Source organism: Nocardia sp. NPDC004415 (assembly GCF_053602435.1).
The window spans coordinates 1-55,719 of sequence record NZ_JBSGDP010000010.1; the positions used below are offsets into that span (position 1 = coordinate 1).

General features: G+C 70.1%; 56 protein-coding genes and 1 pseudogene (1 of these 57 only partly in view). 27 read left to right on the forward strand and 30 right to left on the reverse strand.

All coding sequences use genetic code 11. The annotated features are described in order from the left end of the window. Nucleotides 1–42 precede the first annotated feature (42 nt). Together ACWEMY_RS07085 and ACWEMY_RS07090 are read right to left on the reverse strand one after the other, a co-directional pair. Nucleotides 43–597, reverse strand: a complete 555-nt coding sequence (locus tag ACWEMY_RS07085; RefSeq protein WP_375929134.1) for a hypothetical protein — start codon at nucleotides 595–597, stop codon at nucleotides 43–45. 54 nt (nucleotides 598–651) lie between these two features. After that, nucleotides 652–1,038 (reverse strand): DUF4189 domain-containing protein, encoded by a 387-nt coding sequence (locus ACWEMY_RS07090; protein ID WP_375929133.1) that lies wholly within the window; start codon nucleotides 1,036–1,038, stop codon nucleotides 652–654. A 288-nt stretch (nucleotides 1,039–1,326) separates the two neighbouring features. On the opposite strand from ACWEMY_RS07090, the gene ACWEMY_RS07095 reads away from it, so the two are divergent. After that, nucleotides 1,327–3,870, forward strand: a complete 2,544-nt coding sequence (locus ACWEMY_RS07095) for a DNA translocase FtsK 4TM domain-containing protein (protein ID WP_452389241.1) — start codon at nucleotides 1,327–1,329, stop codon at nucleotides 3,868–3,870. A 452-nt stretch (nucleotides 3,871–4,322) separates the two neighbouring features. Next, a complete protein-coding gene (locus ACWEMY_RS07100; protein ID WP_375929131.1) occupies nucleotides 4,323–5,300 on the forward strand; it encodes a TerC family protein in 978 nt (325 codons plus the stop codon). A 51-nt stretch (nucleotides 5,301–5,351) separates the two neighbouring features. Here ACWEMY_RS07100 and ACWEMY_RS07105 read toward each other — a convergent pair whose 3' ends face one another. Both ACWEMY_RS07105 and ACWEMY_RS07110 read right to left on the reverse strand, forming a co-directional pair. Further along, nucleotides 5,352–5,636, reverse strand: coding sequence for a YciI family protein (locus ACWEMY_RS07105; protein WP_452389242.1), 285 nt, complete (start codon nucleotides 5,634–5,636; stop codon nucleotides 5,352–5,354). A 30-nt stretch (nucleotides 5,637–5,666) separates the two neighbouring features. Next, complete coding sequence (locus tag ACWEMY_RS07110) at nucleotides 5,667–6,233, reverse strand: amino-acid N-acetyltransferase (RefSeq protein ID WP_375929129.1); 567 nt, start codon at nucleotides 6,231–6,233, stop codon at nucleotides 5,667–5,669. Between the two features lie 257 nt (nucleotides 6,234–6,490). Between ACWEMY_RS07110 and pgsA the strand changes: the two genes are divergently transcribed. The 4 genes from pgsA to ACWEMY_RS07130 all read left to right on the forward strand — a co-directional run bounded on the left by pgsA (nucleotide 6,491) and on the right by ACWEMY_RS07130 (nucleotide 9,187). After that, nucleotides 6,491–7,135, forward strand: a complete 645-nt coding sequence (pgsA, locus tag ACWEMY_RS07115; protein WP_452389243.1) for a CDP-diacylglycerol--glycerol-3-phosphate 3-phosphatidyltransferase — start codon at nucleotides 6,491–6,493, stop codon at nucleotides 7,133–7,135. Beyond that, nucleotides 7,132–7,623, forward strand: coding sequence for a CinA family protein (locus ACWEMY_RS07120; protein ID WP_452389244.1), 492 nt, complete (start codon nucleotides 7,132–7,134; stop codon nucleotides 7,621–7,623). The genes pgsA and ACWEMY_RS07120 overlap by 4 nt, the downstream gene beginning before the upstream one ends. 91 nt (nucleotides 7,624–7,714) lie before the next feature. Continuing rightward, the gene (locus tag ACWEMY_RS07125; protein ID WP_375929126.1) at nucleotides 7,715–8,167 is read left to right on the forward strand and encodes a helix-turn-helix domain-containing protein; all 453 of its coding nucleotides are present in this window, start codon (nucleotides 7,715–7,717) and stop codon (nucleotides 8,165–8,167) included. A gap of 195 nt (nucleotides 8,168–8,362) precedes the next feature. Continuing rightward, the gene (locus ACWEMY_RS07130; RefSeq protein WP_452389245.1) at nucleotides 8,363–9,187 is read left to right on the forward strand and encodes a PspA/IM30 family protein; all 825 of its coding nucleotides are present in this window, start codon (nucleotides 8,363–8,365) and stop codon (nucleotides 9,185–9,187) included. Between the two features lie 167 nt (nucleotides 9,188–9,354). Here the strand turns inward: ACWEMY_RS07130 and rraA are convergent, their stop codons facing one another. From rraA to ACWEMY_RS07165, 7 genes are all read right to left on the reverse strand, one after another. Further along, a complete protein-coding gene (rraA, locus tag ACWEMY_RS07135) occupies nucleotides 9,355–9,843 on the reverse strand; it encodes a ribonuclease E activity regulator RraA (RefSeq protein ID WP_452389246.1) in 489 nt (162 codons plus the stop codon). Nucleotides 9,844–9,890: 47 nt separating this feature from the next. Continuing rightward, a complete protein-coding gene (locus ACWEMY_RS07140; RefSeq protein ID WP_375932236.1) occupies nucleotides 9,891–10,346 on the reverse strand; it encodes an SRPBCC family protein in 456 nt (151 codons plus the stop codon). Nucleotides 10,347–10,410: 64 nt separating this feature from the next. Continuing rightward, nucleotides 10,411–11,355 carry a copper resistance D family protein gene (locus ACWEMY_RS07145; protein WP_452389247.1) on the reverse strand — a complete coding sequence of 315 codons (945 nt, stop codon included), beginning with the start codon at nucleotides 11,353–11,355 and terminating at the stop codon, nucleotides 10,411–10,413. 6 nt (nucleotides 11,356–11,361) lie between these two features. After that, nucleotides 11,362–11,886, reverse strand: coding sequence for a copper resistance CopC family protein (locus ACWEMY_RS07150; protein WP_375935587.1), 525 nt, complete (start codon nucleotides 11,884–11,886; stop codon nucleotides 11,362–11,364). A gap of 95 nt (nucleotides 11,887–11,981) precedes the next feature. Next, nucleotides 11,982–12,632 carry a YcnI family copper-binding membrane protein gene (locus ACWEMY_RS07155; RefSeq protein WP_452389248.1) on the reverse strand — a complete coding sequence of 217 codons (651 nt, stop codon included), beginning with the start codon at nucleotides 12,630–12,632 and terminating at the stop codon, nucleotides 11,982–11,984. Between the two features lie 40 nt (nucleotides 12,633–12,672). Further along, complete coding sequence (locus tag ACWEMY_RS07160; RefSeq protein WP_452389249.1) at nucleotides 12,673–13,242, reverse strand: hypothetical protein; 570 nt, start codon at nucleotides 13,240–13,242, stop codon at nucleotides 12,673–12,675. Between the two features lie 7 nt (nucleotides 13,243–13,249). Next, nucleotides 13,250–13,924 carry a DUF6474 family protein gene (locus tag ACWEMY_RS07165; protein WP_375932248.1) on the reverse strand — a complete coding sequence of 225 codons (675 nt, stop codon included), beginning with the start codon at nucleotides 13,922–13,924 and terminating at the stop codon, nucleotides 13,250–13,252. A 239-nt stretch (nucleotides 13,925–14,163) separates the two neighbouring features. Here ACWEMY_RS07165 and ACWEMY_RS07170 point away from each other — a divergent pair, with 239 nt between their 5' ends. The 4 genes and pseudogenes from ACWEMY_RS07170 (at nucleotide 14,164) to ACWEMY_RS07185 (ending at nucleotide 19,163) form a co-directional block, all read left to right on the forward strand. Further along, on the forward strand, nucleotides 14,164–15,750 hold the full coding sequence (locus tag ACWEMY_RS07170; RefSeq protein WP_452389309.1) for a TM0106 family RecB-like putative nuclease: 1,587 nt from the start codon (nucleotides 14,164–14,166) through the stop codon (nucleotides 15,748–15,750). A 13-nt stretch (nucleotides 15,751–15,763) separates the two neighbouring features. Then, complete coding sequence (htpG, locus tag ACWEMY_RS07175; protein WP_452389250.1) at nucleotides 15,764–17,722, forward strand: molecular chaperone HtpG; 1,959 nt, start codon at nucleotides 15,764–15,766, stop codon at nucleotides 17,720–17,722. Nucleotides 17,723–17,819: 97 nt separating this feature from the next. Further along, nucleotides 17,820–18,278 (forward strand): annotated as a pseudogene (locus tag ACWEMY_RS07180) (N-acetyltransferase family protein); the annotation flags it as partial. A gap of 66 nt (nucleotides 18,279–18,344) precedes the next feature. Then, nucleotides 18,345–19,163 (forward strand): class I SAM-dependent methyltransferase, encoded by an 819-nt coding sequence (locus ACWEMY_RS07185; RefSeq protein ID WP_375932260.1) that lies wholly within the window; start codon nucleotides 18,345–18,347, stop codon nucleotides 19,161–19,163. Nucleotides 19,164–19,213: 50 nt separating this feature from the next. Here ACWEMY_RS07185 and ACWEMY_RS07190 read toward each other — a convergent pair whose 3' ends face one another. After that, on the reverse strand, nucleotides 19,214–19,981 hold the full coding sequence (locus tag ACWEMY_RS07190) for an SDR family NAD(P)-dependent oxidoreductase (protein WP_278260850.1): 768 nt from the start codon (nucleotides 19,979–19,981) through the stop codon (nucleotides 19,214–19,216). Nucleotides 19,982–20,125: 144 nt separating this feature from the next. On the opposite strand from ACWEMY_RS07190, the gene ACWEMY_RS07195 reads away from it, so the two are divergent. Next, on the forward strand, nucleotides 20,126–21,001 hold the full coding sequence (locus ACWEMY_RS07195) for an SDR family NAD(P)-dependent oxidoreductase (RefSeq protein WP_452389251.1): 876 nt from the start codon (nucleotides 20,126–20,128) through the stop codon (nucleotides 20,999–21,001). Continuing rightward, on the forward strand, nucleotides 20,998–21,636 hold the full coding sequence (locus ACWEMY_RS07200; protein WP_375932266.1) for a TetR/AcrR family transcriptional regulator: 639 nt from the start codon (nucleotides 20,998–21,000) through the stop codon (nucleotides 21,634–21,636). The genes ACWEMY_RS07195 and ACWEMY_RS07200 overlap by 4 nt, the downstream gene beginning before the upstream one ends. On the opposite strand, the gene ACWEMY_RS07205 is transcribed toward ACWEMY_RS07200, so the two are convergent. The 4 genes from ACWEMY_RS07205 to ACWEMY_RS07220 all read right to left on the reverse strand — a co-directional run bounded on the left by ACWEMY_RS07205 (nucleotide 21,612) and on the right by ACWEMY_RS07220 (nucleotide 24,764). Beyond that, nucleotides 21,612–22,319 (reverse strand): TMEM165/GDT1 family protein, encoded by a 708-nt coding sequence (locus ACWEMY_RS07205; protein WP_375932269.1) that lies wholly within the window; start codon nucleotides 22,317–22,319, stop codon nucleotides 21,612–21,614. The two genes, ACWEMY_RS07200 and ACWEMY_RS07205, sit on opposite strands and share 25 nt — an antisense overlap. A 357-nt stretch (nucleotides 22,320–22,676) precedes the next feature. Then, on the reverse strand, nucleotides 22,677–23,204 hold the full coding sequence (locus tag ACWEMY_RS07210; protein ID WP_375932272.1) for a peptidase: 528 nt from the start codon (nucleotides 23,202–23,204) through the stop codon (nucleotides 22,677–22,679). Between the two features lie 154 nt (nucleotides 23,205–23,358). Then, nucleotides 23,359–23,982 (reverse strand): superoxide dismutase, encoded by a 624-nt coding sequence (locus tag ACWEMY_RS07215; RefSeq protein ID WP_375932275.1) that lies wholly within the window; start codon nucleotides 23,980–23,982, stop codon nucleotides 23,359–23,361. 170 nt (nucleotides 23,983–24,152) lie between these two features. Beyond that, nucleotides 24,153–24,764, reverse strand: a complete 612-nt coding sequence (locus ACWEMY_RS07220) for a hypothetical protein (protein ID WP_375932278.1) — start codon at nucleotides 24,762–24,764, stop codon at nucleotides 24,153–24,155. A 367-nt stretch (nucleotides 24,765–25,131) separates the two neighbouring features. On the opposite strand from ACWEMY_RS07220, the gene ACWEMY_RS07225 reads away from it, so the two are divergent. The 4 genes from ACWEMY_RS07225 to ACWEMY_RS07240 are packed head-to-tail and all read left to right on the forward strand — an operon-like array spanning nucleotide 25,132 to nucleotide 28,267. After that, entirely contained in the window at nucleotides 25,132–25,491 is a 360-nt protein-coding gene (locus ACWEMY_RS07225; protein ID WP_375932280.1) for a rhodanese-like domain-containing protein, read from the forward strand. 19 nt (nucleotides 25,492–25,510) lie between these two features. Then, nucleotides 25,511–26,539 (forward strand): DUF4328 domain-containing protein, encoded by a 1,029-nt coding sequence (locus tag ACWEMY_RS07230; protein WP_375932283.1) that lies wholly within the window; start codon nucleotides 25,511–25,513, stop codon nucleotides 26,537–26,539. After that, nucleotides 26,536–27,297, forward strand: coding sequence for a glycerophosphodiester phosphodiesterase (locus tag ACWEMY_RS07235; RefSeq protein WP_375932286.1), 762 nt, complete (start codon nucleotides 26,536–26,538; stop codon nucleotides 27,295–27,297). Before ACWEMY_RS07230 ends, ACWEMY_RS07235 begins: the two co-directional genes overlap by 4 nt. Nucleotides 27,298–27,346: 49 nt before the next feature. Continuing rightward, nucleotides 27,347–28,267 carry a DUF5926 family protein gene (locus ACWEMY_RS07240; protein ID WP_452389252.1) on the forward strand — a complete coding sequence of 307 codons (921 nt, stop codon included), beginning with the start codon at nucleotides 27,347–27,349 and terminating at the stop codon, nucleotides 28,265–28,267. Nucleotides 28,268–28,327: 60 nt separating this feature from the next. On the opposite strand, the gene ACWEMY_RS07245 is transcribed toward ACWEMY_RS07240, so the two are convergent. The 5 genes from ACWEMY_RS07245 to ACWEMY_RS07265 all read right to left on the reverse strand — a co-directional run bounded on the left by ACWEMY_RS07245 (nucleotide 28,328) and on the right by ACWEMY_RS07265 (nucleotide 32,688). After that, a complete protein-coding gene (locus ACWEMY_RS07245) occupies nucleotides 28,328–28,876 on the reverse strand; it encodes a ferritin (protein ID WP_375932292.1) in 549 nt (182 codons plus the stop codon). Nucleotides 28,877–28,973: 97 nt separating this feature from the next. Further along, on the reverse strand, nucleotides 28,974–29,504 hold the full coding sequence (locus ACWEMY_RS07250; protein ID WP_452389253.1) for a ferritin: 531 nt from the start codon (nucleotides 29,502–29,504) through the stop codon (nucleotides 28,974–28,976). Between the two features lie 9 nt (nucleotides 29,505–29,513). After that, on the reverse strand, nucleotides 29,514–30,938 hold the full coding sequence (locus tag ACWEMY_RS07255) for an LCP family protein (protein ID WP_452389254.1): 1,425 nt from the start codon (nucleotides 30,936–30,938) through the stop codon (nucleotides 29,514–29,516). A 132-nt stretch (nucleotides 30,939–31,070) separates the two neighbouring features. Next, on the reverse strand, nucleotides 31,071–31,853 hold the full coding sequence (locus ACWEMY_RS07260) for a CPBP family intramembrane glutamic endopeptidase (RefSeq protein WP_452389310.1): 783 nt from the start codon (nucleotides 31,851–31,853) through the stop codon (nucleotides 31,071–31,073). Between the two features lie 73 nt (nucleotides 31,854–31,926). After that, nucleotides 31,927–32,688: a DUF2470 domain-containing protein gene (locus ACWEMY_RS07265; protein ID WP_375932297.1), complete on the reverse strand. Its 762-nt coding sequence runs from the start codon at nucleotides 32,686–32,688 to the stop codon at nucleotides 31,927–31,929. 111 nt (nucleotides 32,689–32,799) lie between these two features. Here ACWEMY_RS07265 and ACWEMY_RS07270 point away from each other — a divergent pair, with 111 nt between their 5' ends. From ACWEMY_RS07270 to ACWEMY_RS07280, 3 genes are all read left to right on the forward strand, one after another. Next, the gene (locus ACWEMY_RS07270; protein WP_452389255.1) at nucleotides 32,800–33,204 is read left to right on the forward strand and encodes a hypothetical protein; all 405 of its coding nucleotides are present in this window, start codon (nucleotides 32,800–32,802) and stop codon (nucleotides 33,202–33,204) included. A gap of 250 nt (nucleotides 33,205–33,454) precedes the next feature. Then, nucleotides 33,455–34,369, forward strand: a complete 915-nt coding sequence (pheA, locus tag ACWEMY_RS07275) for a prephenate dehydratase (protein WP_452389256.1) — start codon at nucleotides 33,455–33,457, stop codon at nucleotides 34,367–34,369. Then, nucleotides 34,366–35,034, forward strand: coding sequence for a histidine phosphatase family protein (locus ACWEMY_RS07280; protein WP_452389257.1), 669 nt, complete (start codon nucleotides 34,366–34,368; stop codon nucleotides 35,032–35,034). Before pheA ends, ACWEMY_RS07280 begins: the two co-directional genes overlap by 4 nt. A gap of 3 nt (nucleotides 35,035–35,037) precedes the next feature. Here the strand turns inward: ACWEMY_RS07280 and ACWEMY_RS07285 are convergent, their stop codons facing one another. The 6 genes from ACWEMY_RS07285 to ACWEMY_RS07310 all read right to left on the reverse strand — a co-directional run bounded on the left by ACWEMY_RS07285 (nucleotide 35,038) and on the right by ACWEMY_RS07310 (nucleotide 40,668). Further along, nucleotides 35,038–35,868, reverse strand: coding sequence for an ESX secretion-associated protein EspG (locus tag ACWEMY_RS07285; protein WP_452389258.1), 831 nt, complete (start codon nucleotides 35,866–35,868; stop codon nucleotides 35,038–35,040). Beyond that, a complete protein-coding gene (locus ACWEMY_RS07290; protein WP_452389259.1) occupies nucleotides 35,865–36,992 on the reverse strand; it encodes a PPE domain-containing protein in 1,128 nt (375 codons plus the stop codon). Before ACWEMY_RS07290 ends, ACWEMY_RS07285 begins: the two co-directional genes overlap by 4 nt. A gap of 46 nt (nucleotides 36,993–37,038) precedes the next feature. Next, nucleotides 37,039–37,350 carry a PE family protein gene (locus tag ACWEMY_RS07295; protein ID WP_336084712.1) on the reverse strand — a complete coding sequence of 104 codons (312 nt, stop codon included), beginning with the start codon at nucleotides 37,348–37,350 and terminating at the stop codon, nucleotides 37,039–37,041. Between the two features lie 110 nt (nucleotides 37,351–37,460). Next, entirely contained in the window at nucleotides 37,461–37,811 is a 351-nt protein-coding gene (locus ACWEMY_RS07300) for a metallopeptidase family protein (RefSeq protein ID WP_452389311.1), read from the reverse strand. 2 nt (nucleotides 37,812–37,813) lie between these two features. After that, nucleotides 37,814–38,887 carry a septum formation family protein gene (locus ACWEMY_RS07305; RefSeq protein WP_452389260.1) on the reverse strand — a complete coding sequence of 358 codons (1,074 nt, stop codon included), beginning with the start codon at nucleotides 38,885–38,887 and terminating at the stop codon, nucleotides 37,814–37,816. Nucleotides 38,888–38,970: 83 nt separating this feature from the next. Then, entirely contained in the window at nucleotides 38,971–40,668 is a 1,698-nt protein-coding gene (locus ACWEMY_RS07310; protein ID WP_452389261.1) for an aldehyde dehydrogenase family protein, read from the reverse strand. A gap of 81 nt (nucleotides 40,669–40,749) precedes the next feature. Between ACWEMY_RS07310 and serS the strand changes: the two genes are divergently transcribed. From serS to ACWEMY_RS07350, 8 genes are all read left to right on the forward strand, one after another. Then, nucleotides 40,750–42,006: a serine--tRNA ligase gene (serS, locus tag ACWEMY_RS07315; protein WP_452389262.1), complete on the forward strand. Its 1,257-nt coding sequence runs from the start codon at nucleotides 40,750–40,752 to the stop codon at nucleotides 42,004–42,006. Nucleotides 42,007–42,159: 153 nt separating this feature from the next. Next, on the forward strand, nucleotides 42,160–43,932 hold the full coding sequence (locus ACWEMY_RS07320) for a putative bifunctional diguanylate cyclase/phosphodiesterase (protein ID WP_452389263.1): 1,773 nt from the start codon (nucleotides 42,160–42,162) through the stop codon (nucleotides 43,930–43,932). Nucleotides 43,933–44,041: 109 nt separating this feature from the next. Beyond that, a complete protein-coding gene (locus ACWEMY_RS07325) occupies nucleotides 44,042–45,433 on the forward strand; it encodes an MFS transporter (protein ID WP_452389264.1) in 1,392 nt (463 codons plus the stop codon). 53 nt (nucleotides 45,434–45,486) lie between these two features. Continuing rightward, a complete protein-coding gene (locus ACWEMY_RS07330) occupies nucleotides 45,487–47,370 on the forward strand; it encodes a protein kinase domain-containing protein (protein ID WP_452389265.1) in 1,884 nt (627 codons plus the stop codon). Nucleotides 47,371–47,425: 55 nt separating this feature from the next. Beyond that, nucleotides 47,426–48,592 carry a DUF7373 family lipoprotein gene (locus ACWEMY_RS07335; protein ID WP_452389266.1) on the forward strand — a complete coding sequence of 389 codons (1,167 nt, stop codon included), beginning with the start codon at nucleotides 47,426–47,428 and terminating at the stop codon, nucleotides 48,590–48,592. A 17-nt stretch (nucleotides 48,593–48,609) separates the two neighbouring features. Next, nucleotides 48,610–50,466 (forward strand): serine/threonine-protein kinase, encoded by a 1,857-nt coding sequence (locus ACWEMY_RS07340; RefSeq protein WP_452389267.1) that lies wholly within the window; start codon nucleotides 48,610–48,612, stop codon nucleotides 50,464–50,466. Beyond that, complete coding sequence (locus ACWEMY_RS07345) at nucleotides 50,463–52,373, forward strand: protein kinase domain-containing protein (RefSeq protein WP_452389268.1); 1,911 nt, start codon at nucleotides 50,463–50,465, stop codon at nucleotides 52,371–52,373. The genes ACWEMY_RS07340 and ACWEMY_RS07345 overlap by 4 nt, the downstream gene beginning before the upstream one ends. Before the next feature lie 48 nt (nucleotides 52,374–52,421). Then, the gene (locus tag ACWEMY_RS07350; RefSeq protein WP_452389269.1) at nucleotides 52,422–53,465 is read left to right on the forward strand and encodes a Gfo/Idh/MocA family protein; all 1,044 of its coding nucleotides are present in this window, start codon (nucleotides 52,422–52,424) and stop codon (nucleotides 53,463–53,465) included. Between the two features lie 8 nt (nucleotides 53,466–53,473). On the opposite strand, the gene ACWEMY_RS07355 is transcribed toward ACWEMY_RS07350, so the two are convergent. The 3 genes from ACWEMY_RS07355 to ACWEMY_RS07365 form a co-directional block, all read right to left on the reverse strand. Continuing rightward, a complete protein-coding gene (locus ACWEMY_RS07355) occupies nucleotides 53,474–53,821 on the reverse strand; it encodes an ArsR/SmtB family transcription factor (protein WP_452389270.1) in 348 nt (115 codons plus the stop codon). 49 nt (nucleotides 53,822–53,870) lie between these two features. Further along, on the reverse strand, nucleotides 53,871–54,242 hold the full coding sequence (locus ACWEMY_RS07360) for a hypothetical protein (protein WP_278260818.1): 372 nt from the start codon (nucleotides 54,240–54,242) through the stop codon (nucleotides 53,871–53,873). Nucleotides 54,243–54,436: 194 nt separating this feature from the next. Further along, nucleotides 54,437–55,719, reverse strand: the 3' portion of a protein-coding gene (locus ACWEMY_RS07365) for a Rieske 2Fe-2S domain-containing protein (protein ID WP_452389271.1). Its footprint extends 253 nt past the window's final position; 1,283 of the gene's 1,536 nt are visible here — the last part of the coding sequence; the start codon falls outside the window, past its right edge; the stop codon is at nucleotides 54,437–54,439.

The following is a 55,719-nucleotide window of genomic DNA, read 5'->3' on the forward strand; positions in this document are numbered from 1 at the left end:
GCCGGGTGACACTGTCACCCGGCGGTTCTCGTCTTGACCGGATCAGGCCTGGCAGGCCGCGGAGTCCAGCTTCGCCGACTTCACGATGTTGCAGGCGAACACGTGCGAGACCTTCCACGAGTCGTCCTCGGCGACGAACTCGACGAAGGCGTTCTCCACCTTGCTGCCGTCGATGGTCACATCGGCGTCGGCGCGCAGCTTGCCGTTGGCCGGCTCGCCGACGGTGGTGATGGCGACGGTGACATTGTTCTTCTTGGCCGCGTCGACGAACTTGTCGACCAGCATCGGGTCCTGGTCGGCGTCCTCGATGTAGGTCTTCTTCTCGTCCTTGGTCAGCTGACCGGCCAGCGCCTTGTTCAGCCGGGCGTTGAGCTCCTCGGCGGTGGGCTTGGGCAGGTTCGGCGGGGTGGTGGCCGAGGGCTCGGTGCCCTCCTCCTTGCCGGGCGCGGTGTCGCCGGTCTCGAACTGGTCGCCCGCGGCGGTGGTGGTCGCACCCGCGCCGCTCGCGGTGTCGTCGGAGGAACTGCAGGCGGTGAGGCCGAGGGCGGCGAGGGTGGCCAGCACGGCTACGGCGGTCTTCATGGAACGGTTACGCACGGATATCCCTAAGTCTGTCGGCGCCGGGCGCGGGGCCCGGCTGGTCGTCGTCGGTCAGAGCGAGTGGTTGCTGGTGCAGTTCCAGTGCTTGATCCAGGCATTGCCCGGATTGGCGTTGAGCGCCTCCTGCTTGGCGCCACCGACGGTCGACGCGGCGCCGAATCCCCACCAGCCGCGCGAGATCGAGATCGCGCCACAGCCGTTGCGGTAGGACACCTTCACGGCGCACCCGCCGCCGCCCCCACCCCGGATGCACGCGTCCAGCGCGCCCTGCCTGGCCTCGCCGTAGCTGCCGTAGTCCTGCGCGTAGCCGTAGACACCCGCGCGTACGTTGGCGGCGATGGCGCCGTAGTAGTTCCCCGACTGTGCCTGGGCCGGGGCGATATGCCCTGCGAACAGCGCCGCGGTGGTCGTCGCCAGGACGGCGGCACTGGTGAGCATTCTCTTCACGTGTTGCTTCCCCTTCGTAAGCACGGGCCGACTCGGCCCGATGGAGCGCAGTCAAGGTACCCAGCCGGTCGCGTCCAGCGCCAGCCACTCGACGCCCGGAATGCCCGAAACATCAGTGATCGGTAAGCATTCCGTAAGCGGCCCGCCGCGAAACGCGGTCCGGATCGGTGTTTCCCCGCGGTGACCGGGGCCCCGCGACCTGCGAAGACCCCGGTCGGGAGGGGTGTGGCCAGTGTTGCGGATGGTCCGGACGGGGCCCGAGCGGCTAGCCTGATGGTCATGGCAGGTAAGTCCCGCAGCACCACGACCTCTCGTGCGCGGGCGGGATCGAGCCGGGGGCAGACGCCGGCGGCGCGATCCCGTTCGGCGACTCCGCGAGCGTCGTCGGCGCCGCGTGGGCGCACCACCCCCGTCCGCAGGCCCGTCAAGAAGGCCTCACCCACCGCGCCGCCCGCGGTGATCGGCCGCGGCATCCGCAACGGCTGGAACATGCTCGCGCGCGGCGTCGGGGCCACCACCCGCACGCTGAGCCGGGCCGGCGATCTCGAACACGGGCACCGGCGCGACGGGATAGGGCTGGCGCTCATCGCGTTGAGCGTGATCATCGCCGCGGCCATGTGGTTGTCGGCGGGCGGGCCGGTCGGCCGGTTCCTCGAAGACGTCGTGCGCGCCATCGCCGGGTCGGCCGCGGTCCTGGCTCCGATCCTGCTGGTCGGTCTCGCGGTGATCCTCATGCGCACCGAACCACATCCCGAGATCCGCCCGCGCCTGGTGCTCGGCGGACTCCTGGTCATCGCCCCCGCGCTGGGCATCTGGCATCTGGCGGCGGGCTCACCCACCGACGCGCGCGGCAGGGCCGAGGCCGCGGGCATTCTCGGCTACGCCGTCGGCGGACCACTCGGTCAGGGCCTGACGCCGTGGCTGGCCCTGCCGATCCTGTTGCTGGCCATGGTGTTCGGTGTGCTGCTGCTCACCGGCACCACGGTGCGCGAGGCGCCCGCGCGGCTGCGCGAGTACTTCGGCCTGGGTGAGCACGCCGAGGACCCCTACGATCCGGCCGACTACGACGCCGACGGTTTCCCGGTGCACCGCCCGCGCACCCGTCGCCGCGGCCGCACCCCCGACGACAACTACCCGCCCGACGAGTTCGGCGGCTCCGACGCGGTCACCGAATCGCTGGGCGAACCGCCGCTGCGCGAGGCCAAACAACTCGGCCTCGACGACATGCCCCCGGCGCCGGAACCCGCGCCGAAACCGGCGCGCAAGCGCCCGCCCGCCAAGGTCGTCGACCAGACCCCGCCCGCCCCGGCGGAACCGGAGTTCGTCACCGACCGGGTGGTCGACGGCGACTACACCCTGCCCCCGCTGACGCTGCTGCTCGACGGCGATCCCCCCAAGAAGCGCTCGGCCGCCAACGAATCGATGATCGAGGCGATCACCGAGGTGCTGGTGCAGTTCAAGATCGACGCCGCGGTCACCGGTTTCGTGCGCGGCCCGACGGTCACCCGCTACGAGGTGGAACTGGGTCCGGGCGTCAAGGTCGAGAAGATCACCGCGCTGGCCCGCAACCTGGCCTACGCGGTGGCCACCGAGAACGTGCGCCTGCTCGCGCCCATCCCGGGCAAATCGGCCGTGGGCATCGAGGTGCCCAATTCCGATCGGGAACTGGTGCGCCTGGCCGACGTGCTCAAGTCGCCGCACACCCGCAACGACCACCATCCGCTGGTGATCGGCCTCGGCAAGAACATCGAGGGCGAGTTCGTCTCGGCGAATCTGGCCAAGATGCCGCATCTGCTGGTGGCGGGTTCCACCGGTTCGGGTAAGTCCAGCTTCGTGAACTCGATGCTGGTCTCGCTGCTGCACCGGGCCACCCCCGAGGAGGTCAGGATGATCCTGATCGACCCGAAGATGGTGGAGCTCACCCCCTACGAGGGCATTCCGCACCTGATCACGCCCATCATCACCCAGCCCAAGAAGGCCGCCGCCGCGCTGGCCTGGCTGGTGGAGGAGATGGAACAGCGCTATCAGGACATGCAGGCCAACAAGGTGCGCCACATCGACGACTTCAACAAGAAGGTGAAGTCGGGCCAGATCACCGCCCCGCTGGGCAGCGAACGCGTCTACCGGCCCTATCCCTACATCCTGGCCATCGTCGACGAGCTCGCGGATCTGATGATGACCGCCCCGCGCGATGTCGAGGACGCGATCGTGCGGATCACCCAGAAGGCCCGTGCGGCGGGCATCCACCTGGTGCTGGCCACCCAGCGCCCCTCGGTGGACGTGGTCACCGGCCTGATCAAGACCAATGTGCCCTCGCGGCTGGCCTTCGCCACCTCCTCGCTCACCGACTCGCGCGTCATCCTGGACCAGCCGGGCGCGGAGAAGCTGATCGGCATGGGCGACGGCCTGTTCCTGCCGATGGGCGCGGGCAAGCCGACCCGTCTGCAGGGCGCGTTCATCTCCGACGAGGAGATCCACGCGGTCGTGGAGTTCAGCAAGACCCAGGCCGAGCCGGAGTACCAGGAGGGCGTCACCGCCGCCAAGCAGGGCGAGGCCAAGGACGTCGATCCCGATATCGGCGACGATATGGACGTGCTGCTGCAGGCCGTGGAACTGGTCGTCACCTCGCAGTTCGGTTCCACCTCGATGCTGCAGCGCAAGCTGCGCGTCGGCTTCGCCAAGGCGGGCAGACTGATGGACCTGATGGAGACCCGCGGCGTCGTGGGTCCCAGCGAAGGGTCCAAGGCACGCGATGTGCTGATCAAGCCCGACGAACTCGACGGGCTGCTGTTCTCGATCCGTGGTGGCGCCGGGGACGAGTAGGTTCGGCGCGCGCTCGATCGACGTGGGGTGCCGGGTTTGCTCTGACCGTGCCGGGAGTGGACGGCGACGAACGAGGAGGGACCGTAGCGGGGGCCTACGTCGTGGGGAGTGCCCGGATCGGGGCGGGAGGGTGCCCGGTCAGCGGGCGTGCGAAAGGCGCTGCGACCGTGCGGGACCCGGGATCAGCCCGGGCATGTCGACACGGCGTTCGTACTGCGCGGTGGATTCCTGCACGGCTGGCTCCTTTCGGGGGTGCCGGTGGTGGTCGACGATGCACCGACCGTAGCAAGGCGGCACGGTGCGGCGAAACGGATTTTCCGCGCGCCGGACGGCCCATGTGCGGGTCGGCGGGGTTGTGTGTGAAATCATGACGGGCAATTGTTCCGCAACGCGACTGAAACGGACATTTCAGGCATGATGGGCGGCATGAACTTCATCGATCGGACCACCACATGCAGGTGACCACGCTCGAGTGGGTGATCACCGGTGTGGTGATCCTCGGCTTGTTCGTCTTCGACTTCTTCGCCCATGTGCGCACCCCGCACGAACCGACCTTCAAGGAATCGGGGCTCTGGTCGGCCGTCTACATCGGCCTGGCCCTGCTGTTCGGCCTGTTCGTCGCCTGGAAGTGGGGCGGCACCTTCGCCGGCGAGTACTACGCCGGTTTCGTCACCGAGAAAGCCCTCTCGGTGGACAACCTGTTCATCTTCCTGATCATCATGAGCACCTTCGCGGTGCCGCGGATCTACCAGCAGAAGGTGCTGCTGATCGGCATCGTGCTGGCACTGGTCATGCGCGGTGTCTTCATCGCCGTCGGCGCGGCCGCGATCAGCGCGTTCAGCTGGGTGTTCTACCTGTTCGGCGCGTTCCTGATCTTCACCGCGGTCAAGCTGCTGCGCGAGAGCGGGCACGAGGTCGAACACGAGGAGCAACGCGACAGCCGCATCGTCGCGCTGGCCAAGCGCATCCTGCCCACCACCGACCAGTACGACGGCGACAAGCTCGTCACCAGGATCGACGGCCGCCGGGTGGTGACACCGCTGCTGCTGGCGCTGCTGGCCATCGGCTTCGCCGACCTGCTGTTCGCGCTGGACTCCATCCCGGCGATCTACGGCCTCACCGAACAGCCGTACCTGGTGTTCACCGCCAACGCCTTCGCCCTGATGGGTCTGCGGCAGCTGTTCTTCCTGATCGGTGGCCTGCTCGATCGCCTGGTCTACCTGTCCTACGGGCTGGCCGCGATCCTGGCCTTCATCGGCATCAAGCTGGTGCTGCACGCGCTGCACGAGAACACGCTGCCGTTCATCAACGGTGGCGAGCACGTCAGCGTCCCGGAGATCTCCACGGCGGTCTCGCTGGGGGTCATCATCGGCATCCTGGTCGTCGCCACCGTGGCGAGCCTGCTGCGCACCCGCCGCACCGCCGCCTGAACGCACACTGCCCGGAACCTGGACCGGTTCCGGGCAGTGCTGTGTCGGGGATCAACCGGCGAAGGCGCCCATCACCGGCAGCCACTCGACCACGCGCACGGCCTCGATCAGACCGAGCTTCGCGAACGGGTCCTCGGTGAGCAGTTCGGTGAGCGAGGGCTCGTCGTCCCCGCGGAAGATCAGCAGCGCGCCCGTCCCGTCCGGGTAGGGGCCGCTGCTCAGCACGGTGCCCGCGTCGACCAGGGCGTCGAGCCAGGCGCGGTGCTCAGGCCGGTTGGTCGCCCGGTCGGCGGCGGTGGCCTCGGTGTAGGTGTAGTGGACAGCGAAGATCGGCACGTCGATCACTTTCTGGCGAGGGAACTGCGGTCAGAGGGTCAGCAGCATGCGGGTGTTGCCGAGCGTGTTCGGCTTCACATAACTCAGGTCGAGGAACTCGGCGACACCGGTGTCGTAGGACCGGCACATCTCGGCGTACACCTCGGCGGTGACGGGCGTGCCGTCGATCTCGACGAAACCGTGGCGGGCGAAGAAGTCCACCTCGAAGGTCAGCACGAACAGCCGCTGCAGTTGCAGGTCCCGCGCGACCGCGACCAGCCGGTCCACCACCGCGCCGCCCACCCCGCGGCCCTTCACGACAGGATCCACCGCCACCGTGCGTACCTCGCCCAGATCGGCCCACAGCACGTGCAACGCGCCACATCCGACGACCTGCCCGTCGAGTTCGGCCACCCAGAACTCCTGCACCGACTCGTACAGGGTGACCAGGTTCTTCTCCAGCAGGATGCGGCCGGCGTACTCGTCGACCAGGCGCTTGATCACGGGGACATCGGAGGTTCGCGCTCGTCGGACGGCCAGACCAGGGACAGGCGCCACAGTGGGCGCGACGGAGTGCGCGTCGCTGGTCGAACCACCCAGTGGTCCCCGTGAGGTCATGGGGTGCACAGTAGTCGGCCCGCTTACCGATAGTCTGAACATGTGCCGCACATCCTGTCGATCCGCTCACCGCATCGCGCCGGGCCCGTCGACCGGGTCGCGCGGCGCCGCGCGCACGAGCAAACCGCGCGCGACTTCTGTGAACGGCGGCGCAGTGCCGGGGGATGCCGAGAGGGCCAGGGCATGAGAGCACAGCGCGCGGAGGAGGCGGTCTGCGTAACCACGGACAGCGCCCGAGCCTGCCGGATGGTCACAGCATGAGCGTGCGACCTGAGGAAATCGATCGGGGATACGGGCACCCTCCGGCGTCCGAGCGCACCGACAAGCACGTCCCGCTGCTGAACATCGCCAATGTGCTGACCATCGCGCGGATCGTGCTGGTCCCGCTGTTCGTGCTGGCGCTGTTCGCCGGCGGCGGGCACGACACCCGCTGGCGCGTCGCGGCCGCCGCGATCTTCGGCCTGGCCGCGATCACCGATCGCTTCGACGGGCAACTGGCCCGCAAATACGGCCTGGTGACCGATTTCGGCAAGCTCGCCGACCCGATCGCGGACAAGGCGCTGATCGGATCGGCGCTGATCGCGCTGTCGATCCTGGGCGATCTGCCCTGGTGGATCACCCTGGTCATCTGCGGTCGCGAGGTCGGCATCACGCTGCTGCGGCTGGTGGTCGTGCGGCGCGGGGTGATCCCGGCGGGCCGCGGCGGCAAACTCAAGACGCTGGTGCAGTCGGTGGCCATCGCGCTGCTGCTGTTGCCGCTCTCGGGCGCCTACGAGACCGCGGGCATGTGGCTGATGTACCTGGCGGTGGCGCTGACGGTGGTCACCGGACTGGACTACGTCGGTCAGGCGGTCCGGCTGTGGGTGGCCGGGGGCCGGGCGCGCGGTGAGTCCCGCTCGTGAGCGATCCGCTCGTCGGCGGCGCGCCGGTCACCGAACTGGTCGAAGCCCTGATCGGGGCGGGACAGACCGTCGCTACCGCCGAATCGCTGACCGCGGGCCTGCTGGCGGCTACCGTGGCCGGAGTACCGGGTGCCAGCGCGGTGCTGCGCGGTGGGTTGATCGTGTACGCGACCGACCTCAAGAACGGCCTGGCCTGCGTCGACGACACGATCCTTCGCAGCGACGGACCGGTCGCCGCGTCCACGGCCGAACAGCTCGCGGTGGGTGCCCGGCAACGCTGCGGCGCGGACTGGGGTGTCGGGCTGACCGGGGTCGCCGGACCCGATTCCCAGGACGGGCACCCGGTCGGGACGGTATACCTCGGATTGGCCGGTCCACGACACAGCGAAGTGGTCCGGTTGAAACTGCACGGTGACCGATGGACGATCAGAATCGGTGCGGTGCACAGCGCGGTGCGGGAGTTGCTGCGCTGTGTGACGACGAACTAGCCGCGGCCGGGAACCACCGGCCGGTGCTCGACGTTGTGCCAGAAAGAGGTGAACACCGCCACGGCGGTGACACGAGGTGGAGGAGAACGAGATGACGCTGCTGCGGGAGGCAATCGGGGACAGTCTGCGGCGTGCGCGTCTCGCCCAGCATCGAACGCTGCGCGAGGTGTCCACCTCGGCGCGCGTGAGCCTCGGCTATCTGTCGGAAGTGGAGCGCGGCCGCAAGGAAGCCTCCAGTGAACTGCTCGCCGCCATCTGCGAGGCACTGGACGTGCCGCTGTCGCGGGTGCTGTGGGACGTGAGCACCATCATGGCCGGTGCCGACGGCTCGGCCCCGCGCGAGCCCGCGCTGACCGGCCCGGCCGCCGACCACGAGCAGGTCGCGGCCGAACCCGCGCCGCCCGCCGAACCGGCCGCCACCGAGGAGCCCGCCACCGCCAGCGCGGTCGCCGAGCAGGGCCCGCGCATCGGTATCGCCGAGGACACCCGCATCGTCATCCCGGCACCCCGTGCCGAGATGCTGGTACTGGTGAAGGGAATGTGACGCGGCGAACCCACGCCCGGGCGCGCGAGACGCTGCGCACCGCTGGAGAGAACGGATAGATTCTTCTCAGGCGTCGAGCGGGCCGGTCAGTCCGGCCCGGGTGCCGCATGGTGAAGGATGAACACGTATCTGGTGCGTGACGGTCGCGTACCACCAGTCGCACGAGCGACGCACAGATGGAGGCGGGATCAATCGATGGCTAATCCGTTCGTGAAGGCCTGGAAGTACATGATGGCCCTCTTCGATTCCAAGATCGAAGAGCATGCGGATCCGAAGGTCCAGATTCAGCAGGCTATCGAGGAGGCGCAGCGTCAGCACCAGGCGCTGTCGCAGCAGGCGGCGTCGGTGATCGGCAACCAGCGTCAGCTGGAGATGAAGCTGAACCGTCAGCTCGACGAGGTCGAGAAGCTCAACGCCAACGCCCGGCAGGCCGTCACGCTGGCCGACCAGGCGGCCGCCGCGGGCGACACCGAGAAGGCGATCCAGTACACTAACGCCGCCGAGGCGTTCGCCGCGCAGCTGGTCACCGCCGAGCAGTCGGTGGAAGACCTCAAGGTGCTCCACGACCAGTCGCTGCAGGCCGCCGCACAGGCCAAGAAGGCGGTCGAGCAGAACGCGATGATGCTGCAGCAGAAGGTCGCCGAGCGCACCAAGCTGCTCAGCCAGCTCGAGCAGGCCAAGATGCAGGAACAGGTCTCGGCCTCGCTGCAGCGGATGGACTCCACCCTGTCCGCGCCGGGCTCCACCCCGAGCCTGGACGCGGTGCGCGACAAGATCGAACGCCGCTACGCCGACGCCCTCGGCGCCGCCGAACTGGCCCAGAACTCGGTGCAGGGCCGGATGATGGAAGTCCAGCAGGCCAGCATCCAGATGGCGGGGCACAGCAAGCTCGAGCAGATCCGCGCCTCGATGCGTGGGGACGCGCTGCCCACCGGCAACAATGCGGCAGCGATCGACCCGGCCCAGCAGACGCCCGCCCAGGCCCCGCAGACCCCGCAGATCAACAAGGGCCAGCAGTAGTTTTGGAGCGCTGGCGCGCTCGAGGTCGCGGCCCCTGGAGGGCCGCCGGTCAGGCACCGTTGCTTGCTCCTTCGTCGCGTACGCAACGGCGCCTGATCGACGGGACGGGCGCGAACCGCCGACTTCGTCGGCGATCCCTCCTCGAGGTCGGGATGTGCGCGGCTGGGTCAGTCTTCGGAGCGGACTACTACGCCGTCGTGGTCGCTGTAGAGCATGTCGCCGGGGACGAAGCTGATGCCGCCGAACTCGACGGTGACGTCCTTCTCGCCGCTGCCGGTCTGGGTGCTCTTGCGCGGGTTGGTGCCCAGCGCCTTGACGCCGATATCGAGGGTGCGCAGGATCGCCGAGTCGCGCACCGCGCCGTTGACGATCACGCCGGCCCAGCCGTTGTCCACGCCGCGACCGGCGATGATGTCGCCGACCAGGGCGGTGTGCACGCTGGCGCCGCCGTCGACGACGAGCACCTTGCCCTCGCCCGGCTCGCCCAGGGTCTGCTTGACCAGCAGGTTGTCCTGGAAGCAGCGGATCGTGGTGATCCGTCCGGCGAACGCTTCCCGGCCACCGAACTGGATGAACTGGGTATCGCAGGAGCGGATCTCGGGGCCGATCTCATCGGCCAGATCGGCGGTGGCCACAACATTCGCTGATTCGGTCATGGAGCCGATTGTGTCAGGTCCGGCGGGCGAGGTGGGACCCGTCCTTCTCACACTCCGGCCTGGTGGGCCTTCTCGATCTCGCGGCGCAGCGCGTCGGTGGTGTGCTGCACGGCGATCTTGATGAACGGCTCGATGGTCTTGGCCAGCACCTTGCCGGTGAGTCCGCCGCCGACGGAGAAATCGATGACCGCGTCGATCGTGCACAGTTCGGGGCCCTTGGGCAGGAACCGGAAGGTGGTGACGATCTCGATGCCCTTGATCGAGCGAGTGGCGATGAGCTGGTTCTCCTCCCAGCCCACGACCTCGATCCGCGAGGTCAGCGAGGCCGGGCCCATCTTCATCTTGCCGTCGAAGGTGGCGCCGAGACCGTCGGTCTGCGCGGTGACCGGGGTGAAGGACTCCAGGCCGTACCAGAACTTCGGCAGGTTGTGGTAGTCGTTCATGAAGGCGAACGCGGTTTCGGCGGGCGCGGCGCAGTCTTCGGCGATCCTCACTTCGGTCATAGCGCAACTCTAGCGGGGTTCGTACATCGTCCAACGGAGCTGTGGGCGAACGTGACGGAGGCGACTACGCGGTGACCGCCAGCGTCGCGGCCAGGCCGAAGGCCAGCCCCATCACCACCACCTCGAGCGTGGCGTTGCGCAGCGAATCCGCGGCCGTCACCCGGTGACTCGCGGCCCTGGCGACCCAGCCGCGCCGCCACCACCAGCCCAGCCCGACCAGCACCACCAGCACCGCGATCTTCGCCAGCAGGATGCGCCCGTAACCGCTGGTCCACAGCGGGGTGAGGCCGCCGAGCCGGACCAGTCCGTCGATCAGGCCGGTCAGCGCGACGGTGACGACCAGCGGCGCGGCCAGCGCCGAATAGCGCGGCAGCGTCGCGGCCCATTCGCCGCGGGTACGCAACACCACCGCCATCGCCAGCAGCAGCCCCAGCCAGCAGGCGGCGGCCAGCGCGTGCACCGCGGCCAGCACCGAGCCGAACGCCTGCTGGGACATGTGTCCGGTGATCGGGCGCAGCGCCAGCGCGACGGCGGCGAACACCAGCACCAGATCGGCCGAGGCCGACTCCGGCCTGCGGAAGGCCACCGCCGCGTAGCAGGCGATCGCGCCGGTGCACAACAGGATCGCGATGCCGATCTGCCCGCCGCTGAGTCTGGTCAGGAAGGTGCCGAATTCGGCGGCGCCCAGCGAGCGCACCGGCACCCCGACGATCTCGGCGGCCTCGCACACCAGCACGGTGAATTCCGCGGCGAACCAGACTCCGGCCAGCACGGCCAGTGGACGCCAGCGCACCGTCAGCCGGTCCTGGAGCCGGGGCAGCGCCGCCAGGCCGAACACCACCGCGCCCGCGCCGTCGGCGACCACGCGCGCGAACGCCACCCCGGGGAACCCGCCCGCGCCGCGCAGGCCCCAGGCCAGCAGCACCCCGGCCAGCGCGGTCACCACGACCGGCGCCAGGACCCGCCACTGCCGCGGCGTCGTCCCGGGTTCCCGGCGACCGATCGTCATCGTGGGCTACTTCGCGCGCCGGCCACCGAGCAGCGCCACCGCGAGCCCGGCACCGAACAGCACCACGCCACCGGCGATGAACACCCACACGGGTATCCCGCCGGAGTCGCCGCCGCCCTCGGCCTGGTCCTCGCCGGGGCGCGGGCCCGGCGTGCCGGTACCCGCCTTGCTCAGTGTGAAGGTCCGCGTGCCGCTCACGGGATGACCGTCGGCCGAGGTCACCCGGAACGCGAGCGTGTACTCACCCACCGGCCCCAGCTCGCCCAGCTCCACGCTCACCGTGTTGCCCTCGACGCTGGCCTTGCCCTTCGACCACAGCCTGCCGTCGGGCCCGACCACCGTCAGCGACGGAAAGCTCTGCTGCAGTTCCTCGTTGAAGGTGATGCTGGCGCGCGCGGGCCCGGCCTCGACGGTCGAACCGTTCTCCGGCACGCTGCTCACCGCCCCGGAGTGCGCGCTCGCGAACCCCGCCACCGCGAACACCGAGGCGAACAGCCCGGCCAGCAGCACGGTGAGCACCCGCCCGGCGATCCGCCTGCGGGCCGAGCGGTTGATCTCGGCGACCACATCGGGTGCGGCGCTGTCGCGGCGCGTCTTGGGCGCGCGGGCGCAGTGATCCACGCGCATCACGAGCGCCGTCCACGGAAGACCAGGCCCAGGCCCAGCGCGGCGGCGAACAGGCCCAGTGCCAGGCCGATCCCGCCCAGCCAGCGGGCGACCGAGTCGGTGCCGTCCTCGGCGGTATCGCCCGCCGCGACCTGGTGGTCGTCACCATGGGCGCCGCCGGAGGCGCTCAGCGTGAGCGAGGGCGCCGGGTGTTCGGGTTCGGCGCCGCCGGTGCTCGGCTGGTCCCAGGCGACGACCTTGCCGTCGCTGTAGGTCTGCTGGGCCGGGAAGGTCAGCGTCTCCTGCTTCGGCAGCGGGCCGAGGGAGAGTACGAAGCGCTGGAACTGCCCGGGGCCGACACCCTTGCTGCCGGGGTCGGCGGTCCAGACGGCCGCGACCGCCTCGCCCTTGTCGTTGCGCTCGATCGTCGCGGTCCAGCCCGCCAGCGGCTCGGTGCGCACGCTCTTGAGGTTGGGCACCGTGACGCGCAGTCCGGTGGTGGAGGCGGTCTCGGATTCGGTGGGCACCTTGAAGGTGGCCACGGTGTAGCCGCCCTGGGCGGCGCCGGGCGCGTCGACGGTGACGTGTGCGGCGGCCGTTCCGCAGGCGGCCAGGACCAGCCCGGCCGCGAGGGCCGCCGTGCCGGTGCCACGGATGATGAAGTTGTGCATGGAATTGCCTTCTGTCCGAAGAGATCTGATGTCGGGGAGATCAGGCGAACAGGGGCGGTGCGCGCGGAGCGTGCGCGCCTCTCGGACGGGCGCCGCGCGGGGCGGCGGGGGAGCCGGTCCAGCGCACGAGACGCGCGCCGACGGGGGAGACCGGAGTGCCGAGCACGGCCCGAAGGGTGCTCGAGGCAACGAGATACAGCCGCTCGGCGGCGAGAATCAGTGCGGCGCAGGCGAAGGCGGCGAGCAGATGCGCCGCGATCATCGGCGTGCCGGGCAGGTGGAGCAGATCGCCGTGGTGGTCCAGCGTCATCGAGAGGGCGAAGTGGCCGACCCACTGTCCGCCCAGCAATGCCGCGCCGATCCGCGCGCCGGGAGTTCGCAGCGCGCGATGGACAGCGGAATCCGCCGGTGCCGCAAGGCGTCCGGCGGTGGTCGAGCGTGTGCCACCGGCGAACAACCCCGCCGCCAGCGAAACCACCAGCAGCAGCCCGATTTCCGCCGAGCGCGGCACCCCGCCACCGCCGATCCCGTGCGCGGCGACAGCGAGCGCGCCGACGAGGACGCCACAGCCACCACCGCGCAGGCGGGCGGTGAGCTGTGGCGTGGTCACGACGGGATCAGCGCACGCCGAGACGGGCGAGCGCGTCGTTCTCGAGCACGGACAGTTCGGCCGAGATGGAGGCGTGCACGGCCTTGCGGCGCGGCGCTGGCATCTGCTCGGCGGTGTTCACCGCGACGTTGAGATCGGTCAGCCGGGAGCGGGCCGCCTCGACGAACTTCTTCGTGTCGGCGTCACCGGGGGCGTCGCCGGCGATCTTGTCCAGCGCGGTCTCGGTGTTGGTGATGCGCGCCTGCAGCCGCGCGCCGTGCCCGCTGAACTCGCCGAGCTGGTCCAGGCCGATGCCCAGCTGCTGGGCCTTGCGCGCGTCGAGCTGCCCGCGCACGAAGGTCGCGCCGCGGTAGGCCAGCGGGGCCAGCACCGGGATGAGCACCCGCGCGACACCGATGTACTTGCGGATCTGGGCCGCGCTGAACAGCTCGCGGTCGGCCTTGGCCGCCACCTTCTGGGCGGCCTTCTCCTCGGCCTGCAGCGTCGCGATCTGCGCCTTGGCCACCTTGGCGTCGGTGCGGGCCTGCGCCTTGACCGCCTTGCGGCTGGTGCGCTCGCCCGCCTTGGCGGCCTTGCGCTCGTTCTTGGCGGTCAGCTTCGCCTCCACGGCGGCCTTGTGCTTGAGCGCCTTCGCCTCCGCGCGCCGGCTGGGACGCCGCTTACGCTTGCTGAACAACCCCATGAGATCAGGCCCTCCGTCATGCTCGCCAAGTCATGAGGCAGCACCACCGCGCGGTGGCCTGCCGTACTTCGTAGCGTAGTGGGATGAGGGTAGCGATTGGGCATTGTGTCGGGGGGAGGGACCATACTGCTTGCGTGCGTGCAGCCGAGGACGACTTCGACGGCGGGCCGGTGCGATGCCCGGCCCCCGCTTCCGCTGCGCCCGATCGAGGTGCCGAGCCGCGATCGCGCGGCGCCTTCCTGGACGCGCGCTCGCTGATCGGGTGCAGGCACCGCCTGCACCTGGACGCCCAGCATCCCGAGCTGCTCGCCGAGGTGCGCGAGGACCCTGGCGTGCAGCAGCGCCGCGAGGCCGCCACCGCGCACCGGGCCAAGGTGCGCGACGAACTGGTCGCGGCCGCCCCCGACGAGTGGGTGGTGATCGACCCGGGGCTGCGCGCGGCCGAGCGGGTCGCCGCGACGATGGGCGCCCTCGAGGCGGGCGTGCCGCGCATCTGGGGCGCGCTGCTGCCGCAGGAGGCCGACACCGGCCGTCGCGGTGGCGTGGAGTTCCTGCTGCGCGATGCCGAGCGCGGCGGATACATCCCGATCATCGTGGTCAACCACAAGGTCACCGACCCGCGCCGTCCCGACCCGGCCGATTTCCACCCCCTCACCTCCGACCTGTTCCGCTGGGCCCCGCGCCGCGACAAACACGTGAAGCTGCGCCCGCAACCGCGCGACCAGCAGCGCCTCGCGCATCTGTACCGGATGCTGCAGCGCTACGGCATGGCCGGCCCCGCCCTGGTCGGCGGCGCCATCGGCCTGGCCTTCGACCGCATCCTCGTGCACGACCTCACCACCGTGCTGGCCGACTACGACCAGCGCTACGCCGACCGCATCGCGGTGGTGCGCGGCGACCTGCCCACCCAGCCGTCCAAGGTGCCCGAATGCAGGCAGTGCCCGTGGTGGGTGCGTGGCCCGGAGGGCTCGCCGAGCTGTGAGGGGCAGTTGGCGATCATGCGGGATGTGAGCCTGGTGGCGCCGGGTTCGCGGGCCGAGGTGCTGCGCGGGCACGGCGTGCAGACCATCGACGAACTGGCCGCCTGGGAGGGCGAGGACCCGGAGGACTGGCAGCACGGCCCGTTCGACGAGGCGGTGGTCACCGCGCGCGCCTGGATCGCGGGCGCGCCGCTGGTGCGCCGCTTCGAGCAGGTGAGCGTGCGCCGCGCCGACGTGGAGGTCGACGTCGACCTGGAGAGCTACCAGGAAGACGGCGCCTACCTGTGGGGCACCCTGCTCGACGGCGTCTACCGCCCCTTCCTCACCTGGGACCCGCTGCCCACCACCGACGAGGGCCGTTCCTTCGGCGAGTTCTGGACGTGGCTGATGGAGGTCCGCGCACAGGCCCACGCGGCGGGCAAAACCTTTGCCGCCTACTGCTATTCGCGCACCGCCGAGGACAAGTGGCTCTACGAGTCGGCTCGCCGCTTCGCCGGCATGCCCGGCGTGCCCACCCACGAGCAGGTCCGCGCCTTCGTCGACTCGATCGAATGGGTCGACATGTTCCAGGCCGTCACCGAACAGTTCATCTGCCCCAACGGCAAGGGCCTGAAGAAGATCGCCCCGGTCGCCGGCTTCCACTGGCGCGACGCCGAGGCCAGCGGCGAGGCGTCTATGGGCTGGTACCGCCGCGCCGTCGGCTACGACGCCCCCAGCGACCTCACCCAGCGCACCCGCCTGCTCGAATACAACGAAGACGACGTCCGCGCCACCCAGGTCCTGCGCGACTGGATGACCCACCGAGCCGCCGACGAGGTTCCCGCCCTCCCGGATTTCGGACGGTAATAAAATCGCGGGCGTGACTGAGCATGTCGAAACCCTCGAGTTCCAGGCCGAGACCCATCAGCTGCTGGAGCTGATGATCCACTCGGTCTACTCCAACAAAGACACGTTCCTGCGGGAGCTGATCTCGAACGCTTCCGACGCACTGGACAAGCTGAAGCTGGCCACGTTCCAGGACAAGGATCTGGTCGCCGACACCGCCGATCTGCACATCGAGCTGGAGGTCGACGCCGACAAGCGCATCCTGACCGTCCGCGACAACGGCATCGGCATGTCCCGCGCGGAGGTGATCGATCTGATCGGCACCCTCGCCAAGTCCGGCACCGCCGAGCTGCGCCGCAAGCTCACCGAGGTGAAGTCCGATGCCGCCGCCGAGGAGCTGATCGGCCAGTTCGGCATCGGTTTCTACTCCACCTTCATGGTCGCCGACCGGGTCACCCTGACCACCCGCAAGGCGGGCGAGGCCGAGGGCACCCGCTGGAGCGCCGCCGCGGGCAGTTCCACCTACGAGATCGACACCCTCGCCGACGCGCCGCAGGGCACCTCGGTGACGCTCGAGCTCAAGCCGGCCGACGAGGACGATCACCTCTTCGACTACACGCAGGAATGGAAGCTGCGCGAGATCGTCCGCAAATACTCCGACTTCATCGCCTGGCCGATCCGCATGCAGGTCGAGCGCACGGTGATGGAGGGCGAGGGCGAGGACAAGGTCGAGAAGACCATCGTCGAGGACCAGACCCTCAACTCGCAGAAGGCGCTGTGGACGCGCCCGCGCTCGGAGGTCTCCGACGAGGAGTACAAGGAGTTCTACCACCACGTCAGCCACGCCTGGGACGAGCCGCTCGAGATCATCCCGATGAAGGCCGAGGGCACCTTCGAATACCAGGCGCTGCTGTTCATCCCGTCCACCGCGCCGTTCGACCTGTTCACCCGCGAGCACAAGCGCGGCGTGCAGCTCTACGTGCGCCGGGTGTTCATCATGGACAACTGCGAAGAGCTGATGCCCGAATACCTGCGCTTCGTCAAGGGTGTGGTGGACGCGCAGGACCTCTCGCTCAATGTCTCGCGCGAGATCCTGCAGCAGGACCGCCAGATCCAGATGATCCGCAAGCGCCTGGTCAAGAAGGTGCTCTCCACGGTCAAGGATCTGCAGGGCGCCGAGGACCAGACCAGGTACCAGACTTTCTGGTCGCAGTTCGGCCGGGTCCTCAAGGAGGGCTTGCTCTCCGACACCGACAACCGCGAAACCCTGCTCACCGTCTCGTCGTTCGCCTCGACCGCCTCGGAGTCCGAGCTCACCACCTTGGCGCAGTACGTCGAGCGGATGAAGGACGGCCAGGACGCCATCTACTACATGACCGGCGAAAGCCGTGCGCAGGTGGAGAACTCGCCGCACCTGGAGGCGTTCAAGGCCAAGGGTCTCGAGGTGCTGGTGCTCACCGATCCGGTCGACGAGATGTGGGTCGGCTCGGTGCCGGAGTTCGACGGCAAGAAGTTCCAGTCCATCGCCAAGGGCGAGGTCGACCTGGAGACCGAGGACGAGAAGAAGGAGACCGAAGCCCTGCGCGAGCAGCAGGACAAGGACTTCGCCGACCTGCTCACCTGGCTGGGCAAGACCCTCGACGAGGTGGCCAAGGAGGTGCGCCTGACCAACCGGCTCACCACCTCGCCCGCCTGCCTGGTCGGTGACGTCTTCGACTTCACCCCCATGCTCGAGCGCATGTACCGCGCCTCGGGCCAGGCGCTGCCGGAGTCCAAGCGCATCCTCGAGCTCAACCCGACCCACCCGCTGGTCACCGGCCTGCGCGACGCCTACGACGCGCGCAAGTCCGATGCCGACGAGGGCAAGGTCCCCGAGCTGGCCGAGACCGCCGAACTGCTCTACGGCACCGCGGTTCTCGCCGAGGGCGGCGAACTCAAGGACCCCTCCCGCTTCGCCCAGCTGCTCACCGAGCGCCTGACCCGCACGGTCTGACAGCGCGTGGTGCCCGGTCCGCCGGGCACCACGCCCCGGTCACAGCCGCGCACCGGTCACCGGGAACCACCGTGCCGACCGCGGCGTTTCCCGGCACCATGAACACATGGCGGGGCACGAGATCCGGCGGGCACGTCCCGATGATTACGACGATCTGATCGCGGTGGTCGACAACTGGTGGGGGCGCACGGTCGTGCAGAACCTGCCCAGGATGTTCCTCGACCACTTCCACCGGACCAGCCTGGTCGCCGCCGACGAGGACGGGATCTCCGGTTTCCTGGTGGGTTTCGGCTCGCCCTCCCAACCCCGCACGGCCTACATCCATTTCGTGGCCGTGCGCCCGGACGCCCGCAAGGCCGGGCTCGGCCGCACCCTCTACGACCGGTTCTTCGAGATCGCCAGGGCCGACGGCCGCGCGCAGGTGCACGCGATCACCTCACCGGCCAACTTCACCTCCATCGATTTCCACCGCAGCCTCGGCTTCACCGTCGTCGGCCCGGTCGCCGACTACAACGGTCCGGGCCGCGCGCTGATCACCTTCGCCCGGGCGATCTGACGCACCGCGCGCGAAAACGTAGTGTGGGCAACGATTGTCGGTGGTGTGCGAGAGGAACGATCGCGTATGTCGGAGGAGACGCCGGTCGCGGCGGGACCGTGGGATCTGGTGGCCGAGGGCTACGCGCAGACGAGCGAGCCGGTGCTCGGCCCGTTCGCGGCGCACGCGCTCGAGCACGTCGGCCTCGGTCCGGAGAGCGAGATCGTCGACGTGGCGGCGGGTACCGGGCTGCTGAGCCTGGCCGCGGCCGCGCGGGGCGCGAAGGTGAGCGCTATCGATCTGTCGGCGCCGATGATCGAACAGCTCACCGCCGCGGCCGAACTCGCCGGGCACACCACCATCACCGCCGAGGTCGGCGACGGCCAGGAACTGCCCTACGCCGACGCGAGTTTCGACGCGGGCTTCTCACTGTTCGGCCTGATGTTCTTCCCCGACCGTGCGCGCGGTTTCGCCGAACTGCGCCGCGTGCTTCGCCCCGGCGCCACCGCGGTGGTCACCGCCTGGGCACCCGCCGTCGACTCCTCGCTGATGCGTGCCCTGTTCGGCGCGCTCACCGCGGGCGACCCGAACACCTCGCTGCCCCGGCCCGACGCGCGCGAACTGGAGAATCCGGCCGTCTTCGAGGCGGAGATGCGCGCGGCGGGCTTCGACGATGTCACCATCCGCCCGCACACCGCCGAGATCTACTTCCCGAACGCGGAATCCCTGTGGGACACCATGACCCGCAGCAGCGCGCCGCTCACCGTGCTCAGACACGAAGTGGGCGAGGCGGAATGGCAGCGCCGCACCGAGGCCGCCATCGAGTACCTGGGCTTCACCTACCGCCCGAACACCGCCCTGTTCGCCAACGCGCTGATCGGCGTGGGAACGGTACCGGCGGAATGAGAAGAACTGCCCGCCACCGGTTCCGGTGACGGGCAGTTCGGCAGCACAACCTAGCGCGGGGCCATGCGCAGCGCGCCGTCCATGCGGATGGTCTCGCCGTTGAGGTAATCGTGGGTGGCGATGTACTCCACCAGCTGGGCGTACTCGTCCGGGCGGCCAAGGCGCGACGGGAACGGGACACCGGCCTCGAGGCCCTTGCGGTACTCCTCGGTGACACCGGCCAGCATCGGGGTGTCGATGATGCCGGGGGCGATGGTGTTCACGCGGATGCCGAACTGGGCCAGGTCGCGCGCGGCGGGGACGGTCATGCCGTGCACGCCACCCTTGGAGGCCGAGTAGGCGATCTGGCCGATCTGGCCCTCGAACGCGGCGACCGAGGCGGTGTTGATCACCACGCCGCGCTGGCCGTACTCGTCGACCGGCTCGGTCTTGGCGATGGCGTCGGCGGCCAGGCGCATCACGTTGAACGTGCCGAGCAGGTTCACGGTGATGACCGTGCGGAACAGCTCCAGATCGTGCGGGCCGTTCTTGGACAGGATGCGCCCGGCCCAGCCGACACCGGCGCAGTTGACCACGATGCGCAGCGGCGCGGGGCCCTCGGTGATGGTGGCGATCGCGGCGGCGACCTCGTCGTTGCTGGTGACATCGGCGGCGATCAGGGTGACACCGGCGGGGACATTGTCGCCCGCGCGCTCGATGGACGCCGGAACGTCCAGGCCGAAGACGGTGGCGCCCGCGTCGGCCAGACGCTTGGCGGTGGCGGCACCGAGGCCGGACGCGCCTCCGGTGACGATGGCGGCGGAACCCGAAATCTCCACAGTGATCCCTTTCTGATTAGCAAACTGCCAACAAAGGCACCCTAGCCGGTTGCGGACGTGGTGCCTATCACGCTGCCCGACTACCCGGTAGGAGCTGGTGAATTACCGGTGAACAGGCGTGTTTTCCGGTGGTAACGTGCCGTCATGAGTTGGTTCTCCGGGCCATCGGTGGCCGGGCGCAAGGTACTGATCACCGGTGCGGCGCGCGGGATCGGCGCGGCGCTGGCGGTCCGGCTGGCCGCGCAGGGGGCGCAGGTGGCGCTGCTCGGTCTCGAACCCGAACTGCTGGCCGAGGTGGCCGCCGAATGCGGCGACGCGCCCTGGCGCTACTGCGATGTGGCCGACCGCGCGCAGGTCGAACGGGTGGTCGAGGCGCTGGTGGCCGAGCTGGGCGGGCTCGACGTGCTGGTCGCCAATGCCGGGATCGCCAAGCAGATGGCCATGATCGGCGGCGACCCCGGCGTGCTCGAGGAGACGCTGGCGGTCAATGTGCTCGGCGCGGCCTATGTGGTGCAGGCGGCGGGGGCGCATATCGCGCGACCGGGCGGGTATGTGCTGATGATGTCGTCGATCTCCACCGCGGTCCAGCTGCCGCTGGCCGGTGCCTACAGCGCCTCGGCGGCCGCGATCGAGGCGCTGGCCATCACCCTGCGCTGCGAGCTGCGCTCGACCGGCGCCAGGGTCGGCATCAGCTATTTCGCCGAGATCGACACCGACATGACCCGGCGCGGCTTCGGCACCACCGCCGCGCACACCGTCCTCGCCGAGATCAGTCTCACCGGCATCTCGCCGATCGGACCGGCCGTCGAGGCGCTCGAACGCGCCATCGCCCGCCGATCCAGGACCGTGGTCTCCCCCTGGTGGGTGGCGCTGGTGCTGCCGGTGCGACCCTTGGCGCAACTGGTGGTGCAGCGCCTGCTCGGCAACAAGGTCGACCGCGCGGTGGAGATCGCCCGCACCGAGGAAGTCCCGTTCACCACCACCCAGCCTGCCCGTCCACGCAGAATGGAACGACGATGAGCGATTCGGCACTGCGCCCGCTGCCGCGCGGCAGGCACCACCTCTCCCGCGAAGAGGTGGTGGCCTCCCAGCGTGAGCGCATCCTGGTCGCGATGGGCGAGGCGATGACCGAGGGCGGCTACGTCGGCACGCCGGTGGCGGCGGTGCTCAAGCGCGCCGGGGTCTCCCGCGAGACGTTCTACGAGCTGTTCCGCTCCAAGGAGGACTGCTTCGCCGCCGCATTCGATCGCGTCTCGGGCCTGCTGGCGGCCAAGCTGCAGGCGGTGATCGCCGAGTGCGCCGACACCGACGCGCTCACCAGGATGGACTGCATCCTCACCGCCTACTTCGACCACATGATCGACGATCCCGCCTCGGCCCGGCTGTTCCTGGTCGAGGTCTACGCGGTGGGCCCCTCCGCGATCGAGGCGCGGATGGCCCTGCAACAGCGCTTCGTCGAGGTGGTGGCCACCATGCTCGGCGCCGAGACCGAGGAGCAACGCTTCGCCTGCGCGACCCTGGCCGCTGCGATCGGCGCCATGGTCACCGGCCGGATCGCCGCCGACGAGCTCGACAGCCTGCGCGGCCTCAAGGACGAGCTGATCGCCCTCGCCAGCCGGTCCGGCACGCTCTACGGCAACGCCTTCGCCGGCTGATCGGCCGGGCTCGGCACGCTCTTGCGGCTGAGCTTCCACACGCCGACGCCCGCGCCGGTCACGGCGGGCGCCAGCAGGGCCACCGCGACACTGCCCCAGCCACCCAGACCGGGCACGAAGGCGTCGAGCACCGTCTTGGCGGCGAAGAACAGGAACAGCAGGCCCGAGGCGATCGCGATGCCACGTTCGGGCAGGTGCTTGCCCGCGAGCTTGCCCACCAGGATGGCCAGCGCGCCCGCGGCGACCATGCCCGCCACCGAGCCGATCCACACCGCCAGCCAGCTGTTGTTGGAGGCCAGCGCGGCGGCGGCGAACATGGTGCGGTCGCCGAGTTCGGCGAGCATGAAGGCCGAGATCACGACCAGGAAGGCATTGCGGGTGCTCGGCGCGGGGGTCTCGTCGGCCTCGTCGGCGGCGCCCAGCGCGTCGCGCAGGGTCCACAGGCCGACGGCCAGCAGGGTGAGCGCGGTGACCACGGCGATGGCGTTCGCCGGCAGCGCGGTACCGAGGAAATGGCCGACCCCGGCGGCGATGAGATTGACCGCGACACTGGCGACGCTGATCCCGGCCAGCACCACCCACCAGCGATAACGCAGCGCGAAGGTCAGCGCCATCAGCTGCGATTTGTCGCCGAGTTCGGCGAGGAACAGCACGCCGAAGCTCAACAGGATCGTGGTGATCATGAATTCAGCTCCCAGGACAACACTCCGGCCTGTGGCTGAGGAGACGGGTGCGCCTTCAGCCACACCGGTCTACGGATCGGTTCGTGGCCGAAGGTCTCGCCCACCGGTGGTCACCGGTTCACACAGCCGGACCGCGCCGAGGCGCCGATCAGTATGTCGACTGTGTGATTGCGGGCTACTCCCCTTCGCTGCTGTCCACCCTAGCCCGATAGCTGCCGAGATGCCAACCCTGTGTAATCGAAATCGCCCTGGCCACAATAAGTTTGGCTGAGCGGCCCGGATAGTTCGGGTGCCCTGATTCCGGTGGTCCGGACGGCCGTTGCCAGCCATTCGCCGGACCGCTTCTCGCCGAAAGCCTCAGGCCGCCAGCAGCATCGCGAGCACGGCGGTGTCGGGATCACTGATCAGATCCATCCCGACCCGGCTCACCAGCGAGGTGACCGTCCCGTCCAGTTCGGCCTCGGCCCACGCCGCGCGGTGCTCCAGGCCCAGATGCGGCACGCCGGGCAACAGCACGCAGCCCGACGCCGCGCCCGCGCACTCCGGCAGCGAGGGCCGTGTCTCCGACGGTGGATGCAGCATCAGCAGGGCGGGCGGCACGTGCGCGGCGAAGCGCCCCGGCTCGATCGCCTCGTCGCCGAGCACCGGACCCTCCGCCAGCACCAATCCGACCGTGCCGGGCTGGGGATCGTCGGGCAGTTCCTCGCGCACCCCGAACACGGTGGTGGTCAGCAGCAGGCCGGGCATCGAGGCCACCCGCACCGCGAGCACCAGCACCTGCGCCCACTCCTTGGTGGTGTCGGGCCACCGGCCCGAGACCACGAACCCACACAGCTGACCGCGCGCCTGGAACGGCGTGATCCCGATCGGACCCTGCGTCGTCATGATGGCCTCCCGATGTCCGGGGGCGACTTTGCCCGTATAGATCAGGGATAACCCGAAACCCATCTGGCACACAAGTACCACTGAGTGCCAGGAACTGGGCAAACAACGCAAAAGACCTCCCAGCGGTGCGCTGGGAGGTCTCTCGAGGCGGGACTCAGCCGAAGATGAGGCCCTTGCCCTGGCCCACGGCGCGGGCGAAGCGGTCCTGCACGTCGGCCCAGTTGACGACGTTCCAGAACGCGGTCACGTAGTCGGCCTTGACGTTCTTGTACTGCAGGTAGAAGGCGTGCTCCCACATGTCGACCTGCAGCAGCGGGATGATGCCGATCGGCACATTGGCCTGCTGGTCGTACAGCTGGAAGGTCAGCAGGTTCTGGCCCAGGGTGTCGTAACCCAGGACGGCCCAGCCGGAGCCCTGCAGGCCGTTGGCGGCCGCGGTGAACTGCGCGCGGAACTTGTCGAACGAACCGAACTGGTCGTCGATCGCGGCGGCCAGCTCGCCCTCGGGCTTGTCGCCACCGTTGGGGGAGAGGTTCTTCCACCAGATGGAGTGGTTGGTGTGGCCACCCAGGTGGAACGCCAGGTTCTTCTCGTGCAGGAAGATGGCGCCGTGATCGCCGGACTCGCGAGCGGCTTCCAGCTTCTCGAGTGCGGTGTTGGCGCCCGCGACGTAGGCGGCGTGGTGCTTGGAGTGGTGGATCTCGTTGATCTGCCCCGAGATGTGGGGCTCCAGTGCGCTGTAGTCGTAATCCAGATCCGGCAGCGTGTACTCGGCCACGTTGTCCCTTTCCTGTGTCGGGCTGTGTGCGCCCATCCGTTCGAGCACACCAACCATCATTCGTACACCCGCTCGCTGCAACCTTCTACACGCGCCTCCACATTCCCCTTCTGCTCACCGCGAGGTGAATGTGGTGGTGCGCGCCGGGAAATACGCGCGCTCGGCGTGACTCACAGCGGCGGTGCGACGTCCGCCTTGGAGGCCCGCGCGTCACCGGAATCGTGTGCGGCCCACCAGCGGCGCCCGCCGGCGATGAACTCCGCCATCGGGATCTCCTGGCCCGCCAGGTCGGTGACGGTGATCCGGTCGAACCAGACGCGCACGTCGAGTTCGCGCGGGTCGATGCCCTCTTCCTGGGAGAACTCGATGACATGCGCGGCGATGCGCTGATCGAGCACGGTGTCGAAGCTGAGCAGCTCGCTCCACAGCGTCCAGCCGCTGTCGTCGAGGTCGATGAACTCCCAGCCGTGCAGGCCGCCGCCGCCGAAACTCTCGATGGCGTCGTCGAGCTGGTCGAGGGTCAGCGGCAGGACGCGGGCGTCGATGTCGTCCCAGCGCTGGATGCGCAGGGAGGCGGCGACGCGGGTGACGCCGGTGAAGGTGAGCAGGACTTTGGTGTCGGTGGGCGCGGGTCCGTCCGCGGGTAGCGTCAGCACCTCCAAGGCGAGTTGCAGCCGTCCGGCCGCGGCGTCCACTTCTACCCCGAGACAGGTGGATTCGGACAAAGCGGTATTCAGGCCGTTGATGTCGAAACTGTCGAGTAGCCCCCTGCTCGTGTTCATGCGCTCAGGCTACCGATCCGCCCGCCCAGATCCCAGGATTTAGGATTTTCTCTACGGATGTCGTTTTTATGGAACCGAATCGAGCCGGCTCGCGTCCAAGTAGATGTCGGGACCGCTGAGACCGCGGAATCCCGACGTCAGCGGCGAACGACCGCTCCGGGATGACATGGAGGGGAGTCCCGGATCGGTCGTTCCCGCTAGTCGTCCCAGGGCTCGACATCGGTTGATAGCCCGATCCTCATGAATGTGTGCTGACCGATAGCTGAGACCTGTGGATCAAGTTGTGGATTCTGTGGATAACCGGGATCGATGCACCGACCCCGCACAGGAGCGCCCGGGCCCTGGCCCGGCATGGCAGGATCGAGGCGTGACGAGCTCCGATGTCCCGACGGTGCCGGTGGGTGCGGTACCCGCCGCGTTCGACGACGCCGAACCGGCCCCCGGCGCCCAGCTGCTCGACGTGCGCGAACCCGACGAATGGGCCCTCGGGCACGCGCCCGGCGCGATCCACATCCCGATGGTCGACGTGCCCGCCCGGCTCGACGAGATCGACATCGACGCGCAGGTGTACGTCGTGTGCAGGCAGGGGGGCCGCTCGATCGAGGTCGTGCGGTATCTGGCCCATATCGGGTACGAGGCGGTGAACGTCGCGGGCGGCATGGTGGCGTGGCAGCGCACCGGCCGCCCGGTGGTCGCCGACGGCGAGCACGAAGCCAAGATCTACTAGTCCGGAACGGGGTGCGCGGGTGAGTTCGGTGGTGCAACCATGTGCACGCTGTGGCGCGCGGTGGGCGGTGCAGGGCGCGCCGATGCACTGGTGCCCGCGCTGCCGGGGCGTGCTGCTCTCGCCCGGCACGGTCGACGCCCCCGCCGCGCAGCGCAACTACCGCTGGGTCGCCCGCAGGCCCGACCACCGCACCCGGCGGCCCACCGCGTCGAGCACCTCCGCTCCGCTGGGCCCCACCCCGCACTACACCGAGACCCCGCGCTGGGGCCTGCTCGACGCCCCGCCGCAGGCCACCGCGGCGCCGCGCCGTCCGCTGCGCGGGCTCGCCGCGCGCCGTGACCAGCTGCTCATGGCCAGCGTGCAGGTCTTCCTGCTGGCCGGCCTGGCCGAATACGGCCGGTATCTGATCCTGCTGCGCAACCGCACACGGCTCATCCCCGAATGGCTGCTGTGGCTGTCCGACTCGGCCGTGTGGGTCTTCGGCACGCTCGCGCCGATCGTCGCCCTGGTGACCGCGCTGTCGCTGGTGGCCTGGCTGATCGAGGCCCGGCGCGACGCCTTCGCCGCCGACGGCCACCGTGATCCGCGCAGGCGCTGGACCCTGATCGCGGGCTGCCTGATCCCCGGGGTGAACCTGATCTGGCCCGGCGTCTTCCTCACCGAACTGCTCGGCCCCGACCCGAATCCGCGGGCGCTGCGCGCGGTGCGGGTCTGGTGGGCGGCCTGGGTGGTCAGCGGGCTGATCCTGGTCGCCGCGACGCTGTGGCGCGACGCGGGCACCCTGCAGGCCGAGGCCGACGGCGTCTCGTTCACCGGATTCAGCGACCTGTGCGCGGCCGCGTTCGCGGTGCTCACCCTGTGGACGGTGCGTCTGCTCGAAGGTCGTGACCTGCGCGGCGAAGCCCGCACCGCACACCGCTGGGTGCGCGCGGCCGACCCCGCCCAGGTCGTCATCGCCCCGGTCCAGCCGGGTGCGCCCGCGGCGATCGAACGCGCGGATTCCGCCGGCACCGGCGAGAATGCGCTGGAGGAGGTTGTGGCCAAGTGACCCAGGGCAATCGCGCGCCGTTCGTGGTCGCGCATCGCGGCGCGTCCGGGACCCGACCCGAACACACCCTCGCCGCCTACGAGCTGGCCTTGCAGGAGGGAGCCGACGGCGTCGAATGCGATGTCCGGCTCACCCGCGACGGCCACCTGGTCTGCGTGCACGACCGCACCGTCGACCGCACCTCCGACGCCACCGGCCTGATCAGCGAACTGACCCTGGCCGAACTCCAGGACATGAACTTCGGCACCGCCGAACAACCGCAGGGCGTGCTGGCCCTGGCCGACCTGATCAGCCTGGTCCTGGACTGGCGCAGCAGGCCGACCAAGCTGTTCATCGAAACCAAACACCCCGTGCGCTATGGCGCCCTGGTGGAGAACAAGGTGCTCGCCGAGCTGCAGCGCTTCGGCATCGCCACCCCCGCCTCGGCCGACCACTCGCGCGCGGTGGTGATGTCGTTCGCCGCCACCGCGGTCTGGCGCATCCGCCGCGCCGCGCCGCTGCTGCCCACTGTGCTGCTCGGCGAGTCCTCACGTTTCCTCGGCGGCGGCGCCGCGACCACGGTCGGCGCGACCGCCGTCGGCCCGTCGGTGAAGACGCTGCGCGAACACCCGGAACTGGTCGACAAGGCCGCCGCCGCGGGCCGCGCCACCTACTGCTGGACGGTCGACGACCCCGACGACGTGAAACTGTGCGCCGACCTGGGCGTCAGCTGGATCGCCACCAACCACCCCGCGCGAACCAAAGCCGTGTTGAACTGAGTGACGGGGGAGTGAGCGGTGCCATAGGCGCTCGCCCTAGACTTTCCGCGTGGGTAAAAGCAAGCGGAACAGTCCGAAGCCCGACAGTAATCGGGCTCAGCGTCTCGCCGAGCGGCGTGCGGCGCAGGAGCAGGCATCTGCGGCCGTGACGCGGCCGTTCGAGGGGCTTGCTGCCGAATGTGATCTGGTGGCGCTGCGGGAGTTCGTGCCGTCGGCGACCGCGACCTTGAAGCTGGCCCCGGGTGTGGCCGCCCAGCGCGAGGTCACCTTGGCGACGGTGCTGCCGGGTGCGGTGGCGGCGCTGGTGCGGGCGGCCGACGAGCCGGTCGGCTTCGTCGGTACGCAGATGCAGTACCAGGGTGGTGACGCGTCGGCCGATATCGCCGCGGCCATCCTGTGGACCCAGTCGGCCGAGCCGGGCGATTCGCTGACCTCGGCGGAGTCGGTGGCGGGCGGGCCGCGCCTGGCCGACGTCATCGACCCGGGCGCCGATCTCGAGCTGACCGTGCACCAGGACTTCGACTGGTGGGTGCCCGAGGGCGTCACCCCGGACCCGCAGGTCGCGGCCACCATCGAGCAGGCCAAGCAGGCGATCATGCCCTCGGCGCGGCTGGATCTGGGTGCCGACGGCATCGGCGCGGCCTGGTGGGTCGACGCGGGCGACAAGGCGCACGTGCGCTGGGTGCGTCCCGAGGACGAGGACGCGCTGATGCTGGCGCTGGCCCGCGTGCACGCCACCGGTGGCCTGCACATGGGCGAGGGTTCGCGCTTCGCGGGCTCGTTCCGCACGCACGGCCTGCTGGTGCCGGTCTTCGACCTCGATCCCGAGCGTCACCCCACCGAGTGGGAGGCGCCCGCGCGCGAATTCGGCGCCCGCCTGGCCGAGGCCCTGGCGTCGAAGGCGGAGATGACCAGCGCCGAGCGCCGTTCGCGCGACGGTCTGCGGTCGCGTCAGGTCACCCTGCGCTGACCGGCCGGTGACACGACGGATTCGGCTCGCGGGTGCGCGAGCCGAATCCGGGGTCACGAACTAGACGCTGCCGCCCGCGACGGCAGGCGCGCCCGAGGCTTCCTTCGTGGTGCTGAGCTCGCGCCACATGAACGCCTCCAGGTCGAACAGGTTCGACCCGGCGCGATCGGCGATGTTGAGCAGCGTGGTCATGTGCGCGACCTCTTCGACCTGTTCCTTCAGGAACCACTGCATGAACTGCTCGCCGAGGTAGTCGCCCTCTTCGCGAGCGGTGCTGGCCAGGCGCACGATCTGGTCGGTGACCGTCTTCTCCTGGGCCAGCGCGAGCTCGATCGGCTCACGGGCGTTCTCGAAGCTCGACTTGGCCGCGTCGATGCCCGCGATATCGACGGCGATATCCCGGTCGACGAAATACTGCACGATCATCATGGCGTGATTGCGCTCTTCGACCGACTGGGCGTAGAACCGCTTGGCCAGCTGCGGCAGGTCGTTGTTGTCGAACCACACAGCGATCGCGATGTACTGGTGTTCGGCGTTGAACTCATGCCGGATCTGATCTTGGAGCAGGCCGTGGAATTTACTGCGGGGGGGTTCCGGATGAATCGACATGGCCGCAACATTATCCCTGGTCAGAGGGCTTGTCATCCAAGTGCAGCCTTATTGAGGACAGTATTCCCTAACCAAGTATTTCCTAATTGAGCGTCCCCTAAGCGGTGCCCGCCATGCGTGGCGCGGTGGTGTCGACGGGTACCGCGGCGGTCAGTTCGCGGCGAATGAATTCCTCGACATCGAACAAATTGTCCTGCCGGTCCAGCACCGTCAACAGAGTGTCCATCTCGGCGACATCATCGATCTGTTCGCGCAGAAACCACTGCATGAATTGTTCGCCGAGGAAATCACCCGACTCCCGCGCGGTCGCGGCCAGCGCGCTGATCTGCGCGGTCGTGGTCCGCTCACGGTCGAGCAGGAAGGCGATGGCGGCGCGCGGGGAATCGAATTCCGGGCGGATCTCGTCGAGCCCACCGATCGTCACGCCCGCCTCGCGGTCGAGCAGATACTGCACCATCCGCATGGCGTGGCCACGGTTCGCCGCGGATCTGGCATAGGTCTGCGCGGCCAGCTCGGGCAAGCGCTGGGCATCGAAGTAGACCGCGGCGGCCAGATACTGCTGGGCACTGGTGAGACCGTGCCGGACCTGGTCGCGCAGCATGTCGGGAAACGTACGATCCTCGGCCATACATCGACGTTACCGCGTGAGCAGGTCCTCCGGAATCGGCCGATCGTTGGCGAGCGCGTCGAAGAAGTCGGGGGCCTTGGCCTTGTCCCAGAGCAGCACGTTGCCCACATCGGTGTCGTCGAAGCCGCCGATCGGGACGCTGGTGGTCACCGTGTCGCCGCGCATCGCCCAGCCGAGTGCCGCGAGGTTCCAGATGTGGTCGCCCTCGTCGACCTTCAGCGAGCCCGCGACCCCGGTGGCCATCGGCCACAGCGCGAACGGGTTGGCCAGGGTGCCCATGCTGGTCGCCTTCTTCAGTAGCGCCGACATGAAGATCCGCTGGTGGTTCATCCGGTCGACATCGGCGCGCGGGGTGGCGCGGGTGCGCACGAAACCGAGGGCCTGCGGGCCGGTCAGCCGCTGACAGCCCGCGGGCAGGTCGAGCCCGGCCAGCGGGTCGACGATCGGGTCGTCCAGGCACACATCGATGCCGCCGAGCGTGTCGACCACGCTCGCGAAGCCGCCGAAACCGATCTGGGCGTAGTGGTCGATGCGGACGCCGGTGGCCTGTTCCACGGTCTGGACCAGCAGTTCCGGCCCGCCCAGCGCGAAGGAGGCGTTGAGCTTGTCCTTGCCGTAGCCGGGAATGCTGACGTAGGAGTCGCGCGGCAGGCTCACCATCGTGGTCGGCCCGGAGCCGGGGATGTGTACCAGCATGATCGTGTCGGTGCGCTCGGTGCCGTCGATGTCACCGCCGGTCGCGAGTTCCTGTTCCTGTTCGGGTGTCAGGTCACCGCGGCTGTCGGAGCCGACCAGCAGCCAGTTGGTGCCGGGGGTGTTGCCGACCCGGTCGCTGTAGGAGGTGAGCGCGTCGATGCGGGTCAGCGAGTTGTCCAGGTGCACGATCCCCGCGACGAGCCCGACGACGAGCAGCACCACCAGCACGGTGAACCACCGCAGCGGATGACGCCTGCGCCTGCGCCGCGGCGGCTGCGGCTGCCTGCCCGCGTCGGCAGGTGGGGGCGTGCGGCGCGGGGGGAGCGAGTCGTGGTGCGGGACCGGGCGCTGCGTCGGCGCGTGCCGGATGGGCTCGCGCCGCGGCGGCGGCTGGGCATGCGGCTGCCGGGGTTTGACGTGCTCGCGCGGCATCTGCGAGTAGGCCAGCGGCTGGTCGCCACGGCCGTCGCGGTGCATGACCTGGGTGGGCTCGATGTGCGAGGCGGGGGGCCTGCGGTCCGGCGGCGGAGTGTGGCGGACGGTCTGTCCGTCGGCCGGTGGCGGGACGGGGCGTCGGCCGGGGCCGCCCGGCGGTGGCGTGCGGCGCGCGGCCATGGGGTCGCCGCCGGGCGGGCGTCGACCGCCCGCGGGGCCGGCCTCGGCGGGTGGCAGCGGCGGCTGACCGGGGCGGCCCTGGGGTGGCGGCACCCGGCGCCTGCGTGGATCGTCGCCGTTCATCACCGTGAAACTCTACTGATCGTCGGGAGCGCGGGCCGGTTGTGCGCGCTCGGTCACTACTGGATACCCCGCGGGGGCGCCGGTGTTAGCGCGAAACGCGGTCGAGTGGCCGAACTCGCCGCGACACGCCGGTCATGGCAGCCACGACACGCGTCCACGCAGCACGTTGTAGCCGAGGTAGGCGACCGCGTCGATGAGCGCGTGGGCCAGAATCAGCGGCCACAATCTGTTGGTCTTCTGCCAGTAGCGGCCGAAGATGATCCCCATCACGATATTGCCGATCCCGCCGCCGAGGCCCTGATACAGGTGGTAGCTGCCGCGCAGCAGCGCCGAGGTGAGCAGTGCCGAGTTCTCCGACCACCCCAGCTTGCGCAGCCGGGTGAGCAGATAGGCCACCACCAGCACTTCCTCGGCCACCGCGTTCGCGCACGCCGAGGCCACCAGCACCGGTAGCCGCCACCAGTGTTCCGAGAGCGAACTGGGCACGATGGTCACGCTGAAGCCCAGCGCGTGCGCGATCAGATACAGCGCCAGGCCGGGCAGGCCGATCAGCGCGGCCAGCCCGATTCCCGGCAGCACATCGGCGCGCCGGATTCTGGCCAGACCGATCAGCCGGGGCCCGATCCCGCTGCGCCACAGCAGGTACAGGCCCAGCGCCGCCCAGGCCAGCAGCCGGGTCACACCGACGAGCTGGAAGAGCAGGTCGAGCAGGGAATTGTTGGAGCGGGAGGCGTTGAGCGCGACCGTCCGTCCGCCGACGCCACCGGGCGAGAGCGCCGAGTCGATCAGCGACAGGGCCGCGCTGATGCCGCTGAGCCCGAAGGTCACCAGCAACACGATGACGATCTCGCACTGGATCTCGCGGCGGCTGAGCTCGCGGGTCTGCGGTGGCGGGGTCTGCGCTCCGGCGTTCAGGCGCCTGCTCCTTCGCTGTCGGTCGGGCCGGCGTCGCGCCGACCGGCTGCAGCGAAGTCTAGGCAGGCCGGGATCAGATGCGGCGCAGGCCGTTCAGGAACGGGCAGCCCGCCAGGATGCGCACGGCCTTGCTCAGCGATTCCACGTCGTCGGCGGGCGTGGCGAAGGGCAGCCGCACATCGTGGTCGGCCTCGGGGCCCTCCACGCGCAGGGTCAGGCCGTAGCGGTCGATGGCCAGCGGGTGCACCATGCCGCCGCGCAGGCGGGTGGGCAGGTGCCGCGAGAGCTGGGCGACGACATCGGCGTGGTCCTCGGCCATGTGCTGCAGCCAGGCGCTTTCCATCTGGCAGAACGGGTCGGGGGAGGCGGCGCGCAGGTCGGCGTGGTCGACGGATTCGGCACCGGAGGTGTCGGCGAGCACCGCCGAGTTCACCACCACCCGCAGCAGCGTGGTGGTGTGGCCGATGTCGAGCAGGCCGGGGTGCGGGTACTCCTTGGCGATCTCCACCGCCAGCGCGCGCTGCGCCTGCGCTGGCACCTGCCGCACCCAGCCGCGCAGCCAGACCAGCGCCCGCACCGGCTCGCGCAGCGGCAGCGGCGCGTGGTCGGTGAGTTCGAGGACCGCCGAGGTCTCGTTGGCCGTGGCCGCCAGGGCCGCCGCGATCGACGCCGCCGGAACCGCGATCACGGCATCGCCACAGCGCCGCAGGTGATGCAGCGTGGTGGGAACCGGATCGATGCCGGGCAACGCGAGCACCGCGGTCTCCGCGTGCGCACAAGCGCTGCGCACCCGCTCCGCGGTGGTCGGCGCGACGATCGTGGTGGGGCTCGACATGACAACCTCCGCGGACTGACGATTAGGTAAACCTAAGCTAAGTTACGAAGCCGCTCCGTGCAAGAGGACACCCCTTATGAACTGTCGAGAATTCCCGTCTACGGTGATCGGATGACGCACGACGACCACGAACCCGTCCTGGTCACCCTCTCCACCCCCGCCCGCCGCAGCCTGGTCGCGGGCCTGCTCCGCCCCGAAGGCAGCACCCCCGACCCCGTCGACGTCGACATCCCCGACCTCGACCTGGCCGCCTTCCTGGCCGGCATCGCCCACGCCGACCACGGTTTCGTCGCCCGCACCACCAGCGGCCCCCGCGCCCTCGCCGTCGTCGCCGGCACGGTCGCCGCCCTCTGCGGCGAAGACATCCCCACCGCCCTCACCACCCCCGACCTGGCATTCCTCAAGGGCCTCAAGCCCCCCGCCATAGAAGCCACCCGCACCGTCCTGCTCGGCATCGAAACCCAGGCCGCACACGAAAAAGAAGTAACCGCCGCCCTCGCGACCCTGGACCCCTAGCACCGCCGCGCCCGCAACAGACAGATACATCTGACGCCACCAAACCCAAGCACCGTCCGACTCGCAACCAACTCTCGCGACGGCACACCCCACCCGACGCCACCAACGCCACCCCGAAAACCCAACCCCCACGGTTTTCGGCCGCCTCGCATCCGAGGGGCGAGACGTCCCGGCGAAGCCGAAGTATCGCCCCTCGGATGCGAGGCTCACAGGGCCGAAAACCCGCGGCACCAGCCGCTAAAATAGCCCAGTGCCACGTATTGGGTATTTCGGGCCGTCCGGAACGTTCACCGAGATGGCTCTGGTGAAGTTCGAGCAATCGGGGGCCTTCGACGGGCCCGTCGAGCGGATCGCCGCGCCCAGCCAGGGGGCGGCGCTGGATCTGATCCGCTCCGGGGACGTCGAAGCCGCCGTCGTCCCGATCGAGAGCTCGGTCGAGGGCTCGATCCCGGCCACCCTGGACTCGCTGGCCATCGGCCCCCGGTTGCAGATCATCGCCGAGACCGAGCTGGAAGTGAGTTTCGCGATCCTGGCCCGGCCGGGCACCACCCTGGACCAGGTGCGCTCGCTCGCCGCCTACCCGGTGGCCGGGGCGCAGGTCAGGGAGTGGGTGGCGCGCACGCTGCCCGAGGCGCAGCCCTACATCTCCGCGTCCAACGCGGCGGCCGCCGAGGATGTGGCCGCGAGCAGGGCCGACGCGGCGGTGTCGACGGCGCTGGCGGGGGAGCGGCTGGGTCTGGTCGCGCTGGCCGAGGGTGTGGCCGACCACGATCAGGCCATCACCCGTTTCGTGCTGGTGACCCGGCCCGGCGTGGCCCCGCAGGCCACCGGCGCCGACCGCACCTCGATCGTGCTCGAACTGCCCAACGAGCCCGGTTCGCTGATGCGCGCGTTCGCCGAATTCGCCACCCGCGGTGTCGATCTCACCCGCATCGAATCCCGCCCGACGCGTACCGGCATGGGCACCTACCGTTTCTACCTCGACTGCGTCGGCCACCTCGACGACCCGGCCGTCGCCGAGACGCTCAAGGCCCTGCACCGCACGGCCCGGGTGCGGTTTCTCGGTTCCTGGCCCGCCACCGCGGCCGTCGGCACCCCGCCCCCGTCGGACGAGCCCGCCGCCGAATGGCTCACCCAGCTGCGAAAAGGAGTCGCCGACCTATGACGGCACGCGCGAAGCTGATCCTGGTGCGTCACGGCGAGACCGAGGGCAATGTCGCCCGCATTCTCGACACCAGGGTGCCGGGCCTGCCACTCACCGAACGCGGTGTGGCGCAGGCGAAGGCGTTCGGTTCCGGCCTGCTGACCCCGCCGCGGGTGCTGGTGTCGTCGGAGGCGCTGCGCGCCCGCCAGACCGCGGGCTATATCGAGGCGGCGACCGGCACGTCGGCCCAGGTGCTCGACGGTCTCTTCGAAGTCCAGGTCGGTGACCTGCACGGCCGCTCCGATCCGGAGGCACACGGCCTGTTCCAGCGCATCTACCGCGGCTGGCATCTCGGCGAACTCGACGCCCGTGCCCCCGGCGGCGAATCCGGCCAGGAGGTGCTCGACCGCATCCTGCCCGTGCTGGGTGGCCTGCGCGAGGAGTACCTCACCGGCGACGGCGCGGGCGACGTGATGGTGGTGAACCACGGTGCCGCCATGCGCCTGGTCGGCAAGGCGCTGGCCGGGGTGGCGCCGCCGTTCACGACGAACAACCACCTCGACAACACCGAGACGATCGAACTGCTGCCCACCGAGGACGGCGGCTGGGAGTGCCTGCGCTGGGGCAGGTTCACACCGCCGTTCACGGTGAAGGCCGAACCGACCGCCGACGATCCGATGGGCTAGTACTCAGCTCTCGGCGGCCGCGGCCTTGAATTCGCTACGCACCGGCAGGGATTCGATCAGGTCGGCGACGGCCGTGCGCAGGCGCGCGGCCGAGCCAGTGGCGATCGACGACCACTTCACCCCGTCGTCGGCGACGCTGGCCGTGATGATGAAACGGCCTGCGCGCGTGTTGAACACGGCGATGTGGTTGTCCTGGATGTCGCGGGTGCCGTCACCGTAGGCGACGCCGACGATCTCGGCGTAGGAGTGGATCTCCACCAGGGCCGAGGCCAGTGTCTGGGCGTCGGTGGCCGGGTGGCCGACCTTCGCCAGCCGGGCGGTGGTGGCCGCCGCGTCACCGGTGTCGCCGAAGATCGGGGCGAGATCGTCGGTGGGCGCGTTCATCCCGTACAGCTCGAGTGCCTCGGTCTGCCCGAGCGCGTGCAGAACCGCGCCGGGCAGATCGAGACCGGCATCGTCGACGACATAGGAATCCGGCCCGCGCAGGGCGACGACCGCGCGGTCGTCGCCCTGCGCCAGACAGAATCGATTCACCTGGCCCGCGACCACCCACCGCAGCGCGATGATCCACTGCGGCCGGTAGAGCACCCGCAGGCGCTCGGCGAGCTCGGGCGCGACCGTGTCACCGAACACCAGCTCGCGTTCGGTGAGCACGGCCTCGGCGGCATTCATGGCCGCGTCGTGCGCGGTCACGTTGTCGTAGCGCCCCAAGGCATCGAGGACGACGGGCATCTCGTCGAACTGCAGCTTCTCCAGGAGGAACTGCATCTCGTCGAGCGAGAGCACGACGGCCTCGAGCAGCGATCCCCCGCTGCCCCCGCCCAGGACCGTCACTTGGCCGATCCGGCGAGGTCGGCGCCGATCACGCCCTCGGCTGCGTAGCGCCCGTCGGTGAACTGCTCGTTGGAGCGGCCGTAGTCGACGGCGTCGTGCTCGTCGTCGTCCTCGCCCTTGGCGCCGCGGCCGAGCAGCGGGTTGGCCCCGTGCCCGGTGTTGTTGCGCACCGGCGCGCTGTCGACCCGGTTGACCACCGATTCGGTGACCGGGGCCGCCGCGGGGGTGCTGGCCGCCGGAGCGCCCCAGCCCTCGGGCAGCTTCAGCTGACCCGGCGCGAACGCGGAGCCGCCGAGACCGGCCGACACGGTGGACAGGCCGCCCGCGGCCCCCGCGCCGAGACCGGCCATGACCGGCGCCGCGGCGGTGGCGGGCACGGTGCCTGCGGTGGTGGCCGCCGACAGCGCCGAGGACGCGATGTTGCCCGCCGTGCCGACGCCGCCGGAGACGACGCTGCCCGCGACATTGGCCGCCTGGGTGGCCGCGCTGACCACGCCCGGGTTGGACACGAGGGCCTGCGCCGCGCCGATCGCGGTGGAGATCGGGTCGCCGCCGAAGTCGCCCTCGGTGGCCGAGCCCGCGCCGCTGGCGATCTGCGGCGGCATCGAGAACTCGCCCGGGGTGGTGACGGTGGCGGTGGTGGCCGCCTCGTAGGTCTCCATCACCAGCGCGGCGCGGACGTCCATCGCGTGGCGGGCGACCTCGGCGACCTCGAAGGCGCCGGAGACGACACCGGGCGGATTGGCCGAGGCGGTGACCGCCGCGTTGGTGGCCACGATCTCGGGCAGGCTTGGCATCGCCAGCGAGGCCACGGTGTAGGCGGTGGCGTTGGCGGTGGCCTTGGCGCTCATCACACCGGCCATCGCGCTCTGCTGACCGGTCCAGGCGAGGAACGGCGCGAGCCGGCCGAGCACGGCCAGACCGTTGACACCCTGCAGGCCAACGCCCACCTCGGCGATCACACGGGTGATCGTGAAGGTCGCGTCACCCCAGGCAGCGGCCAGTGTCCCCCACGACGTGGCCGCTGCGGCGATCGGTACGGCGTGCGCACCGGTGTTGAGGGTGGTCGAGTTGATCTCGGCCATACGCGGTAGCCAGAAGACCCCGGTGATCCCTGCGGTCATTGTTGTTTCTCCCCTGAGTGAACGATCGTCGGCGGATCGGGTACGGCTACACCTGGACGGCGTTGATGGTGGCCGCGCGGGCCACGTCCTCGCCGATGTGGGTGGTCAGCTGCGAGCGCAGCGTCGCGGCGGCGTGGTGCAGCTCGAGGATGCCCTGCGCCATCGCGCCGTCGTGGGTACCCGCGGCGCGGTTGAAGTGCGAGGCGGCCAGCAGCGAGACCTCTTCGGCTCCGGAGGGGAGCACGTGGGTGGTCGGCCCGGCCAGACCGGCGGCGACGGCGAGCCGTTCGGCGAGCAGATCGAGCTCGGCGGCGGCGGCGAGGACGATTTCAGGTGCGACGAGAACGTGTCCAACCATGACCCGACTCCTTCTGGTGGCGACTATCGGGAACCACGAGAATTCCCCCTACGAGTGATAGGACGCGAGAGCGGGACGTTCGGTTCCATCGATTCCCCACCCTTTTTTCGCTAACCCCATCCCAGCTCATGCAACCGGTCGTCGTCAATCCCGAAATAGTGTGCTATTTCATGGATCACGGTGATCGCTACCTCCTCGACCACCTCGTCGTCCGTGCTGCAGATGTCGAGAATAGCCTCTCGATAGATGGTTATGGTATCCGGCAGCGAACCCGCGTAGAAGCTGTCTCGTTCGGTCAGCGCGATCCCGTGGTAGAGCCCGAGCAGCGAGGGCTCCTCGTCGTTGCGGTCCTCGACCAGCACGACGACGTTGTCGATGGCCTCGGTCAGTTCGGGCGGAATCCGGTCCAGCGCATCGCTGACCAGCTCTTCGAACCGCTCCGGCGACATCCGGTCGGCCACGGTCACCGCGGCTGCGGCTGCGGCGGCAGCGGGGCCGCGCCGGGCAGCGGCGCCGGGGTGGAGCGGCCGGTGTTCGGCGGCGGTACCGGAGCCTGCCCGTCGATCAGGATCTCCCCGCGGGCCGAGCCGACGATCGGCGCGAAACCCTCACGGTCGACACCCTTTCCGAGCCAGCAGTCCAATTTGTGACTGCCCGCGAGCCAACTGGTCGGTTCGAGAACGTCGAAGAACATCGTCAGCGTCTTGTTGCGGATGGCGTCGGGGCTGCCGAGATAGTCGGTGGCGAGCCGGTTGCATTCGGCCTCCACGTACTTGTCCTGGTCGGCTTCCGAGGGCGGGCCGCCGGTGAAGTTGGCGGCCAGGTCGACGGTGCCGACGATCTCCACCGCGTGCGGCTGCGCGCAGTCGACCGGATCGGTCGGCAGGTTCTGGCTGATACCCAGGCAGGTGCCCGCGTCGTGGACCTTGGACTGGTCGCCCTCGGCGATGCTGCCGGTGGAGGCCGGGGTGGTGGTCGTGGCCGCCACCTGCACGCCGCAGCGCAGGGTCCGGTCGCCGTGCTGCCAGCCCGCCGGGCTCGGCGACATCACGTTCACGGTGTACTTGCCGCGCGTGTCGAAGCGCCCGCCCAGGTAGCGCTGCACCGCGCTGACGCAGTGCTCGTCGCGCAGTTCGGTCATCCGCAGCGAATCCGGGTGCCGGGTGCCGTCGCCGAACTCCCGGCCCGGGTAGGCGCTCAGGTCGATCACCCCGGCGACCTCGAACAGGTGCTTGTCGGCGCAGTTCACCTTCACCAGGTCGCTGCGGTCGGGCTTGGTCCAGCTCAGGCAGTCGCCTTCGGCGGCGCTGCTGAACTCCTTGTCCCTGACCACCGGCTCGGCGCCGGGCTGGTGGGCCTCGACCTTGTCGCTGTCGAAACCGGTGACGGTCATCGTCACCAGGGCGGCGAGCACCGCGCCGAGGGCGCCGATGAGCATGCCCCAGCGCAGCTTGTTCGCCGACAGATGCAGCGAGCCGCCGCGTCCACGCGCCGCGGACCCGGATTCCTGTGCTGGTTCACTCTGCTTCTTCGACATCGCGGTCCATCATGGCAGTGCGTCCGCCGCTGTGCCACGACCTGTGCCGGAGACGCGGGCGCGCGCGTCCCCGGCGGGCCGGGCTAGCCGCGCAGGGCGGAGACGAAGATGCCCGGCAGGCGGCGGATCTTGCCGTCGCCGTAGAACTCGGTCAGCTTGCGGCCGGTGCCCGTGCCGGTCTTGTTGGAGACGAACCACGGCGGCTTCGGGGTGGTGGCGAACTCGCCGCCCAGGATCGAGCGCGGGGCGGGCCGGAACGGGCCGCGGACCACCGTGCGCTCGACATCGTCGAGCAGGAAGGCGTTGTGTACGACGCCGACGCCGCTCTGGATGTCGTCGAGGGTGTGGCCGGGGTAGGCGCCCCAGCTCGCGCGCGGGGTGAGGAAGGCCAGGCCGGTCCAGGAGTTGATCGCGACCGTGCCGTAGCGCAGGTTCTCGATCGCGGTGTCGAGCGCGCCGCCGAGTGCCTTGATGGTGGCCGGATCGGCGATGACGTTGGCGCCGAGCGTGCCCATCAGCTCGTCGTTGGCGAAATCGACCGCGTTGCCGAGGAATTCGGTGCCGGTGCCGGGCAGTTCGACCACGCCGAGCACGGGGGAGAAGTACTCGGTGCGCAGCAGCGCGGTGCCCGTGGCGGGCAGGTTCTCGGCCAGCACGCGGCCGTTGGCGCGGGCGCCGTCGGGGTAGCTCTCCAGCGCGCCCGCGACACGGTTGTCGCTGCCGGGGTAGTAGGCGGTGCGGGCGGGCGCGGCGTCGACGGCGGCACGCAGTTCGGTGAGGAACTGCTGCTTGAGCGGCCAGTCGGCGGCCAGCACCACCGTCTGCGCGGCCACGCAGTTGTAGCCGCCGTTGTGCAGGCGCATGGTCGCCACATGCTCGGCCTGGAACTTCAGGTCGGCGGCCGACCACTCGCCGGGCACCACGATGACCGGCGCGACCCCGCCCAGTTCGCTGGTGATCGGCTTGTCCAGCGCGGGCGTGCCCGCCGCGCGCCGCCGCTCGCCTTCCTCGCCGGTGCCCCAGACGATGGCGTCGTGGGTCGGCGCGCCGCCGGTCATGTGCACGTGCGCCACCTGCGGATGGTTCACCAGATAGCCGCCCTCGGCCGCGCCGCCGGTGAGGATGCGTACCAGGCCCAGCGCGATGAACGGCGCGAAGATGGTCTGGAACACCGGCAGCAGCGGGTCGGTGATCGGGTTGAGTTTGAGCGCGACCACGCGGTTGTTGGCGTAGAGCTCGTAGAGGGTGTCCAGCGGCGCGATGGACATGATGTTGCCCGCGCCGAGCACCGCGCCGACCCCGTTGGTCGCCGCCGGGTCGAGCTGGGCCAGGCCCGCCTTGCGCCGCGCGGTCCCCGCGTCGACACCGGGCCTGAGCCAGACATCGGCGGAGAACCCGCTGAGCAGCAGTTTGTCGTAGATGCCGTGCGGCAGCGCGGGCACGCTCACCCGGCCGCCGGGCGCGCTGCCGAGGGCGACACCGTCGAGCGGGCTGCGGCCCTGCTCGAGCGCGCTCAGCGATTCGCTCAGTGCCTTGGCGCCGGCCAGCATGGTCATCGGGCCCGACATCCACTCCTCACCGAGCAGCGGGCTGTCGGCGTCGAGCTTCTTGATCACGCGCGCGGCGTCCACCCACGCCTGCGCCTCGCGCGCGGTGATCGCGTGCAGTTCGTCGAGCAGTTCGCGGCGGCGGCGCAGGTCGGTCGCGGCCCAGGTCTTCTCCCCCTGAGTGAGATCGGCGAGTGCGGCATCTATCCCGGCGGTGTCGAAAGAAGTACTCACACCGCAACTATGCTCCTGTCCTGCCCGCTTGGCATAGGGGCGAAAGATTATCCGTTGCGCGCACTACTAGGCTGTTTTCCTATGATCGACCTCCGATTCGTGCGCGAGAACCCGGAAGCCGTGCGTGCCTCGCAGCGGGCCCGCGGCGAGGACCCCGCCCTCGTCGACGCGCTGCTGGAAGCCGACGCCGCGCGCCGCGCCGCCGTGGCCACCGCCGACACCCTGCGCGCCGAGCACAAGGCCATGGGCAAGGTGATCGGCAAGGCGAGCAAGGAGGAGCGCCCGGCCCTGCTGGCCGCCGCCACCGACATGTCCGCCAAGGTCAAAGAGGCCGAGGCCGCCCAGCACGCGGCCGACGCCGACCTCGACGCCGCGCACCGCGCCATCTCCAATGTGGTGCAGGAGGGCGCGCCCGCGGGCGGCGAGGACGACTACATCGTGCTCGAAACCGTCGGCACCCCACCGGAGTTCGACTTCGAGCCGAAGGATCACCTGGAACTCGGCGAGTCGCTGGGCCTGATCGACATGGAGCGCGGCGCCAAGGTGTCGGGCTCGCGGTTCTACTTCCTCACCGGCCACGGCGCGCTGTTGCAGCTGGGTCTGCTCCAGCTGGCCGCGCAGAAGGCCGTCGCCAACGGGTTCACCATGATGATCCCGCCGGTGCTGGTGCGTCCGGAGATCATGGCCGGTACCGGCTTCCTCGGTCAGCACTCGGCCGAGGTCTACCACCTCGCCGACGACGACCTCTACCTCGTCGGCACCTCGGAGGTGCCGCTGGCGGGCTACCACGCCGAGGAGATCCTCGACCTGAGCGCGGGCCCCAAGCGCTACGCGGGCTGGTCGTCGTGCTTCCGCCGCGAGGCGGGCAGCTACGGCAAGGACACCCGCGGCATCATCCGGGTGCACCAGTTCGACAAGGTGGAGATGTTCGTCTACACCACCCCCGAGCAGGCCGACGCCGAGCACCAGCGCCTGCTGGCCTGGGAGCGCGAGATGCTGGCCGCCATCGATGTGCCCTACCGGGTCATCGACACCGCGGCCGGCGATCTGGGCAGCTCGGCGGCGCGCAAGTTCGACTGCGAGGCCTGGGTCCCCACCCAGCAGACCTACCGCGAGCTGTCGTCCACCTCGAACTGCACCACCTTCCAGGCGCGCAGGCTCTCGGTGCGCTACCGCGACGAGAACGGGAAACCGCAGATCGCGGCCACATTGAACGGCACCCTGGCGACCACGCGCTGGATCGTGGCCATCCTGGAGAACCACCAGCAGGCCGACGGTTCGGTGCGGGTGCCCGCGGCGCTGGTGCCGTTCGTCGGCACCGAGGTATTGAAACCGTAGACCTCTTCACTGTTGGCCAGGTGGGCATTTGTAGCATGTGGCAAACGACCTGACCCGACAACATCTAGGCTGGTGCTCGTGCGAGGAATCGGGGCGCGCGGCGATACCCGAACCCGGGTGCGGGCGGCATCGGCGTTGGCGACGGCAAAGGTCATGGCCAGGACAACGGGGGCGTTCTACGTCCTCGGCGGTGTCCTCGGCCTGACCATCACTGCGATCGCACCGGCTGACACGCGTGCCCTGGATGTCACGGGCGTCGAGGACGGCAGCCGGTTACTGGTCGGCATCGCGGCCGCGGTCGCGCTGGTCCTCGGGCTCACGCTGCTGGCCTGGGGCCCGCGCATGCCGCACGCCCTGCACCACGCCTACCTCGCGACCGCGACAGTGCTGGTCACCGTCGCGGTGCACGATTTCCCCAACCTGGTCGGCGGTATCACGCTGGCCTCGTTCTACGTCTTCGTCGCCTGCGACGCCGCGCTGTTCTTCGCCTGGCCCTTCGCCGCCGCGCACATCGGTTTCGCGATGGCGCTGTGCCTGTGGGTGCTGCCCGATCGCGGTCTGCCCTGGTGGTCGGGCCTGATCCCGGCCGGGGTCACCTTCGGCGCGGGCGTGGTCGTCGGCATCCTCACCCGGATGGCCTCGGACGCCGATATCGACGTGCTCACCGGCCTGCTCAACCGCCGCGGCTTCGAGAAGCAGCTCAACCCGGCGATCGACGCGGCCGGGCGCGGCGGGCACGGGCTGTCGCTGGTGCTGGTCGACCTGGACCGCTTCCAGAAGATCAACGATCACCTCGGCCACCGCGCCGGCGACGCCGTGCTGCAACGCGTCGCCGACACCTGGCTCGACCTGCTCGCCCCCGATCAGGTGCTGGCCCGCTTCGGCGGTGACGTCTTCGCGCTGCTGCTGCCCGGCACCACCGAACAGGCCGCCATCCTGCTCACCGAGCAGTTGCGCGCCGCGGTGACCATGGGCTGCTCGGCCGGTGTCACCTCCTGGCAGCCGGGCGAATCCGGATCGCTGCTGATCAGCCGGGCCGATGTGGGCCTGTACCGGGCCAAGCAGGCGGGCCGCAACCGCACGGTGCTCGAGTCCTCGCGGCAGCTGCCGCTGGCGGTGGAACTGCGCGAGGCGATCGACCGCGGCGCCCTGGACGTGCACTATCAGCCGATCGTGAGCCTCACCGAGGACGGCGGCCAGGCGGTCGGTGTCGAGGCGCTGCTGCGCTGGTCGTCCAATGCCCAGCCCGAGGTCACCACCGAGGGCCTGATCCGGGTCGCCGAGGAATACGACCTCATCTCCGACCTGGACGAACTGGTGCTGCGCCGCGCCTGCGCCGACGCCGCGCGGCTGCAGGAGAGCTTCGCCTCCCTGGACCTGACCCTCAATGTCAACGTCTCCGGCCTCGAACTGGCCGAAACGGGCTACGCCGACCGGGTGGCGACCATCCTCGCCGACACCGGCTGGCCCGCCGACCAACTCGTCCTCGAGGTCACCGAGAGCGAACTGGCCGCCGAGTCGCAGACCGCCATCACCAACCTGCACACCCTGCGCGACCGGGGCGTGCGCATCGCCATCGACGACTTCGGCACCGGCTACTCCTCGCTGAGCCGCCTGGCCACCATCCCCAGCGACATCCTCAAGGTCGACCAGTCCTTCGTCGCCGCGATCCGCTCGGACTCGCCCGCGCCGCCGCTGCTCGGCGTGATCGCCGCGCTCAGCAAGTCGCTGGACCTACAGGTCATCGCCGAGGGCGTGGAAACCGAATACCAGGCCGCGGTACTCACCGAACTCGGTTTCGCGCTGGCCCAGGGCTATCACTACAGCGATTCGCACCCGGTCTCGGAACTGATCAACGACCTCAACGAAGGCACCTCCGACGACGACGATTCGCTCTCCGCCAGCGGCTGGATCCCGCTCGGGTAAAAGCCCTTGACGTGCGGCGGGCGCCCGGCGAACCATGGTGTGCATGAGCATGCTGGTCTACGACTGTTGATCCCGGCTCGTTCGCCGAGCCGTCGCGGTGGTCAGGCGCTTGACCGCTGACCCGGTCGACGTCCGCGGCCTCACAGTGCGCGCGGTCCTGTTCCGGGGCACCCGCGACCTGCTGCCGATCTATGCCCTCTACGGTGTGCTCTTCGCCGACCACGGCCTGAGCACCGCCCAGATCTCGCTGCTGCTGGCCATGTGGTCGGTGACGGCGTTCGTGCTCGAGGTGCCCTCGGGCGCCTGGGCCGACACCGTCTCGCGCCGCGCCCTGCTCATCGCGAGCTGCCTGCTCCAGGGCACCTGTTTCGCACTGTGGATGATCGCGCCCTCCTTCGCCGGCTTCGCGCTCGGCTTCGTGGTGTGGGGTATCGCGGGCGCACTCGAATCGGGCACCTTCGAGGCCCTGATCTACGACGACCTGGTCGCCCGTGGCGCCCCGAACGCCTACGCCTCGATCATGGGCTGGTCGCGCGGCGCCCAGGAATCCACCGTCCTCGTGGCGATCCTGGCGGCGGCCCCGCTCTACGCCCTCGGCGGATACGCCCTGGTCGGCTGGGTCAGCGTCGGCATCGCGCTACTCCACACCGGCACCGCCCTGCTCCTCCCACGCCCCCCGGTCGCCATCTCCGCCACCGCCGTCGACGACCTCGACGACACCCCACCGACCCCCGACCGCCTCGGCCCCCACGCCATGCCCACACCGGCCCGCGATCCGGGCACGCCGTTCCGAGGCAGCGGCGACACACTGTCGGCCAGCGCCGATGACGAGTCCGCCCCCAGGGACGATCACGCCCGCGACGAGCAAGCGACCACGGGCGACGCCGTGTCCTCCCGCTACCTGACGATGCTGCGCACCGGCCTCGGCGAGGCCCTGCGCGTGCGCCGCGTGCGCCGCGGTGTCCTCCTCGGCGCGCTGCTCTACGGCGTCACCGCCTTCGACGAGTACTTCGGCCTGCTGGCCGTCTCCGGCGGTGCCTCCACCAGCACCTCGGCGTTGCTGATCGCGGTGACGGTGGTGGGTTCGCTGCTCGGTTCGCTGCTGGCGGGCCGCACCGAGGCCGTCTCGGCACGCACCCTCGCCATCGCGCTGTTCGTGGCGGGCCTGCTGTTCATCGCCGGTGCGCTGGCGGTCGGGATGGGTGGCACGGCCATGCTGTGGATCGGGTTCGTCGGCATCGGTATCGCCTACGGCATCGACTTCAATGCCGAGGTCATCGCGGGCGCCCGGCTCCAGGACAGCATCGCGGGACCGGCGCGCGCCACCGTCACCTCGGTGTCGGGTCTGCTGTCGGAGATCGTGGCGCTGGGGGTGTTCGCCTTCGTCGCGCTGGCCACCCAGTGGCTGGCGATGTCCACCACCATCGCGCTGCTGGGCCTGGTCATCCTGGTCAGCGCCGTGCTCACCCCGACCTGGCTGCCACCGCGCCCCACCCGCTAGCGCCGCGCCGGGATGCTAGGTTGCTGGCGACCAGGAGTGGGGGAGTTACCGCGATGATCGAGCCGTTGTCGCCGACCGAGTCAGCGGTGATCGGCCGCTACCGCATCCGCGGGGTGCTCGGCGCGGGTGGGATGGGCCGGGTGCTGCTGGCCACCGGGCCGGACGGCCGTTTCGTGGCGATCAAGCAGATCCACGCGCACCTGCTCGACGACCGCGAGTTCCGCGCGCGCTTCGAACGCGAGGTCGCGATCTCGGCGCGCGTGTCGGGCGCGTTCACCGCCGCCGTGGTCGACTTCGACACCGCGAGCGAATCACCCTGGCTGGCTTCGGTGTTCATTCCGGGCGTGCCGCTGGATAAAGCGGTCCGCGAGCTGGGCCCACTGCCCGTACCTGCCCTGCGCACCCTCGCCTCCGGCCTGGCCTCGGCTCTGCATTCGATCCACAGCGCGGGCTTGGTGCACCGGGATCTCAAGCCCGCCAACGTGATTCTGGCCGCCGACGGCCCCCGCGTGATCGACTTCGGTATCGCCCAGGCGGCCGGGCTCGGCTCCGCCCCGCTCACCGAGGTGGGCGCGGTCGTCGGCTCGCCCGCGTACATGTCCCCGGAGCAGGCCAACAGCGCCCCGGTCACCTCGGCCAGCGATGTCTTCTCCCTTGGCTCGCTGCTGTGCATGGCCGCGACCGGCACCAGCCCCTTCGCCGCCACCTCCGCGCCCTACACCCTGTTCAATATCGTGCACAGCGAACCGCAGCTCGACCAGGTCCCCGAGCCGCTGCGCGAACTGATCGCGGGCTGCCTGCGCAAAGACCCCCGCGCCCGGCCGACGCCCGCCCAGATCCTCGACTATCTCGGTGTCCTCCCGGTCCAGGCCCAGCCGTGGCCCGCGCCCGTGCATACCCAGATCGCCGAGCAGACCAGGAATCTGGTCGCGCTGACCTCCGATCCCGAAGCGACCCAGATCATTCCGGCGAACCTGGCGACCCCGCACCCGGGCTCGATGGCGCCCGCGCAGCCGGTCCGCAAGCGGCGCACCGGAATACGGATCGGCATCGCCGCGACGGTCGCGGTGATCCTGGCGGGCGCGCTGACCGCGGTGGTCCTGCGCGGTGGCGACGACCCGAAGCCGCCGGCCGAAGTCACCGCCACCCTCCCCGCTCTCGACCAGTTGCGCGGCACCGACACCTGCGACTGGGTCCGCGACGCGCTCGGCGAGACCTTGCCCGCCGATGTCGCCGCCAAGGCCGCCACCTCGGTCGCCGCCTGGCGCTGGCAGATGACCTCGAGCTGGGGCTGCGACGCCAGCTCCGGCGGCGCCCGCCTCGCCGTCGAAATCGGCGCGGCCACCGAGGCTTTCACGGCAGGCGCCGAGGTGGTCAACGGCTATGCCATCGCCCGTCGCGGCGAGGACTGCGCGTTCGCCGTCGACGGTGGCGCCGGCGGACATCGGTGGGGCATCACCGTCGACACCTTCACCCGCGCGGACTGCGCCCTCGCCGAGCACACCGTCGACCGCCTCACCGCCGCCCTCGCCACCCTGGCCCCCGCGCCCGCCGCGCAGGCTTCCCTGTCCACGGTCGACCCGTGCGCCCTGATCGACACCGCCACCCTCGGCGCGCCCACCTCACAGTCGGCCCACACGTGCGAATGGCGCGGGGAGACCACCGTGCGGATCGTGCTGTCCCAGCCGCAGCGGTCGCAGACCTCGATCGAGGAGAAGGTGATCGATATCGGCGACGGCGTGCTGGTCGAGGACGAGACCTTCGCGTCGATGAACCTCCACGAATGCCGCCGGGTCCACCGCTTCCGCAATGTCGGGCAGACCTACCGCGAGATCGTCGAGGTCTTGGTCTCCGACCCGGACGAGACCACCGGCGCCCTGTGCAAGGTCGCCGATCCGCTCATGCGCCAGGCCGTCGGCCGGTTGCCCGCGCGGTAGCCGCGGCGAATGCCCAGGTGATAGGTTCACCGCAGAGTTCGGGGAGGGATTGTTCGTGCGTCATCCGTCGCGCTGCCTGGCGGTGGCGCTCTCGCTCACAGTGCTGTTCGCCGCGGGATGTGGGGACGAGCCCGTCGTCCCCGATCACGGTGACTACGCCCTGACCCCGATTCCCGGCGATTTCGACGACCTGCCCAGCCGCGTGCGCGGATCGCTGGTGGAATCGGCGCGCATCGGCGAGCGCGTGCTGTTCGCCGACCGGATCGATCCCGAGTTCACCATGGGTCGCGGCGGCGGGGTGGTCGTCGGGGTACGCGGGGTCGACGATCTGCTCTCCGGCGTGCAGAAGACCGCGCTGGGCCCGTTCGACGTGCTGGCCGGTTTCGGCGCCATCGGCGGCAACGGCTACGTCGACGACGAGCAGCGCGACGCGTTCCTGTCCATCACCATCCTGTCGCTGCCCGACGCGGGCCAGGCCACCGCGGCCGCGCAGGCGATGGCCGCCGCCGACTTCACCGCCAATACCGAGAACGCACCCCTGGTGCTGCCGGAGTTCCCCGCCGCGCTCAGTCACTGGCGTCCCGGCGTGCCCACCGCGGGCAGCTGGCTGGTGTGGCAGAACCTGGTCATCCGGCTGTACGCGAAGATCATCGAGCCGAACCCGGAACAGCTCACCGACCTGCTCGCGCGCACCTACCGCGCGCAACTGGCCGAGCTGGCGAACTTCGTGCCCACCCCGGCCGCCGAGCTCGCGAACCTGCGCCTGGACAGCGACCATCTGCTGACCCGCACGCTCAAGACCGGCGAATACTGGCCCGACCGCTGGGATTTCATGCTCTACGGCCCCCGCGCCTACGCCCTGCTGCTCGACAAACCCGCTGCCCGGATGCGCGAATTCGAGGCGGCCTCGATGGACGCGGTGGCGGTGTCGGACAACAAGTTCCTGCACCGCGCCGGTGACGAGCCCGCCGCGACGGCCTTCGCCGAGACCGAACGCCGGTCGCTGCTGGCCGCCGACTACTCGGCCATGCGGGGTGTGCCCGGGGTCGACGGGATCGACTGCTACCGGGCGGCCCGGCCGAATCCGACCAGCAACTCGGCCCGGCGCTTCGCCTGTCTGGTGTGGCACGGCGAGTTCGTGGTGCGGCTCTACAGCAACCAGGAAGACGACGTCCGCCGTCAGGCCGTCGCGCAGTTCGCGCTGCTCGGCGGGCAGTGGTGAGTACAGGGGGTGCGGGCATGAAACCGCTGACCGCGCAGGATCCGGTCCAGCTGGGCCGCTACCGCCTGCTGGCCGTGATCGGCAAGGGTGGGATGGGCCAGGTGCTGCTGGGCCAGGGGCCCGACGGGCGGCTGGTGGCGGTGAAGCAGATCCATCGCCAGTTCACCGGCAATCCGGAGTTCCGGGCCAGGTTCCGGCGCGAGGTGCTCGCCTCCCAGCAGGTCACCGGCGCCTACACCGCGGGCGTGGTCGATCACGACGCCGACTCCGAGACACCGTGGCTCGCTTCGGAGTACATCGCCGGTCCGGCCCTGCAGGACATGATCGCCGAGTTCGGCAAGCTGACGGTGAGCGGTCTCAAGCTGCTGGCCACCGGCCTGGCCATGGCCCTGCTCGAGATCCATCGCACCGGCCTGGTGCACCGCGATCTCAAGCCGGGCAATGTGCTGCTCACCAACGACGGCCCCCGGGTGATCGATTTCGGTATCGCCCGCGCCCTCGAGGACGATCTCGCCCTCACCACCACCGGCACCGTCCTCGGTTCGCCCGCGTACATGTCGCCCGAGCAGGCCGAATGCCGCCCGCTCACCGCCGCGTCGGACGTGTTCGCGGTCGGGGCGATCCTGGCCATGGCCGCCACCGGTGTCAGCCCCTTCGACGCGCCTTCGACGCCGCAGGTGCTCTACAACGTCCTCTACAGCGCCCCCGACACCAGCGCCGTCCCGCCGCCGGTGCGCGTGATCGTCGACGCCTGCCTGGCGAAGGACCCGGCCGCGCGTCCCACCCCCGAGCAACTGCTCGACCTGGCGGGCCGGATCGAGGCCGAACCGGTGTGGCCGGTGCGCATCCGCAGGCGGATCGCCGAATCCCACGCCGAGGCGGCGCGCTGGGCCGACGGCACCGCGCAGACCGAACCGCAGGCGCCCGCTCCGCCGAAACGGCTCTGGCCGCGCCTGGTCCCGGTCGCCGCGGTGGTCTCCGCCCTGACCCTGGTCGCCATCGCGGTCTGCGGTCTCGGCACCGACGGCACCGCGGTGGCGATGGACGACCCGCCCCTGGCCCTGACACCCGAGGAGACCCGCGGGCTCGACATCTGCGCCCTGCTGAAACCCGATGTCATCGGCGAAATCGGTACCGCGGTGGGCGAACTCGTGCCCGGCGGCGTGACGGGGTGCCACATCTACTACCTCGAGCCGTCCGGCCGCAAGATCTACCTGGGCCTGGAGACCGGGGTGCCGGTCGCCGAGTCGACATCCAACAAGCAGTCGATGGGCTCGACGATCAACTGGATGCCGGTCCTCGGCCGTCATCGCGAGGCCCGCAACTGTGATCGCATCGTGGTCGCCCAGAGCGGTGTGCCGCTGGCTCTCACCATGAGCGCGACTGTCAACGAGGGCGACGGCTGCCCGGCCGCCGAACGGGCGCTGGCCGCGGTGGTCCGACGCCTGGCGGTGAATCCGCCGCTGCGCGATGACCCACCGGGCTCGGTCCTCGCCCTCGACGCCTGCTCACTGATCGACATCGCGGTCACCCGCCCGATCGTCGGCGACCCGGTGCGCGAGCGCACCCCGCACGGTTGCGCGGCGACCGGGCGCGAGGGCTACTTCGCCGTCAGCATGGACGAGCGCACGCGACCCGACAATGTGGTCGGCGGCAAGGCCCGCCCGACCAGGACGATCGCCGGGCGCGAGGTCTTCGTCGACCACGAGTCGGCGAACTACTGCGAGCTGTTGGTCATGGTCCGCCCGACCCGCGACGACCGCGCCGAACAGGTCCGCGCCACCTACTACTCGTATCTGCCGCAGCCACCCGACACCTGCGACACCGCCGCCACCCTGCTCGCCCCCGCTCTCGCGAAGTTGCCGACCTCATGACGATCCAGCCTCCCGGCCCCGGCGAGCCCGGCACCATCGGCCGCTACCGGGTGCTCGGCGCCCTCGATTCCGCACCCGGCTTCCACGCGGTCCTGGCCGCCGGTCCCGACAATTCCCTGGTCGTGGTCCAGCAGGCGCAGCGCGAACTGCTCGGCGAGCCGGACTTCCGGGTCCGGTTGCGGCACAGTGCCGTTGCCGCGATGCGGGTGTCCGGTGCGCACAACACCACCGTGATCGATGTCGACGCCGATGCCGAAAAGCCTTGGCTGGCCTCGGTGTTCGTGCCGGGCGTGCGGCTCGACCAGGCCGTCGCCGAACACGGCCCGCTGCCGGTCCCCGCCGTCCGCGCGCTGGCGGCCTCGCTGGCCTCGGCGCTGCGCGCGGTGCACGGCGCGGGCCTGGTCCACCGGCGGTTGCGGGCCGACTCGGTGCTGCTGTCGGCCGATCGCGGACGGCTCGGCGAGATCGGCATCACCCCCGTGAACGGGCCGTCGACCACCGAGACCACCCTCGGCACACCGGAGTTCCTGGCGCCGGAACAGGCGCTCGGTCTCGAGATCACCCCGGCCGCCGATGTCTTCGCGCTCGGCTCGGTGCTGGCCTTCGCGGCCTCGGGCGTCACCCCGTTCGCCGCGCCGTCGGTGCCCTACACCCTGTTCAATATCGCCCAGCGCGAGCCCGACCTGAGCCGAGTGCCCGAGCCGCTGTTCGAGATGCTCGCGGCCTGTCTGCGCAAGGACCCGGCCGCGCGCCCCACTCCCGGACAGATCCTGGAGTATCTCGGCGGCGAACCGAGCGGTCCGCCGCCGTGGCCCGCCCCGGTCCTCGACGATATCGGCCGCCGCGAACACGAGATCGCGGCCCTGCTGGCCGCACTGCCACCGCTCACCCCCGCCGAACCCGAGCCAGCGCGCCCGCTCCCCGAACGGCTGACCGCCGCGGCCGCCGCGACCAAGGAATTCGGCAGGCGCGCAGTGTTTTCCACGCGCCGTCGCTGGGGTGCCGCGAGTCCGCGCGCCCGGATCGGCACCGCGCTCGGCGTGGTGACCCTGCTGCTGGCCGTCGCGGGCATCACCGCCTTCGCGACCCGCGAACAACCCCCGGTCACCAGCCTGACCGTGGCCCAACTGCGCCAGATCGACGCGTGTGCCTGGCTCACCACCGCCATCGGCGACGCGGTGCCCGTCGCCCCGGCCGCGCTGCCCGCCGACACCTGGAAACTGGAACCGAGCTCGACCTGGGGCTGCCTGGCCGGCTCCGGAAAATACGGCATCACCCTGGAACTGGGCCAGAAGAACCAGTACCTCACCCCGCAGGTGAACCTCGTCGACGGTGTCGCGGTGATCAACGGCAGCTCGGCCACCTGCTCCAGGGTCATCGCGAGCCCGGGTGACGACGCCGCCACCGGCATCGCCATCGGCCTCAACGAACCGGGCTCGGCGGGGGAGTGCGCCGGGCTCGACTACCTGGCCGCGAATATCGCGCGCACACTGAGCGCCGCGCCGCGCGCCGGGGACCGCGAGGGTCCGCTGTCCACTCTCGAACCGTGCGCACTGCTCGACCGGGACTTCGTCGCCGGGAAGATCGGCGCCCTGGCCGTCGCGCCGACCATCGCCGACGCGCACACCTGCCAGTGGGACGCGCGCCTGCGCGTCAGCGTGAAACTGCTGCGCACCAGCATGCTCACCACGGGCAGCGGTGTGCGGCCCGGCGAGGTCGACGGTCTGACGATGTTCGACGACAAGACCAGCTCCAGGGCCATCTGCACCCGCGCCTACCTGGTGCCCGACGCGGGCACCGAGTCGATCGAAGTCGCCGTCCACGGCATCGACGGCCTGCGTGAGGACTACTGCCCGATCGCCGCGAGCGTGCTGCGTCACGTGGTGGACCAGCTGCCCGACCGCTGAGCCGCTGGGGGATACTCGACCGGCGATGACCACCACGAAGGGACAGCGATGGACCAGCTCGGGGTAGCGATAGTCGGATACGGCCTGGCCGGCTCGGTGTTCCACGCACCGTTGATCGCGGCCGAACCGCGGCTGCGGGTGGCCTCGGTGGTCACCTCGTCGGCGGAACGGGCCGCGCGGGCCCGCGCCGACCATCCCGGCGTGCGCGTCTGGTCGAGTGCCGAGGAAATGCTCGCCGAGGACGAGGACGCCGACCTCGCGGTGATCGCCACCCCCAACCGCACCCACGCGTCCCTGGCGCGCAAGGCGCTGGCCGCCGGTCTGCCGGTGGTGGTGGACAAGCCCTTCGCCGTCACCGCCGACGACGCGCAGGAGGTGGTCGACGCCGCCGAGAAGGCCGGTCTGCCGCTGAGTGTGTTCCAGAACCGCCGCTGGGACAACGACTTCCTGACCGTGCGTGGCCTGCTCGACGCGGGCGAGCTCGGTGAGGTGCGCCGGTTCGAGTCGCGCTTCGAACGCTGGCGCCCCGCGGTCAAGGGCGGCTGGCGTGAAGTCGGCACCGCCGAGGACGGCGCGGGCATACTGTTCGACCTCGGCTCCCATCTGGTGGACCAGGCGCTGACCCTGTTCGGCCCGGTCGTCGAGGTCTACGCCGAACTCGACCGCCGCCGCCCCGGCGTCGAGACCGACGACGACGCCTTCATCGCCCTCACCCACGCCCAGGGCACGCGCTCACAGCTGTGGATGAGTGCCATTGCCCCGCAACTGGGCCCACGCCTGCGGGTGCTGGGCTCCACCAACGGCTACACCGTCTCCGGCCTCGACCCACAGGAAGCCGCCCTGCGGGCCGGTCGTCGCCCGGACGACGGAAAACCTTGGGGCACGGTCGAACCCGAGTCCTGGGGCACCTTCGGCGCGGGCGATGACCTGCGCACCGTCCCCACCCTGCCCGGCGACTACCCCGCCTTCTACGCGGGTATGGCCGCGACCCTGCTCGACGGCGCCCCGGTGCCGGTCGACCCGCTCGACGCCGTCGAAACTCTGCGCATCCTGGAATACGCGCGCCACGTCGCGGGCGGACCCGAGGACTGAGGCGTCGCTCAGCGCGCGGTGCTCACCGGCACAGCCGGACCGAGCGCCTCGACCTGGACCGCGACCACGCTGGTCAGGATGCCGCGCGCCACCGCGAGCAGCTCGGCGACCTGCGGCGAGGTGAGCGCGTAGGTCACGGTGAGCCCCTCCCTGCGGGCGGTGACCAGGCCCGCGCGGCGCAGCACCGCCAATTGCTGGGAGAGGTTCGCGGCCTCCACACCCACCTCGGGCAGGATCTCCGAGACGGCGTGCTCGCGCCTGCTCAGCAGCTCGAGCACGCGGATGCGCACGGGGTGCCCGAGGGTTTTGAAGAAGTCGGCCTTCATCTGATAGAGCGGCCGCTGTGTCCCGGGCATGTCACCGAGCCTAGTTGAAACCGTCTGTGGGGCGGGATGATACGAGCGTCTAGATCTCGAGCTCGGCGTCGATGTCGGCCAGCCGCCTGCGCGCCAGGGCGAGATTGCCGCGGGTGCGGTCCAGCGCGAGGTAGAGGAACAGGCCCTTGGCCCGGCGCGCCTGCGTGGGCCGGATCAGGTGGTACTGCCCGCCGAGGGTGATGAGCACGTCCTCGACCTCCTGCTCGAGCCCGAGCTGCTCCATCGTGCGCATCTTGGCGCGCAGGACCTCGGTATTGCCCGCCGCCGCGACCTGCAGGTCCAGGTTCTTCGACCCGCCGATGGTGCCGAGCGTCATGCCGCTGGTGTAGTCGACGACGCAGGCCCCCAGCGCCCCGTCCAGCAGCATCATTTCCTTGAGTGCAACGTCCATGTCCGCCATGGTTTTTCCTCTCGCATCAGATCCTGTTGACCCTCGGGAGTGACGTTAGCGAGACCGGCGGCCCGCAGTAGCCGAATCGTTACGGAATTTTCCGAAGATCGGCAGTTTGCAAGTTATGCAAACAGCGAAGGCGGTGGCCGCGGACGCGAAAACGGGCGAGACGTAAGCCGTCTCGCCCGTTCGGGATCGGTGGGTCAGAGTTTGCGCGAGCGCAGTTCGTGGCCCTTGGAGGTCTTGCAGCGGCCCGATTCCAGGTCCCACTGCCAGCCGTGCAGGTTGCAGGTGAGGTTGTTGCCCTCCACCACACCGAATTTCGACAGATCGGCCTTCAGGTGCGGGCAGCGACGCTGCACCTCCCAGCCGTCGAGGTCGATCACCGCGGAGTCGTCGTGCGCCTCGGAGAACCAGCCGTCGGCGTAGGCGATGCGCTCGTCGGTCAGGCACTTGAAGAAGGTGTAGAGGAACTCGTTGTAGCCACCGATGCGCCACGCCTGGAAACGGGTGGACAGGAAGATGGTGTTCACCCAGTCCGGCTCGTTGTCGCGCAGCACGGTGCGCACCAGCTCGGGCGCGATGCGGAAGCCGTAGCGGTAGCGGCCCTCGCCCTCGACGGGCAGCCGCACGGTGCGGTGCGGGAAGTCCAGCACGATGGTCTCGTCGCCGATCACCAGGCCCACCGGGTAGCCGATGCCGTCGCTGATCAGCGCGCTCTGCTTCATGATCGGCTCGAACAGCTCACGCAGCGGTTCCAGCAGCGAGCCCTCGCCGGTCTCCCAGGACGCCTTCTCCGCGGCCAGCACCGGCGCGAACCGCTGCGCCATCTCGGCGATGTAGGCGGCCTTGTCGCCGTAGACGCGATCGGGGTCGAACGGATGCTCCAGGTCCAGCTCCGCGCCGCGCACATCGGCCACCGAACCCGGGATCATCAGGATTCCGCCGGCGTTGCCGTGGATCTCCATCTGCTCGAGGAACACCATCTGATCAGGGAAGATGTTGCCCTCGTCGCCGCGGTCGTCGTTGAGGTAGCGCAGTTCCTCGTCCAGGAACACCGGCGGACCGGCCGAGGGCACCACCCAGGTGGCGCCGACCTGCTCGATGTAGGAGCGGGCGCGGTCCATGCCGCGCTGCCGCTTCTGCTTGCCGAAATTGGCCTTGGTGCGCGCCGGGATGTCGTAGACGGCCGGGTACCAGATGGCGCCGGAGTACTGCAGCAGGTGGATGTCGATGTGGCCGAACGCGTCGTGGATGACGTCCATGTCCACCGGGCGCGCGTCGTTCATGTTGAAACAGGTGGTCTCGCCGTCGGAGACGAGGATGCCCGAGTCGCCGATCGGGCCGTCGGCGGGCGCGCGCAGGGCCACGATCATGATGTCGAGCGAGCCCTTGGGCCCGGTGATCGTGTGCTTGACCGAGTCCTGGGTCTCGAAGAAGTCGGTGAAGCCCAGCGCCTCGAGCTCACGGCGCAGATCCGGCACCG

Coding starts and splice junctions, on each gene's coding strand:
- ACWEMY_RS07195 (WP_452389251.1), top strand. CDS start 20,126: ATGAGTTGGTTCTCCGGGCCATCGGTGGCCGGGCGCAAGGTACTGATC.
- ACWEMY_RS07255 (WP_452389254.1), bottom strand. CDS start 30,938: ATGAACGGCGACGATCCACGCAGGCGCCGGGTGCCGCCACCCCAGGGC.
- serS (WP_452389262.1), top strand. CDS start 40,750: ATGATCGACCTCCGATTCGTGCGCGAGAACCCGGAAGCCGTGCGTGCC.
- ACWEMY_RS07130 (WP_452389245.1), top strand. CDS start 8,363: ATGGCTAATCCGTTCGTGAAGGCCTGGAAGTACATGATGGCCCTCTTC.
- ACWEMY_RS07200 (WP_375932266.1), top strand. CDS start 20,998: ATGAGCGATTCGGCACTGCGCCCGCTGCCGCGCGGCAGGCACCACCTC.
- ACWEMY_RS07110 (WP_375929129.1), bottom strand. CDS start 6,233: ATGACCTCACGGGGACCACTGGGTGGTTCGACCAGCGACGCGCACTCC.
- pgsA (WP_452389243.1), top strand. CDS start 6,491: ATGAGCGTGCGACCTGAGGAAATCGATCGGGGATACGGGCACCCTCCG.
- ACWEMY_RS07145 (WP_452389247.1), bottom strand. CDS start 11,355: ATGACGATCGGTCGCCGGGAACCCGGGACGACGCCGCGGCAGTGGCGG.
- ACWEMY_RS07295 (WP_336084712.1), bottom strand. CDS start 37,350: ATGGTTGGACACGTTCTCGTCGCACCTGAAATCGTCCTCGCCGCCGCC.
- ACWEMY_RS07250 (WP_452389253.1), bottom strand. CDS start 29,504: ATGGCCGAGGATCGTACGTTTCCCGACATGCTGCGCGACCAGGTCCGG.
- rraA (WP_452389246.1), bottom strand. CDS start 9,843: ATGACCGAATCAGCGAATGTTGTGGCCACCGCCGATCTGGCCGATGAG.
- ACWEMY_RS07340 (WP_452389267.1), top strand. CDS start 48,610: ATGAAACCGCTGACCGCGCAGGATCCGGTCCAGCTGGGCCGCTACCGC.
- ACWEMY_RS07245 (WP_375932292.1), bottom strand. CDS start 28,876: ATGTCGATTCATCCGGAACCCCCCCGCAGTAAATTCCACGGCCTGCTC.
- ACWEMY_RS07100 (WP_375929131.1), top strand. CDS start 4,323: ATGCAGGTGACCACGCTCGAGTGGGTGATCACCGGTGTGGTGATCCTC.
- ACWEMY_RS07280 (WP_452389257.1), top strand. CDS start 34,366: ATGACGGCACGCGCGAAGCTGATCCTGGTGCGTCACGGCGAGACCGAG.
- ACWEMY_RS07360 (WP_278260818.1), bottom strand. CDS start 54,242: ATGGCGGACATGGACGTTGCACTCAAGGAAATGATGCTGCTGGACGGG.
- ACWEMY_RS07265 (WP_375932297.1), bottom strand. CDS start 32,688: ATGTCGAGCCCCACCACGATCGTCGCGCCGACCACCGCGGAGCGGGTG.
- ACWEMY_RS07210 (WP_375932272.1), bottom strand. CDS start 23,204: ATGACGACGCAGGGTCCGATCGGGATCACGCCGTTCCAGGCGCGCGGT.
- ACWEMY_RS07290 (WP_452389259.1), bottom strand. CDS start 36,992: ATGACCGCAGGGATCACCGGGGTCTTCTGGCTACCGCGTATGGCCGAG.
- ACWEMY_RS07345 (WP_452389268.1), top strand. CDS start 50,463: ATGACGATCCAGCCTCCCGGCCCCGGCGAGCCCGGCACCATCGGCCGC.
- ACWEMY_RS07330 (WP_452389265.1), top strand. CDS start 45,487: ATGATCGAGCCGTTGTCGCCGACCGAGTCAGCGGTGATCGGCCGCTAC.
- ACWEMY_RS07220 (WP_375932278.1), bottom strand. CDS start 24,764: ATGAACACGAGCAGGGGGCTACTCGACAGTTTCGACATCAACGGCCTG.
- ACWEMY_RS07350 (WP_452389269.1), top strand. CDS start 52,422: ATGGACCAGCTCGGGGTAGCGATAGTCGGATACGGCCTGGCCGGCTCG.
- ACWEMY_RS07320 (WP_452389263.1), top strand. CDS start 42,160: ATGGCCAGGACAACGGGGGCGTTCTACGTCCTCGGCGGTGTCCTCGGC.
- ACWEMY_RS07125 (WP_375929126.1), top strand. CDS start 7,715: ATGACGCTGCTGCGGGAGGCAATCGGGGACAGTCTGCGGCGTGCGCGT.
- ACWEMY_RS07305 (WP_452389260.1), bottom strand. CDS start 38,887: ATGTCGAAGAAGCAGAGTGAACCAGCACAGGAATCCGGGTCCGCGGCG.
- ACWEMY_RS07355 (WP_452389270.1), bottom strand. CDS start 53,821: ATGCCCGGGACACAGCGGCCGCTCTATCAGATGAAGGCCGACTTCTTC.
- ACWEMY_RS07270 (WP_452389255.1), top strand. CDS start 32,800: ATGACGCACGACGACCACGAACCCGTCCTGGTCACCCTCTCCACCCCC.
- ACWEMY_RS07155 (WP_452389248.1), bottom strand. CDS start 12,632: ATGCACAACTTCATCATCCGTGGCACCGGCACGGCGGCCCTCGCGGCC.
- ACWEMY_RS07205 (WP_375932269.1), bottom strand. CDS start 22,319: ATGATCACCACGATCCTGTTGAGCTTCGGCGTGCTGTTCCTCGCCGAA.
- ACWEMY_RS07095 (WP_452389241.1), top strand. CDS start 1,327: ATGGCAGGTAAGTCCCGCAGCACCACGACCTCTCGTGCGCGGGCGGGA.
- ACWEMY_RS07165 (WP_375932248.1), bottom strand. CDS start 13,924: ATGGGGTTGTTCAGCAAGCGTAAGCGGCGTCCCAGCCGGCGCGCGGAG.
- ACWEMY_RS07185 (WP_375932260.1), top strand. CDS start 18,345: ATGTCGGAGGAGACGCCGGTCGCGGCGGGACCGTGGGATCTGGTGGCC.
- ACWEMY_RS07090 (WP_375929133.1), bottom strand. CDS start 1,038: ATGCTCACCAGTGCCGCCGTCCTGGCGACGACCACCGCGGCGCTGTTC.
- ACWEMY_RS07140 (WP_375932236.1), bottom strand. CDS start 10,346: ATGACCGAAGTGAGGATCGCCGAAGACTGCGCCGCGCCCGCCGAAACC.